The sequence below is a fragment of the Quisquiliibacterium sp. genome, assembly GCF_982640115.1.
In genome coordinates this window covers 1-56,427 of record NZ_CEXFHW010000003.1, presented here as the reverse complement: position 1 = coordinate 56,427, position 56,427 = coordinate 1, and the positions used below count along the sequence as shown (strand labels likewise).

45 protein-coding genes are annotated in these 56,427 nt (G+C 70.9%); 30 read left to right on the top strand and 15 right to left on the bottom strand.

Annotation, left to right across the window (positions count from 1 at the left end; translation table 11 throughout):
• The 3 genes from AC2H6A_RS00825 to AC2H6A_RS00815 all read left to right on the top strand — a co-directional run.
• Positions 1 to 997 (top strand): acyl-CoA dehydrogenase family protein (locus tag AC2H6A_RS00825; RefSeq protein WP_484271225.1); only part of this gene is annotated, 997 nt, incomplete at its 5' end.
• A 15-nt stretch (positions 998 to 1,012) separates the two neighbouring features.
• Positions 1,013 to 2,269 (top strand): acyl-CoA dehydrogenase family protein, encoded by a 1,257-nt coding sequence (locus AC2H6A_RS00820; RefSeq protein ID WP_484271224.1) that lies wholly within the window; start codon positions 1,013 to 1,015, stop codon positions 2,267 to 2,269.
• Positions 2,266 to 3,144, top strand: a complete 879-nt coding sequence (locus AC2H6A_RS00815) for an MBL fold metallo-hydrolase (RefSeq protein ID WP_484271223.1) — start codon at positions 2,266 to 2,268, stop codon at positions 3,142 to 3,144. The genes AC2H6A_RS00820 and AC2H6A_RS00815 overlap by 4 nt, the downstream gene beginning before the upstream one ends.
• Before the next feature lie 2 nt (positions 3,145 to 3,146).
• Here the strand turns inward: AC2H6A_RS00815 and AC2H6A_RS00810 are convergent, their stop codons facing one another.
• Entirely contained in the window at positions 3,147 to 4,043 is an 897-nt protein-coding gene (locus AC2H6A_RS00810) for an ion transporter (protein ID WP_484271222.1), read from the bottom strand.
• A gap of 108 nt (positions 4,044 to 4,151) precedes the next feature.
• On the opposite strand from AC2H6A_RS00810, the gene AC2H6A_RS00805 reads away from it, so the two are divergent.
• Both AC2H6A_RS00805 and AC2H6A_RS00800 read left to right on the top strand, forming a co-directional pair.
• Complete coding sequence (locus tag AC2H6A_RS00805) at positions 4,152 to 5,426, top strand: hypothetical protein (protein ID WP_484271221.1); 1,275 nt, start codon at positions 4,152 to 4,154, stop codon at positions 5,424 to 5,426.
• A gap of 53 nt (positions 5,427 to 5,479) precedes the next feature.
• Positions 5,480 to 6,253 (top strand): enoyl-CoA hydratase-related protein, encoded by a 774-nt coding sequence (locus tag AC2H6A_RS00800; RefSeq protein ID WP_484271220.1) that lies wholly within the window; start codon positions 5,480 to 5,482, stop codon positions 6,251 to 6,253.
• Positions 6,254 to 6,319: 66 nt separating this feature from the next.
• On the opposite strand, the gene asd is transcribed toward AC2H6A_RS00800, so the two are convergent.
• Together asd and AC2H6A_RS00790 are read right to left on the bottom strand one after the other, a co-directional pair.
• Positions 6,320 to 7,165 (bottom strand): archaetidylserine decarboxylase, encoded by an 846-nt coding sequence (asd, locus tag AC2H6A_RS00795; protein ID WP_484271219.1) that lies wholly within the window; start codon positions 7,163 to 7,165, stop codon positions 6,320 to 6,322.
• A gap of 67 nt (positions 7,166 to 7,232) precedes the next feature.
• Positions 7,233 to 9,395, bottom strand: coding sequence for a malate synthase G (locus AC2H6A_RS00790; RefSeq protein ID WP_484271218.1), 2,163 nt, complete (start codon positions 9,393 to 9,395; stop codon positions 7,233 to 7,235).
• A 251-nt stretch (positions 9,396 to 9,646) separates the two neighbouring features.
• On the opposite strand from AC2H6A_RS00790, the gene AC2H6A_RS00785 reads away from it, so the two are divergent.
• The 5 genes from AC2H6A_RS00785 to AC2H6A_RS00765 all read left to right on the top strand — a co-directional run bounded on the left by AC2H6A_RS00785 (position 9,647) and on the right by AC2H6A_RS00765 (position 14,767).
• Positions 9,647 to 10,264 (top strand): glutathione S-transferase family protein, encoded by a 618-nt coding sequence (locus AC2H6A_RS00785; RefSeq protein ID WP_484271217.1) that lies wholly within the window; start codon positions 9,647 to 9,649, stop codon positions 10,262 to 10,264.
• Positions 10,265 to 10,385: 121 nt separating this feature from the next.
• Positions 10,386 to 11,525: a ProQ/FINO family protein gene (locus tag AC2H6A_RS00780; protein ID WP_484271216.1), complete on the top strand. Its 1,140-nt coding sequence runs from the start codon at positions 10,386 to 10,388 to the stop codon at positions 11,523 to 11,525.
• A gap of 44 nt (positions 11,526 to 11,569) precedes the next feature.
• Positions 11,570 to 12,442, top strand: coding sequence for an alpha/beta fold hydrolase (locus AC2H6A_RS00775; protein ID WP_484271215.1), 873 nt, complete (start codon positions 11,570 to 11,572; stop codon positions 12,440 to 12,442).
• Positions 12,443 to 12,452: 10 nt separating this feature from the next.
• A complete protein-coding gene (locus tag AC2H6A_RS00770) occupies positions 12,453 to 13,580 on the top strand; it encodes an acyl-CoA dehydrogenase family protein (RefSeq protein WP_484271214.1) in 1,128 nt (375 codons plus the stop codon).
• The gene (locus AC2H6A_RS00765) at positions 13,577 to 14,767 is read left to right on the top strand and encodes an acyl-CoA dehydrogenase family protein (RefSeq protein WP_484271213.1); all 1,191 of its coding nucleotides are present in this window, start codon (positions 13,577 to 13,579) and stop codon (positions 14,765 to 14,767) included. Before AC2H6A_RS00770 ends, AC2H6A_RS00765 begins: the two co-directional genes overlap by 4 nt.
• 34 nt (positions 14,768 to 14,801) lie before the next feature.
• Here AC2H6A_RS00765 and AC2H6A_RS00760 read toward each other — a convergent pair whose 3' ends face one another.
• Genes AC2H6A_RS00760 through AC2H6A_RS00745 form a run of 4 tightly spaced genes read right to left on the bottom strand, consistent with a single transcriptional unit; the run spans position 14,802 to position 17,707 of the window.
• Positions 14,802 to 15,569: a LamB/YcsF family protein gene (locus AC2H6A_RS00760; protein ID WP_484271226.1), complete on the bottom strand. Its 768-nt coding sequence runs from the start codon at positions 15,567 to 15,569 to the stop codon at positions 14,802 to 14,804.
• Positions 15,566 to 16,564, bottom strand: coding sequence for a 5-oxoprolinase subunit C family protein (locus AC2H6A_RS00755; protein WP_484271212.1), 999 nt, complete (start codon positions 16,562 to 16,564; stop codon positions 15,566 to 15,568). Before AC2H6A_RS00755 ends, AC2H6A_RS00760 begins: the two co-directional genes overlap by 4 nt.
• Positions 16,561 to 17,280: a 5-oxoprolinase subunit PxpB gene (gene pxpB / locus AC2H6A_RS00750; RefSeq protein WP_484271211.1), complete on the bottom strand. Its 720-nt coding sequence runs from the start codon at positions 17,278 to 17,280 to the stop codon at positions 16,561 to 16,563. The genes AC2H6A_RS00755 and pxpB overlap by 4 nt, the downstream gene beginning before the upstream one ends.
• 16 nt (positions 17,281 to 17,296) lie before the next feature.
• The gene (locus tag AC2H6A_RS00745; RefSeq protein WP_484271210.1) at positions 17,297 to 17,707 is read right to left on the bottom strand and encodes a DUF3830 family protein; all 411 of its coding nucleotides are present in this window, start codon (positions 17,705 to 17,707) and stop codon (positions 17,297 to 17,299) included.
• Positions 17,708 to 17,951: 244 nt separating this feature from the next.
• Here AC2H6A_RS00745 and AC2H6A_RS00740 point away from each other — a divergent pair, with 244 nt between their 5' ends.
• Positions 17,952 to 19,178, top strand: coding sequence for a CaiB/BaiF CoA transferase family protein (locus tag AC2H6A_RS00740; protein ID WP_484271209.1), 1,227 nt, complete (start codon positions 17,952 to 17,954; stop codon positions 19,176 to 19,178).
• A complete protein-coding gene (locus AC2H6A_RS00735) occupies positions 19,175 to 21,496 on the top strand; it encodes a patatin-like phospholipase family protein (protein WP_484271208.1) in 2,322 nt (773 codons plus the stop codon). The genes AC2H6A_RS00740 and AC2H6A_RS00735 overlap by 4 nt, the downstream gene beginning before the upstream one ends.
• 35 nt (positions 21,497 to 21,531) lie before the next feature.
• Here the strand turns inward: AC2H6A_RS00735 and AC2H6A_RS00730 are convergent, their stop codons facing one another.
• A complete protein-coding gene (locus AC2H6A_RS00730; RefSeq protein ID WP_484271207.1) occupies positions 21,532 to 22,296 on the bottom strand; it encodes an Ig-like domain-containing protein in 765 nt (254 codons plus the stop codon).
• Between the two features lie 327 nt (positions 22,297 to 22,623).
• Between AC2H6A_RS00730 and AC2H6A_RS00725 the strand changes: the two genes are divergently transcribed.
• Genes AC2H6A_RS00725 through AC2H6A_RS00715 form a run of 3 tightly spaced genes read left to right on the top strand, consistent with a single transcriptional unit; the run spans position 22,624 to position 25,816 of the window.
• Positions 22,624 to 23,877: an LLM class flavin-dependent oxidoreductase gene (locus AC2H6A_RS00725; RefSeq protein WP_484271206.1), complete on the top strand. Its 1,254-nt coding sequence runs from the start codon at positions 22,624 to 22,626 to the stop codon at positions 23,875 to 23,877.
• Entirely contained in the window at positions 23,874 to 24,656 is a 783-nt protein-coding gene (locus AC2H6A_RS00720; RefSeq protein ID WP_484271205.1) for an alpha/beta fold hydrolase, read from the top strand. Before AC2H6A_RS00725 ends, AC2H6A_RS00720 begins: the two co-directional genes overlap by 4 nt.
• 20 nt (positions 24,657 to 24,676) lie before the next feature.
• Positions 24,677 to 25,816, top strand: a complete 1,140-nt coding sequence (locus AC2H6A_RS00715; protein WP_484271204.1) for an epoxide hydrolase family protein — start codon at positions 24,677 to 24,679, stop codon at positions 25,814 to 25,816.
• Between the two features lie 61 nt (positions 25,817 to 25,877).
• Here AC2H6A_RS00715 and AC2H6A_RS00710 read toward each other — a convergent pair whose 3' ends face one another.
• Positions 25,878 to 26,693, bottom strand: a complete 816-nt coding sequence (locus AC2H6A_RS00710; RefSeq protein ID WP_484271203.1) for an SDR family NAD(P)-dependent oxidoreductase — start codon at positions 26,691 to 26,693, stop codon at positions 25,878 to 25,880.
• A gap of 202 nt (positions 26,694 to 26,895) precedes the next feature.
• Between AC2H6A_RS00710 and AC2H6A_RS00705 the strand changes: the two genes are divergently transcribed.
• Genes AC2H6A_RS00705 through AC2H6A_RS00695 form a run of 3 tightly spaced genes read left to right on the top strand, consistent with a single transcriptional unit; the run spans position 26,896 to position 32,276 of the window.
• Positions 26,896 to 28,494: a long-chain-fatty-acid--CoA ligase gene (locus AC2H6A_RS00705; protein WP_484271202.1), complete on the top strand. Its 1,599-nt coding sequence runs from the start codon at positions 26,896 to 26,898 to the stop codon at positions 28,492 to 28,494.
• Between the two features lie 18 nt (positions 28,495 to 28,512).
• Positions 28,513 to 29,925 carry a 4-hydroxyphenylacetate 3-hydroxylase N-terminal domain-containing protein gene (locus AC2H6A_RS00700; protein WP_484271201.1) on the top strand — a complete coding sequence of 471 codons (1,413 nt, stop codon included), beginning with the start codon at positions 28,513 to 28,515 and terminating at the stop codon, positions 29,923 to 29,925.
• A 20-nt stretch (positions 29,926 to 29,945) separates the two neighbouring features.
• Positions 29,946 to 32,276, top strand: a complete 2,331-nt coding sequence (locus AC2H6A_RS00695) for an acyl-CoA dehydrogenase family protein (RefSeq protein WP_484271200.1) — start codon at positions 29,946 to 29,948, stop codon at positions 32,274 to 32,276.
• A gap of 21 nt (positions 32,277 to 32,297) precedes the next feature.
• Here the strand turns inward: AC2H6A_RS00695 and AC2H6A_RS00690 are convergent, their stop codons facing one another.
• Positions 32,298 to 33,263: a Bug family tripartite tricarboxylate transporter substrate binding protein gene (locus AC2H6A_RS00690; RefSeq protein ID WP_484271199.1), complete on the bottom strand. Its 966-nt coding sequence runs from the start codon at positions 33,261 to 33,263 to the stop codon at positions 32,298 to 32,300.
• A 95-nt stretch (positions 33,264 to 33,358) separates the two neighbouring features.
• Between AC2H6A_RS00690 and AC2H6A_RS00685 the strand changes: the two genes are divergently transcribed.
• Positions 33,359 to 33,952, top strand: coding sequence for a flavin reductase family protein (locus AC2H6A_RS00685; protein WP_484271198.1), 594 nt, complete (start codon positions 33,359 to 33,361; stop codon positions 33,950 to 33,952).
• A gap of 40 nt (positions 33,953 to 33,992) precedes the next feature.
• Positions 33,993 to 34,751, top strand: coding sequence for a carbonate dehydratase (gene can / locus AC2H6A_RS00680; RefSeq protein WP_484271197.1), 759 nt, complete (start codon positions 33,993 to 33,995; stop codon positions 34,749 to 34,751).
• Here the strand turns inward: can and AC2H6A_RS00675 are convergent.
• The gene (locus AC2H6A_RS00675; RefSeq protein ID WP_484271196.1) at positions 34,646 to 36,289 is read right to left on the bottom strand and encodes an MFS transporter; all 1,644 of its coding nucleotides are present in this window, start codon (positions 36,287 to 36,289) and stop codon (positions 34,646 to 34,648) included. The two genes, can and AC2H6A_RS00675, sit on opposite strands and share 106 nt — an antisense overlap.
• A gap of 79 nt (positions 36,290 to 36,368) precedes the next feature.
• On the bottom strand, positions 36,369 to 37,586 hold the full coding sequence (locus AC2H6A_RS00670) for a polyhydroxyalkanoate depolymerase (protein ID WP_484271195.1): 1,218 nt from the start codon (positions 37,584 to 37,586) through the stop codon (positions 36,369 to 36,371).
• A 148-nt stretch (positions 37,587 to 37,734) separates the two neighbouring features.
• Here AC2H6A_RS00670 and AC2H6A_RS00665 point away from each other — a divergent pair, with 148 nt between their 5' ends.
• The gene (locus AC2H6A_RS00665) at positions 37,735 to 38,400 is read left to right on the top strand and encodes a glutathione S-transferase (protein WP_484271194.1); all 666 of its coding nucleotides are present in this window, start codon (positions 37,735 to 37,737) and stop codon (positions 38,398 to 38,400) included.
• 83 nt (positions 38,401 to 38,483) lie between these two features.
• On the top strand, positions 38,484 to 40,814 hold the full coding sequence (locus AC2H6A_RS00660; RefSeq protein WP_484271193.1) for a PKD domain-containing protein: 2,331 nt from the start codon (positions 38,484 to 38,486) through the stop codon (positions 40,812 to 40,814).
• On the opposite strand, the gene AC2H6A_RS00655 is transcribed toward AC2H6A_RS00660, so the two are convergent.
• Positions 40,777 to 42,399, bottom strand: coding sequence for a hypothetical protein (locus AC2H6A_RS00655; protein ID WP_484271192.1), 1,623 nt, complete (start codon positions 42,397 to 42,399; stop codon positions 40,777 to 40,779). The genes AC2H6A_RS00660 and AC2H6A_RS00655 overlap by 38 nt on opposite strands.
• 180 nt (positions 42,400 to 42,579) lie before the next feature.
• On the opposite strand from AC2H6A_RS00655, the gene AC2H6A_RS00650 reads away from it, so the two are divergent.
• The gene (locus AC2H6A_RS00650; RefSeq protein WP_484271191.1) at positions 42,580 to 43,476 is read left to right on the top strand and encodes a DMT family transporter; all 897 of its coding nucleotides are present in this window, start codon (positions 42,580 to 42,582) and stop codon (positions 43,474 to 43,476) included.
• Between the two features lie 4 nt (positions 43,477 to 43,480).
• Here the strand turns inward: AC2H6A_RS00650 and AC2H6A_RS00645 are convergent, their stop codons facing one another.
• On the bottom strand, positions 43,481 to 44,851 hold the full coding sequence (locus AC2H6A_RS00645; RefSeq protein WP_484271190.1) for a TrpB-like pyridoxal phosphate-dependent enzyme: 1,371 nt from the start codon (positions 44,849 to 44,851) through the stop codon (positions 43,481 to 43,483).
• 200 nt (positions 44,852 to 45,051) lie between these two features.
• Between AC2H6A_RS00645 and AC2H6A_RS00640 the strand changes: the two genes are divergently transcribed.
• Together AC2H6A_RS00640 and AC2H6A_RS00635 are read left to right on the top strand one after the other, a co-directional pair.
• On the top strand, positions 45,052 to 46,845 hold the full coding sequence (locus tag AC2H6A_RS00640) for an adenylate/guanylate cyclase domain-containing protein (RefSeq protein ID WP_484271189.1): 1,794 nt from the start codon (positions 45,052 to 45,054) through the stop codon (positions 46,843 to 46,845).
• A gap of 2 nt (positions 46,846 to 46,847) precedes the next feature.
• Positions 46,848 to 47,690, top strand: a complete 843-nt coding sequence (locus tag AC2H6A_RS00635) for a fibronectin type III domain-containing protein (RefSeq protein WP_484271188.1) — start codon at positions 46,848 to 46,850, stop codon at positions 47,688 to 47,690.
• Between the two features lie 12 nt (positions 47,691 to 47,702).
• Here the strand turns inward: AC2H6A_RS00635 and AC2H6A_RS00630 are convergent, their stop codons facing one another.
• Complete coding sequence (locus tag AC2H6A_RS00630) at positions 47,703 to 48,260, bottom strand: DUF924 family protein (RefSeq protein WP_484271187.1); 558 nt, start codon at positions 48,258 to 48,260, stop codon at positions 47,703 to 47,705.
• An 89-nt stretch (positions 48,261 to 48,349) separates the two neighbouring features.
• Between AC2H6A_RS00630 and AC2H6A_RS00625 the strand changes: the two genes are divergently transcribed.
• From AC2H6A_RS00625 to AC2H6A_RS00605, 5 genes are all read left to right on the top strand, one after another.
• Complete coding sequence (locus AC2H6A_RS00625) at positions 48,350 to 49,762, top strand: amidohydrolase family protein (RefSeq protein ID WP_484271186.1); 1,413 nt, start codon at positions 48,350 to 48,352, stop codon at positions 49,760 to 49,762.
• 104 nt (positions 49,763 to 49,866) lie between these two features.
• Positions 49,867 to 51,492 carry a flavin-containing monooxygenase gene (locus tag AC2H6A_RS00620; RefSeq protein WP_484271185.1) on the top strand — a complete coding sequence of 542 codons (1,626 nt, stop codon included), beginning with the start codon at positions 49,867 to 49,869 and terminating at the stop codon, positions 51,490 to 51,492.
• A 28-nt stretch (positions 51,493 to 51,520) separates the two neighbouring features.
• Positions 51,521 to 52,714, top strand: a complete 1,194-nt coding sequence (locus AC2H6A_RS00615; protein ID WP_484271184.1) for a lipid-transfer protein — start codon at positions 51,521 to 51,523, stop codon at positions 52,712 to 52,714.
• Between the two features lie 20 nt (positions 52,715 to 52,734).
• The gene (locus AC2H6A_RS00610) at positions 52,735 to 54,330 is read left to right on the top strand and encodes an AMP-binding protein (protein WP_484271183.1); all 1,596 of its coding nucleotides are present in this window, start codon (positions 52,735 to 52,737) and stop codon (positions 54,328 to 54,330) included.
• 136 nt (positions 54,331 to 54,466) lie between these two features.
• Positions 54,467 to 56,427: flavin-containing monooxygenase (locus AC2H6A_RS00605; RefSeq protein ID WP_484271182.1), on the top strand; the 1,961-nt coding region annotated here is incomplete at its 3' end.

Here is a 56,427-nt window from a genome sequence, read left to right as displayed (position 1 = left end):
GCGCAGCCTGTGGCAGGGCATGGCCGAGATGGGCTGGCTCGGCGCCGCGCTGCCCGAGGAATACGGTGGCGCAGGCATGGGCGCCGAGGCCTTGTGCGTGCTGGCCGAGGAGGTCGGCCGGGTGCTGGCGCCGGTGCCCTTTTCATCCTCGGTGTGCCTGGCGGCCGATGCGCTGCTGCGCCACGGCAGCGAAGCCCAGCGCCGCACCTGGCTGCCCGGCCTCGCCGAAGGCAGCCGCATCGGCTGCTTTGCGCTCGCCGAGGGCGCTGGCAATCCGCGTCCGGGCGGCATTGGCGCGCGGGTGCAGGCGGGCCGGCTGAGCGGCGAGAAGTGGCCCGTGGTCGATGGCGAGGCCGCCGACATCGCGGTGGTGGCCGCGCTCGATGAACAGGGGGCGCCGGGGCTCCATCTGGTCGAGCTAGGCGGGCCGGGCGTCACCCGCAGCCCCCTGCGCGGGCTCGATCCCTCGCGCAACCAGGCGCGGCTGCGCTTCGAGGCAGCGCCCGCCGAACCCCTGGGCAACGGCCTCGCGGGCTGGGCGGGCATCGAACACCTGCTCGATCGCGCGGCGGTGCTGCTCGCCTTCGAGCAGGTGGGCGGCGCCAGCGCCTGCCTGGAGGCGGCCACCGCCTACGCGAAAGACCGTCATGCCTTCGGGCGGCCGATCGGCTCCTTCCAGGCGATCAAGCACAAGCTCGCCGATGTCTACATCGCCAACGAACTCGCGCGCTCGAACGCCTACTACGGTGCCTGGGCGCTCGCCCAGGAGGCGCCCGAGCTGCCGCTGGCCGCAGCCACCGCCCGCGTGGCGGCCACCGATGCCTTCCACCTTGCGGCCAAGGAGAACATCCAGACCCACGGCGGCATGGGCTTCACCTGGGACATGGACTGCCACCTCTTCTATCGCCGATCCCGCCTGCTGGCCGCGCAACTCGGCAGCAACCCCCACTGGAAGAACCGCCTGGTCACGCTCTGGAGCGGCCAGGCCGCCGCCTGAGCCGAGGACACCGCCATGGACTTCAACGACACCGCCGACGAAGCCGCCTTCCGCGCCGAGGCCCGGGCCTTCCTGCAGGCCAATGCCACGCCGCGCCGCGATGACGAGCCGGCGCAGCGCACCCGCTATGCCGAGGGCCCCGAGGCGCTCGCCCGCGGCAAGGCCTGGCAGGCCCGCAAGGCCGACGCCGGCTTTGCCGGCATCACCTGGGACCCGACATTCGGCGGCCGCGGCGGCACGCCCATCCAGCAGGTGATCTACAGCCAGGAGGAGGCCCGCTTCGCGGTGCCCCGCGGCTACTTCGAGATCGGCCTGGGCATGTGCATCCCCACGCTGATCGCCTATGGCAGCCCGGCCCACCTCGAGCGGCATGTGCGCCCGGCGCTGCGCGGCGAGGAGATCTGGTGCCAGCTCTTCTCCGAGCCCGCTGGCGGTTCCGATGTGGCCGGCCTGCGCACCCGCGCCGAGCGCGATGGCGACGACTGGGTGATCAACGGCCAGAAGATCTGGACCTCGGGCGCGCACTACGCCGACTGGGGCCTGCTGCTGGTGCGTACCGACCCCAATGCCGCCAAGCACGACGGCCTGACCATGTTCTTCCTCGACATGAAGTCGCCTGGCGTGGAGGTGCGCCGCATCCGGCAGATCTCGGGCACCTCCAACTTCAACGAGGTCTTCTTCACCGATGTCCGCATCCCCGACGCGCAGCGCCTGGGCGCGGTGGGCGCGGGCTGGAAGGTCTCGATCACCACGCTGATGAACGAGCGTCTGGCGGTGGGCGAGGCGCCGGGGCCCGACAGCGCCGACATCCTGGCGCTCGCCCGCGGGCTCGAGATCGACGGCGAGCCGGCGCTCGGCAATGCCGCGGTGCGCGAGCGGCTGGCCGACTGGTATGTGCGCACGCAGGGTCTGAAGTACACCCGCTTTCGCAGCATCACCGCGCTCTCGCGCGGGCAGACCCCGGGCCCCGAGGCCTCGATCGCCAAGGTGGTCAGCGCCGGCAAGCTGCAGGAGATCGCCACCTTCGGCACCGACCTGCTCGGCATGTCGGGCGCGGTGATGGACGCCGAGCTCACGCCGATGCAGGCCTGGTTCCAGGAGGCCTTCCTGTACGCGCCCGGCATGCGCATCGCCGGCGGCACCGACGAGATCCTGCGCAACATCATCGCCGAGCGGGTGCTCGGCCTGCCCGGCGATGTCCGGGTCGACAAGGGCGTGCCCTTCAACCAGCTGCCGCGCGACGGCCAGAGCGCCCCCCGGAGATCCGCATGAAGACCTGGCAGATCGGCGCCGTCCGGATCACCAAGGTGGTCGAATCCGACGGCGTGCCCACCTCGGGCATGTTCCTGTTCCCGGCGGCCAATCCCGAGTTCGTGCGGCGTCACGCCTGGCTGCGCCCGCACTTCGCCACCGAGGACGGCAAGCTCTTCGCCTCGGTGCATGCCTTCATCATCGAATCGCAGGGCAAACGCATCATCGTCGACACCTGCGTGGGCAACGACAAGCCGCGCCGGGTGCGGGGCTGGAACCGACTGCAGACCCCGTTCCTGCAGCGCCTGGCCGAGGCCGGCCTGCCGGCCGAGTCGATCGACACCGTGCTGTGCACCCACCTGCATGTCGACCATGTCGGCTGGAACACGCGGCTGGTCGATGACCGCTGGGTACCCACCTTCCCGAATGCGCGCTACCTGTTCGGCCGTGTCGAATGGGGCCACTGGTCGGCCGAGAAGCCCGGACCCGATGACGACGACATTCTCGGCGACTCGGTGCGCCCGATCGTCGAGGCCGGCCTCGCCGATCTGGTCGAGATGGACCATCGCCTCACCGACGAGGTCTGGCTCGAGCCCACGCCGGGCCACACCCCGGGCCATGTCAGCGTGCGCATCCAGTCGGAGGGCGCGCAGGCGGTCATCACCGGCGACCTCATGCACCATCCCATCCAGTGCAGCGAGCCCGACATCCGCAACAACTTCGACAGCGACCCCGAAGCGGCGCGGCTCACGCGGCGCGAGTTCCTCGGCCGCCACGCCGACCAGCCGGTGCTGGTGCTCGGCACGCACTTCGCCTCGCCCACCGGGGGCTGGATCCGGCGCAACGGCGAGCACTGGCGCTTCGAGGTCAGCGGCCCGCCGGAGTCCGGCGGCTGAGCTCAGCCGCGCAGGTCGGTGCGGTAGGGCGGCAGTTCGGCGCCGCAGTCGCGGCAGAACTTCGCGGTGGCGGCGTGGCCCTCGCTCAGGCACTCATGGCAGGTGCGGGTGGTCGGCTCACGCAGCGTGCGCAGGGCGGTGAACTCCGCGCTCACGATGCCGGTGGGCACCGCCAGCGTCCCCCAGCCGAGCAGCATCATCACCGAGGCGATGAGCCGGCCGAGATCGGTCTTCGGGGTGATGTCGCCGAAGCCCACGGTGGTGAGGGTGGTGATCGCCCAGTACACGCCCACCGGGATGCTGGTGAAGCCGTGGGCCGGGCCCTCCACCACGTACATCAGCGTGCCCATCACCAGCGTCACCATCAGCACGAAGGACAGGAACACCAGGATCTTGCGCCGTGAGGCGGCCAGCGCGCGGCCGAGCGCACCGTACTCGGCCACATAGGCGCCGAGCTTCAGAATGCGGAAGACCCGCAGCAGGCGCAGCACCCGGACATCGATCAGCGCGCTCAGCTCGGGCATCAGGATGGCGAGCCAGGTGGGCAGCAGCGCGATCAGGTCGATCAGGCCGAACACGCTCAGCGCATAGCGCATCGGCCGGCGCACGCAGGCCAGGCGGGCCAGGTACTCCAGCGTGAAGATCAGGGTGAACACCCATTCCGCGGCATTCAGGGCCGGGCCGAAGCGGGCGCGGATCGGCGCCACGCTGTCGAGCACCACCACCGCGATGCTCACCAGGATCAGCCAGATCAGGGCGAGGTCGAACAGCCGGCCGGCGCGGGTGTCGGCCTCGAAGATGATGGTGTAGACGGTGAGCCGCCAGCCGGGCGCGGGCGCATCCTCGCGCGCGTCCGTCGGGCCGACAGGCTTGCCACGGCGGGCATCGGAGGGGAACATCGCAGGCAGCTCGCGGGGGACGGAAATGGCGCTGGAGTATCGGTGGGCAGGCAAGGCAGGTCAATCGCCGTGGCAGGCGCGGTGCAGTGGCCTGCAGGAGGAGCGCTGATGTCGCGCCTGACGATCGTGATCGCGGTGCTGCTCGCCCAGCTGGTGCTGGCCACCCTGGTGCTCTCGGTGATGGTGCTCGACGAGCGCCCTCACCCCGGGCCGGCGCCGGCCCTCACGGTGGCCGACCTCGAGCGCCTGCGCCGCCAGGTGAGCATGCCTGATCCCCGCAAGGCCGGTGCGCCCGCCCTGCCGCTGAAGCTCACCGCCCGCGATCTCGATCTGCTGCTCCAGCAGGGCCTGCAGCGGGCCCTGCCCGAGCATGGCATCGGCGCCCGGGTAAGTCTCGAGCACGGCGCTGCATGGGTGCGAGTCTCACTGCGGGTGCCCGCCGGCCCGCTCGGCAAGGCCACCACGCTCGGGCTGCGGCTCGAGTCCCATGAGGGCCAGCTGCATGCTGTCGCGGGCAGCATCGGCCGGGTGCCGGTCAATCGCTGGATGCTCGACCATCTCTGGTCGCTCGCCCAGCGCTTCATCATCTCGCCCCAGACTCTCGCGGCGCTGCGCGCCGGCCTGGCAGCCACCAGCGGCTGGGCAATCGGGCGAGACCTGGTCGACCTGCGCGTGCAGCCGCAGGCCGACCTGCTCGCGCAGCTGCGTGGCGCCGGCCAGTCCGGCGGCATGCTCGGCGCCGAGCAGCGCGCCCGTGTAGACCACTACCTCGCGCACATCGCACGCCGTCTGGGCCCGGCTGGCGGCGCGGGGCTGGTCATGGTGGTGCAGTCGGTGGTCGCCGAGGCGGCCGCGCGCGGCGGCGATCCGCGCGCCGAGAACCGGGCCGCCATGCTCGCCCTGGCCGTCCATGCCAGCGAAAAGCCCGAGCTTGCGGCACGGCTGCTGGGCATCTCGGTGCCGCCGGGCAAGCCGGTGATTCCCGTGGCGCGCGGCCGCCAGGACCTCGCCCAGCACTGGCTGGTCTCGGCAGCCATCACCCTGGAGGCCGGCTCGGGTACCGCCGACGCGATCGGGGTCTTCAAGGAGGTGCTCGACTCGCGCGGTGGCTCGGGCTTCTCGTTTGCCGACCTGGCCGCCGACCGCAGCGGGGTGCGCTTCGCCCAGGCCGCGATCGCCGATCCCCGGCGCTGGCAGACACGGGTGGCCCGCATCACGGGCGAGGCCGACATCATCCCGTCCATCGACGCCCTGCCCGAAAAGCTGCAGGAGCCGTCCTTCCAGCGCCGTTTCAAGGCGCGCGACAACCAGGCCTGGGCCGAGATGACCGCCGAGATCGAGCGACGCATCGACCTGTGCCGATTCTTCGCCGCGCCGGGCTGAGCCCCCGCGCGTCCGGGCATACACTGCGGCCTCACCCGCCCCAGGAGAGCCCCATGCCCGAATTCTGCAAGGTCGAACGAGAAGGCCACCTCACCATCGTCACCCTCAACCGTCCCGAGGTCATGAACGCGCTGCACTATCCGGCGCACCTCGAGCTGGAGCAGGTCTGGAACGAGTTCGATGCCGACCCCGATCAATGGGTGGCCATCGTCACCGGCGCCGGCGACCGCGCCTTCAGCGCCGGCAATGACCTGAAGTTCCAGGCGGGCGGCGGCAAGCGCGGCTTCGTCGCCTCGGGCTTCGCCGGGCTCACCTCCCGCTTCAACCTCTTCAAGCCGGTGATCGCGGCGGTCAACGGCGTGGCCATGGGCGGCGGCTTCGAGATCGCGCTGGCCTGCGACATCATCATCGCCGCCGAGAACGCGAAGTTCGCCCTGCCCGAGCCGCGAGTGGGTCTGGCCGCGCTGGCCGGCGGCGTGCACCGCCTGCCGCGCACCATCGGCCTGAAGCGGGCCATGGGCATGATGCTCACCGGCCGCCATGTGCCGGCGCGCGAAGGCTACGAACTCGGCTTCGTCACCGCGCTGGCCCCCGAGGGTGGCGCGCTCGCCGAGGCCCGCAAGTGGGCGGCCCAGATCCTCGAGTGCTCGCCGATGTCCATCCGTGCCACCAAGCAGTCGGCCATGCAGGGTCTGGCCATTGCCGATGTCGCCACCGCCTACAAGGTCGACTACGACGCGGTGATCCGCATGCGCAGCAGCCAGGACTTCATCGAAGGCCCCAAGGCCTTCTCCGAGAAGCGCAAGCCCAACTGGAAGGCCGAGTAAAACCGGCCGGCCGCCGCAGACAGGGGCGGCAGTCGCCGCCGCGGCCGCTGCTCGTCTGCGGCGGGTTCAGTCGGCCCGCTGCACCATCGGCTCGCCCAGCCGGATCGGGCCGGCGGGTGCCCAGGCCGGATTGAAGCGCCAGGGCCCGGGCGGCAGCAGCATCACCACCGTCGAGCCCAGCAGAAAGCGGCCCATCTCGGCGCCGCGGGCCAGCACCGGCGCCGTGCCCGCTTCGTAGTCCCAGGCGCGCACCGCGCCCGGTCGGGGCGGATTGACCACGCCATGCCAGACCGTGGCCATGCTGCCCACGATGGTCGCGCCCACCAGCACCATCACGAAGGGGCCGTGCTCGCCGTCGAACACGCACACCACCCGCTCGTTGCGTGCGAACAGACCCGGCACCGCCTGCGCCGTGGCCGGGTTCACCGAGAAAAGCTCGCCCGGCACATGCACCATGCGGCGCAGCCGGCCCGCGCAGGGCATGTGGATGCGGTGGTAATCGCGCGGGCTGAGATACAGCGTGGCGAAGTGGCCATGCCGAAAGCCGGCCGCCAGCGCGGTGTCGCCGCCGAGCAGCGCCGTGGCGTCGTACCGGTGCCCCTTGGCCTGGAAGATCCGGCCATCCTCGATCGGGCCGAACTGGCTGATCGTGCCATCGACCGGGCAGAGCAGGCCTTCCGGCGCGACCGGCCGCGCGCCCTCGCGCAGGGCACGGGTGAAGAAGGCATTGAAGGTCGGATAGGCGCGCGGATCGGGATCGGCCGCCTCGCTCATGTCGACCCGGTAGCGCGCGATGAAGCGCCGGATCGCCCAGGTGGTGGCCGCCCCCCAGCGGCGGGAGGCCAGCCAGCCGGCCGCCCGCGTGAGCGTCAGGCGCGGCAGCAGAAACTGCAGGCGGACCGATGCGCTCATGCCGCGCCGCCCGGCGCGATCACACCGGCACGGCAAGCGCGCTCATCGGCCACCGCGGGCCTCCGGCTCAGGCCGCCCGGGCCTTGAGCTCGAGCCGGCGGGCATGGAGCACCGGCTCGGTGTAGCCCGAGGGCTGCTCCACCCCCTTGAAGACCAGATCGCAGGCGGCCAGGAAGGCCGGGCCGTCGAAGCCGGGCGCCATCGGCCGGTAGGCCGGATCGGCGGCGTTCTGGCGATCGACCACCGTGGCCATGCGCTTCATCACCGCCATGACCTCATCGGAGCCGACCACGCCGTGGCGCAGCCAGTTGGCCATGTGCTGCGAGGAGATGCGGCAGGTGGCACGGTCTTCCATCAGGCCCACATTGTTGATGTCGGGCACCTTCGAGCAGCCCACGCCCTGGTCGACCCAGCGCACCACATACCCGAGGATGCCCTGGGCGTTGTTCTCGAGCTCGGCAGTCTTGTCCTGCGTGCTCCACGAGGGCGTGCTGGCCACCGGGATGCGCAGGATGTCGTCGAGCGAGGCACGACGGCCCCCGCGGGCGATCTCGGCCTGGCGGGCGAGCACATCCACCTGGTGATAGTGGGTGGCATGCAGCGTGGCCGCCGTGGGGCTGGGCACCCAGGCGCAATTGGCGCCCGCCTTCGGATGGCCGATCTTCTGCTCGAGCATGGCGGCCATCAGGTCGGGCATGGCCCACATGCCCTTGCCGATCTGGGCGCGGCCGGCCAGACCGCAGGCCAGGCCGACATCGACATTCCAGAGTTCGTAGGCGCCGATCCAGGCCTGCGCCTTCATGTCGGCCTTGCGCACCATCGGGCCGGCGAGCATGGAGGTGTGGATCTCGTCGCCGGTGCGATCGAGGAAGCCGGTGTTGATGAAGGCCACCCGCCGACGGGCCGCGCGGATGCAGGCCTTCAGGTTGACGGTGGTGCGACGCTCCTCGTCCATGATGCCGATCTTGACCGTGTCGGCGGGCAGGCCCAGCGCCCTCTCGACCATCGTGAAGGTCTCGTCGGCAAAGGCCACCTCGTCGGGCCCGTGCATCTTGGGCTTGACCACATAGACCGAGCCGCGGGTGGAGTTGCGCAGGCCCGACTGCTTGCGCAGGTCGTGCATGGCGATCAGCACCGTGCACATCGCATCGAGCAGACCCTCGGGTGCTTCGCGGCCGTCCCTGTCGAGCACGGCGGGGTTGGTCATGAGGTGCCCGACATTGCGCACCAGCATCAGCGAACGGCCCTTGAGGGTCATGGGGCGGCCGTCGGCACCGGTGTACTCGCGATCGGGGCTCAGCTTGCGATCGAAGCGCGAAGCGCCCTTGGTCACGCTCTCGACCAGATCACCCTTCATCAGGCCGAGCCAGTTGCGGTAGGCCAGGGCCTTGTCGTCGGCATCGACCGCGGCCACGGAGTCTTCGCAGTCCATGATGGTGGTGACCGCAGCCTCGAGCAGCACATCGGCCACCCCGGCGGCGTCGGTGGCGCCAATGGCATGGCCGCGGTCGATCAGGATCTCGATGTGCAGGGCGTTGTGGCGCAGCAGCACCGCGGTCGGGGCCGCGGCATCACCGCGATAGCCAGCGAACAGGGTCGCATCGGCAAGACCGACACTGCCGGCAGCCGTCACGGCCTGCAACGCCCCGCCCGCCACCCGGTAGGCGGTGACATCGGCATGGCGGGCGCCGGCCAGGGGCGCGACCGAATCCAGGAAACCCTTGGCCCAGGCGATCACCCGTGCGCCGCGGACCTCGTCATAGCCGCCGGGGCCGGGCAGATCACCCATCGCGTCGGTGCCATAGAGCGCGTCGTAGAGGCTGCCCCAGCGGGCGTTGGCGGCATTGAGCGCATAGCGCGCGTTCATCACCGGCACCACCAGCTGCGGGCCGGGGATGGTGGCGATCTCGGGATCGACATTGGCCGTCTCGGCCTGGAAGTCGGGCCCCTCGGGCACCAGGTAGCCGATCCGCTCGAGGAAGACGCGATAGGCGGCGGGATCATGGGGCTGGCCGCTGCGCTCGCCGTGCCAGGCGTCGATCGCGCTCTGAAGCTCGTCGCGGCGCGCCAGCAGCGCGCGGTTCTTCGGACCGAGGGTGTGGATGACTTCGGACAGGCCGCGCCAGAACTGGTCGGCGCTCACGCCGGTGCCCGGCAGGGCCTCGTCCTCGATCATCCTGCACAGCGAATCGGCCACTTTCAGGCCGTGCTTGTCGATCCGGGTGGTCATCTTGGGTGTCCTTGGGGGTGACGGTAGCCGCACGGCGCGGCGGACGCGCATCGGGCGGCTCTCGGACCCACCCGGCGGAGGCGCAGCATAGTGCGAGAGGGCCGTCGAGGGAAGCCGGGGGTTGTTCAAGCAGCTGTGACTTTTCCGGGCAGCCGGCGCGCCGACGCGTTCCGCTCGAATGCCGGGTGCGGCAGGGTCGGCGCCCGGCAAGGGCACAATCCCGCGCGGATCATCACGACATGGAGCCGATCATGACCCTGCGGATTCACGGCATCGCCAGCTCGCGCGCCGCCCGCGCCCTCTGGATGCTCGAGGAACTCGGCGTGCCCTACGAGCATGTGCCGCAGACCTACCAGGGCGGGGCCACCCGCACCCCGGAGTTCCTGCGGCTCAATCCCAACGGCCACATCCCGGTGCTGGAGGACGGCGCGATCGTGGTGTGGGAATCGATGGCCATCAACCTCTACCTCGCGCGTCGATTCGGCGGCAGCCTGGCGCCGGCCGACCTCGCCGAGGAGGCGCAGGTGCTGCGCTGGAGCTTCTGGGTGATGACCGAATGCGAGAAGGACGCGCTCACCATCCTCTTTCATCGGCTGATCATGCCGGCCGAGCGACGCAACCCGGCACTCGCCGACCAGGCCGAGCGCTCGCTTGCCGGTCCGCTGCGCGTGCTCGAGGCGCACCTCGAGCAGCAGCCCTGGGTGGCCGGTTCACGCTTCACCGTGGCCGACCTCAACCTCGCCTCGGTGCTGGCCTGGGCCAAGGCCGCGCCCGCGCTGATCGCGGCCCATCCACGCGTGGCGGGCTGGCTGGCCGCCTGCCTGGAGCGGCCGGCGCAACGAAAGGTGCAGGCGATGGGCCGGGCCTGACCTGGATGCGCGAAGGCCGGCCGGTACGATGCCTGCCGGGCGGCGTGCCGATTTGAGCCGCGCACCGATCGGTGCGATCCTCTCGGACCGCGTGCGACACGCGCGACCACGCCCCAGACCCATGCCTGACTTCCCCGAAGACGACAGCGCCGCTGGCGCCCCGCCGGCAGCGCCGGCGGCGGCCTCCGAGCCCGCCAAGCCCGATCACGCCGCGTCCGCAGCGCCGGCCGAACCCGCCGAGCCGGCAGCGCCGTCCGCGCCCGCGGAAGCGGGGCCAGCCGAACCGGCCGCCATCGAGGCCCCCGCCACCGAGGCTGCGGTCGCGGAAGCTACGGCCGCGGAAGCTGCGGTCGCAGAGGTGCCGGCGCCGGCGCCCGCCGCTCTCTCGGTACGCGCCATCGGGCAGTTGCTGGCCACCCGTTTCCCGGCGCTCTTCGCCGGCCCGGTGCGCCCGCTGAAGCTGCGCATCCAGGCCGACATCCAGCAGCGCGCCCCGGGCGTGTTCACGCGCGAGCAGCTCTCGGCCTTCCTGCGCCGACACACCGGCCAGACCGCCTACCTGAGCGCCATGGCGCGCGGTGGCCAGCGCTTCGATCTCGATGGCGCGCCGGCCGGCGAGATCGCCGCCGAGCACCGGGAGGCCGCGACCACCGAGGTGCAGCGGCGTCGCGCCGGCCAGCAGGCCCGATTCGAGCAGGAGCGCGAAGCCCTGCGCCAGCAGCGCGAGGCGGTGCGCCAGGAGCGCGAAGCCCTGCGTCGCGAGCAGGATGCGCTGCAGCGCGAGCAGGAGCAGGCGATGCGCCGACGGTCCAGCCTGCTGCATGACTACGAAAACACACGACTGTCCGCGGCCAACTTCTGTGTGCTGAGGGGCATCGACCCCAGCCAGCTTGACTCCCTGCTTGCACAGGCGCGCCAGGAAGCGAGTCAGCGCGCCGCTGCGGCGCGTGCCGACCGCAGCCCCGGTGACGCCCGCCCTCGCCCCGATCGCCCTGGCGTGCGCCCTGACCGCCCGGGCGGACGCCCCGATCGCCCTGACCGCCCTGGCCAGCGCGCCGATCGACAAGGCCCACGCCCCGAGGCAGGCCGCGGCCCCGAGAGAGGCCCCCGAGCGGAGGGCGGACCACGCCCCGACGCAGGCCCGCGCCCGGAGGGTGGTCGGGGCCCCGGCGGGGGGCGTGGTCGCCCGCCGCGCCGCGACGACCGCCCCCCCGGCGCGGAGCCTCGCCCGCCGCGCAAGCCCGCCGACGAGAACCGCTGAAACCGCGCGGCCCTGACCGGCCACGCCCCTTCAGGAACCTGCCCATGCCCCATGTAACCACCCCCGATGGCGTGAAGCTCTACTACGAAGAGACCGGCAGCGGCACGCCGATCGTCTTCGTGCACGAGTTTCTCGGCGAGTACCGCAGCTGGGAGGCGCAGATGCGGCACTTCTCGCGCCGCTATCGATGCATCGCCTTCAACGCCCGGGGCTATCCGCCCTCCGATGTGCCCTCGCGCATCGAGGACTACGCCTACGAACACCAGCGCGCCGGCATCCTCGCCGTGCTCGACGGCCTGGGCATCGAGCGGGCGCACCTGGTGGGCCTGTCGATGGGCGCGTTCGCCACCTTCTACTTCGCGATGCGCTGGCCGCAGCGCGCGCTCTCGATCACCCTGGCCGGCATCGGCTCGGGCTCGCCCGCCGGCTCGCGCGAGCAGTTCGCGCGCGAGGCCCGCGAGTCGGCCCAGGCGCTGCTGCGCGACGGCTGGGCGGCCAGCGCCCGCGCGCGGGCCACCACCGGCACCCGCGTGCAACTCGTCAACAAGAGCCCGCGCGCCTTCGAGGAGTTCGTCGGCCATCTCGCCAGCCACTCGGCGGAAGGCTCGGCCCTCACGCTGCAGGGCTATCAGGCGATGCGCCCCTCGCTGGCCGACTTCGGCGCCGAGATGGCTGCCTGCACCGTGCCCGCGCTGATCATCTGCGGCGACGAGGACGAGCCCTGCCTGGATGCCTCGCTGATGCTCAAGCGGGCCATGCCCTCGGCCGGCCTGTACTTCATGCCGCAGACCGGGCATGCCTGCAATCTCGAGGAGCCCGATCTGTTCAACGCCGCCTGCGAACGCTTCTTCCATCAGGTCGAGAGCGGCCGCTACGCGATGCGCGACCCGCGCGCCGTGCCGGGCCGGATGCTCTGAGGGCCCGCCAATGAGTCAGGACATGCTCGACATGCTGGCCGATGCCGCGGCCAGCTTCGCCAGACCCGACGCCGCCCGCGTGCGCCGGCTGCGCGGCACCCCCGAGGGCTTCGACCGCGCCCGCTGGCGCGCCATGGCCGAGCTTGGCTGGTTCTCGGTGGTGGTGCCCGAAAGCGCCGGCGGACTCGGTCTGGGCGCCGCCGCGGCAGCCACCATCGCCACTGCGCTCGGCCGCGCCGCCGCCCCCGAGCCCTTCGTCGCCTCGGGCCTGATCGCGCCCTGGTGCCTGTCGCGGGCCGACGGCAGCCAGGCCGCATCGACACTGGCTGCGGTGCTGGCGGGCGAGCAGGTGATCGCGCTGGCCTGGCAGCCCGAGCAGGGCTGTCTCGAGCCGGACGGGACGGGCCTGCTGGCCACGCCGCAGACCGACGGCAGCCTGCGACTGTCAGGCACGGCCCGCTTTGCCGCCCCGGCCAGCGCCGATGGTTTCCTGGTGGCCGCGCGCCTGCCCGAGGGTCTGGCGCTGGGGCTGCTGCCCCGCGATCGGGAAGGTCTTGTCCGGCTCGACGAGCCCGCCGCCGACGGCACCGCCAGCGCGCTGCTGCGCCTGAGCGATGTGCGCCTCGCGGCCGACGAGCTGCTCGCCATCGGCACCCGGGCGGGCAGCCTGGTGCGCGATGCGCTCGATGTCGCTCTGGTGGCCAGCGCCGCCGAACTGGTCGGGCTGATGGACCATGCGCTCGACATCACCCTCGACTACCTGCGCACCCGAAAGCAGTTCGGCAAGCCGATCGGCAGCTTCCAGGCGCTGCAGCACCGGGCGGTCGACCTCTGGATCCAGCGCCAGCTCGCCCGCGCCGCGGTCGATGCCGCCGCCGCGGTGCTCGACTCGCCGGGCGCCGATGCCCGCGCCCGCACCCAGGCCGCGAGCAGCGCCAAGGCGCGCGCCGCGCACGCCGCGCTGATGCTGTGCAACCAGTCGGTCCAGCTCCATGGCGCGATCGGCTTCACCGACGAGTACGAACTCGGCATCTACCTCAACCGCGCGCTCAGCCTGTCGGCCTGGCTCGGCAATGCCGCCGAGCATCGCCGCCGCTGGGGCGCCCTGACCGAGGCCACCGGCACGCAAACCGCATGAGCACCACCACCGACACCGTGCGCTACGGCGTGCCCCAGGAGCGCGACTGGAACGCGCTCGACGACGAGGCCTTCCGCGCCCTGGTGCGCGAGGACTTCGAGACCCACTATCCGCAGGCCTGGCGCTTTCCGCCGCGGCGCCTGCGCTGGCACGAGAACCGCGAGTGGTACCTGCGCATGGCGGCCAAGGGTTGGCTCGCGCCGGCCTGGCCGGTGGCATTCGGCGGCATGGGCCTGTCACCCGCCAAGCTGCTGATCTTCTTCGAGGAACAGGAGCGCTGCGGCATCGCCCGCTTCCAGGACCATGGCGTGCAGATGGTGGGCCCGGTGCTGATGCGCTATGGCACGCCCGAGCAGCAACGCCGCTATCTGCCGGGCATCCTGTCCTGCGAGACCATCTGGTGCCAGGGCTACTCCGAGCCCAATGCCGGATCGGACCTGGCCAGCCTGAGCACCCGCGCCGAACTCGACGGCGACGAGTTCGTCATCACCGGCCAGAAGATCTGGACCACGCTGGCGCACGACGCCACCCACATGTTCGCGCTGGTGCGCACCGATCCCGCCGCGAAGAAGCAGGAAGGCATCAGCTTCCTGCTGCTCGACATCCGCACGCCGGGCGTGCGGGTGCGGCCCATCCGCGACATCGCCGGCACCGAGGAGTTCTGCGAGGTCTTCCTCGACGGCGCGCGCACCCACCGCGACAACCTGGTCGGCGGCCTGAACGCCGGCTGGACCGTGGCCAAGTCGCTGCTCGGCTTCGAGCGCATCTTCCTGGGCAGCCCCAAGATGCCCGAGTACGGGCTGCTGGTGCTCGAGTCCGTGGCGCGCGCCCGCGGCGTGCTCGACGACCCGGTGTTTCACGAGCGGCTGCTCACGCTGCGCATGGATGTGGCGCATCTCGCCGACATCTACGGCAGCTACGCCGCCACCGTGGCCCGCGGCGAGCCGCTCGGCCCGGATGTCTCGCTGCTCAAGATCTGGGCCTCCGAAACCTTCCAGCGCATCGCCGACCTGATCGTCGAGACCGCCGGGCCGCTGGGCGGGCTTACCGGCGATGTGCGGATCGGCGAAGACTCGGTGAACCTGCTCGCGCCCTTCTACAAGGCGCGGGTGCCGACCATCTACGGCGGCAGCAGCGAGATCCAGCGCAACATCCTGGCGCGGCAGGTGCTGCAGCTGCCCGGCTGAGGGCGCTGTCGGGCGCGCGCGACCCGGCGGCTGATCAGGCCGCCGCAGCCCGCACCGTCACCCCGGCCTCGGCCAGGGCCTGCCGGATGCGCTGCACGAAGGCGAGCGCCCCGGGCTGATCGCCATGGATGCACAGGGTGTCGGCCCGCACCGGCACCTCGCGGCCGCTCACCGCGCGCACCCGGCCCTCGAGCACCATCGCGAGCACCTGACGCACCGAGTCCTCGACCGACTCGATCATCGCGCCGGGCTGGCTGCGCGGCGTGAGCGTGCCGTCGTCCTGGTAGCTGCGATCGGCGAAGACCTCGCCGATCGCGCGCAGGCCGCGCTTTTCGGCGGCCCGGATGAGCTCGCTGCCGGCCAGCCCCACGAAGGCGAGCGAGCGGTCGTAATCGGCCACCGCGGCGGCGATGGCGCCCGCCAGCGCGGCGTCGCGCGCGGCCATGTTGTAGAGCGCGCCATGCGCCTTCACGAAGCGCAGGCGACCGCCCTGGGCCTGGGCGAATGCAGCCAGCGCGCCCACCTGATAGACCACCATCTCGTAGGCCTCGTCAGGGGTGATGCTCATGTTGCGCCGGCCAAAGCCCTGCAGGTCAGGCAGACCGGGATGCGCGCCCACCGCCACGCCACGGGCAAGCGCCATGGCCACCGTGCGCCGCATGGTGCGCGGATCGCCGCCATGGAAGCCGCAGGCGATGTTGGCCGAGGTGACATGGTCGAGCACCGCCTCGTCGTTGCCCATGCGCCAGGCGCCGAAGCTCTCGCCCATGTCGCAGTTGAGATCGATGACCGCCATGTTCAGTTCTCCATCAGGGATGCGATGCGGGTGCGCAACTGCCCGAACTGCGCCTCGCGCGCGGCATCGAGCGCGCGTGCCGCGTCGAGCTCGATGCCGGTGAAGCGCACGCTGTCGCCGGGCAGCTTCTGGGCCATCAGGGGCAGGTCGACGCTGGCCACGGTGGCGATCTTGGGGTAACCCCCGGTGGTCTGGCGATCGGCCATCAGCACGATCGGCTGACCATCGGGCGGCACCTGCACCGTGCCGAAGGTCACCGCCTCGGAGATCATCTCCAGCGGTGCCGACAGCGCCAGCGCCGGGCCTTCCAGCCGGTAGCCCATGCGGTCGGAATTGCGGTTCACGGTGAAGCTGTCCGACATCAGCGACTCGCGGGCCTGCGCCGTGAAGCGCGGCCACTGCTGGCCCGCGATCACACGCAGCGCGCCGCCCGCAAGCGCGGGGTGGACGGGCGCCTCGAAATCCGGCGGCAACGCCATCGGGGCCTCGCCCGCGGCCAGCGCGCGCCGCAGCCCGCCGAAGGCGGCGCCACCGGCATCGGGCCCGAGCGGCAAGCGGTCGCCGGCCCGCAGCGCGCGTCCCTCGAAGCCCCCGAAACCGGCGCGCAGATAGGTGCTGCGGCTGCCCATCACCGGCGGCACCGGAAAGCCACCGCGCACCGCCAGACAGACACGACAGCCGAAAAGCCGCCGCCCGAAGGCCAGGCGCGCGCCGGCGCGCACCAGCACCGGAGTGGCCATGGGCAGGGGCTGATCATCGAGCATCGGCGAGAGGTCGGCGCCGGCCAGCGCGATCAGGGCGTCGGCATGAAAGCGCAGTACCGGCCCCATCAGGGTGATCTCGAGGCTGGCCTCGTCGGCGGCATTGCCGACCAGCAGATTGGCGGTGCGATGGGCCCACTCGTCCATGACCCCGCTGGCGATGACACCGAAACGCTGGTGGCCGACCCGGCCGAGATCCTGGAGCGCGCTGAGCGGCCCTGGCTTGAGGACTTCGATCATGCCAGCACCCGGGCCTGCGCCTGCGCGAGCGCCTCGGCCGGCACCGGCCGGAAGCGCACCCGGTCGCCGGGCTGCAGCAGCGTGGGCGGCTCGGACAGCGGCGTGAACAGCGCGACCGCGGTGCGGCCGATGAGGTTCCAGCCGCCGGGAGTCTCGAGGGTGTAGATCGCGCTCTGCTCGCGGGCGATGGCCACCGTGCCCGGCGGGATGCGCACCCGGGGCGAGGAACGCCGCGGCATGGCCAGGCTGGGGTCGAGCCCGCCGAGGTAGGGGAATCCCGGCGCAAAACCCAGCATGCAGACCACATGGTCCGACGCGGCGTGGCGACGCACCACCTCGTCAGGGCTCAGGCCGCAGGCCTTGCCCACCTCCTCGAGATCGGGCCCGAACTCGCCGCCGTAGCAGACCGGGATCTCGATCTGGCGGGCGGGACCACCCGCAGGCGGCCGTCCTTCGGCCAGCAGGGCCTCGAGCAGGGTCTGCAGCCGCTCGTGCATGGGCTGCGATCCGGCGCGGACATCGGGCCGGTAGTGCACGGCCAGCGTGGAGAAGGCCGGCACCACATCGGTGACGCCCTCGGGCAGCCGCGCGATCAGCCGCGCCGCGAGCGCATGCACCGCCTGATTGATGTCGGCCTCGACCCGGTCGGGGAAGGCCACCATCAGGCAGCGATCCCCCACCGGCTCGATGCGCCAGCTGGGGTACGGAGCGCTCATCCGCGGCCGACGGGCGTCAGATCGCCTCGAAGAGCACGGTCTGCGCGCCCTCCCAGAGCACCTTGGTGCCCAGGGCGCGCAGGTTCTCCTTGCCCTCGACGATGGTCAGGAAGTGATTGCCGGCGAGCTGGCCCATCTTGCTGGCGAAGCAGCACGAGCCGTAGGCCAGGATGATCTCGGTCTCGCTGTAGCCGCCGGGGTAGAAGAGGATGTCGCCCACCGAGGGATGGCTGGTGTGGTTCTCGAAGCCCACGCCGAGCTGGAAGTCGCCCAGCGGCACCCAGCAGCCCTCGCCGCTCCAGCGCACATGGATGAGCTTCTGCGTGTAGGGCAGCAGCTTGCTGAAGGCGGCCACGGTCTGCGGCGCGTCGGGGTGGGTCTCGGCGATGAAGACATGGCCGCCGGCGGAAATACGGATTCTCGACATGGTGCGGGTGCTCCGGAACAAACCCGCCACTCTAACCATCGGCGCTCACCCGCTCAAGCATGCCCTGCCCGGCGGACACCCCGGGCCTGTGCCCGACCCGATGGAATGCCGTCGGCACGCGTCGGCGAGCGTGGAACGCCCGCGAGCGGGGCCTGTGCTAGCCTCGACCGCACCCCCACGGGCATGCAACCCGCGGGCGCAGGGAGCCACCCTCGCGCCCGCGCCCCAACCGCGAGACGCCGCCATGACCACCCCCGCCAGCCGCGAGCCGCTGCTCGCCGGATTCACCATCCTGGACTTCACCCGGGTGCTTGCCGGGCCGTACTGCACGCGGCTGCTGGCCGATCTTGGCGCCACGGTCATCAAGGTGGAGCGCCCGGGCGAGGGCGACGAGGTGCGCTATGCCGGGCTGCAGCTCATGCCCGACCGGACCGACCAGAGCGCGTACTTCGCGCGCATGAACGCCGGCAAGCGCAGCATCGCCATCGATCTCGCCAACCCCGGCTCGCGCGAGCTGGTGCTCTCGCTGGTGCAGCGCGCCGATGTGGTGGTCGAGAACTTCTCGCCCGGGGTCATGGCCAAGTACGGCCTCGACTCCGCCACGCTGTGCGCCCTCAAGCCGGCGCTGGTCTACTGCTCGATCTCCGGCTTCGGCCAGAGCGGCCCGCTGAGCTCGATGCAGGCCTACGCCCATCTCATCAACGCCTTCTCGGGGATGATGGACCTGGAGCGCGCGGGCTTTCTCGCGCCCAAGGCCTCCAACCTTCAGGCCGCCGATGTGCTGGCCGGCGCGCACGCCTTCGGCGCGATCTGCGCGGCGCTGCTGCGCCAGGGCCGCACCGGGCAGGGCGCCACGCTCGATGTCTCCATGCTCGAGTGCCTGATCTGCGCCGACGATGTCAACTTCCCCACCCTGCTCAACGGCGGCACCATCGATCGGGCGCCGCGCGCCGGCATGGTGGTGCATGCCGTGGGCGAGCGGCACGTGGCCATGCAGGTGGGCGGCGCGCCGCACATGTGGCCGCGGCTCACCGCGCTGATCGGCCGCCCCGACCTGGTCGACGACGAGCGCTTCAGCACACCGGCGGGCCGGCGCACCAACTGGCCAGCGCTGCGCGACATCCTGCACGGCTGGCTGGAGACCTTCCCCAGCGGCGAGCAGGCCGTGGCAGCGCTGGCCGGCGCACGCATGCCCAGCGTGCCGATGCTCAAGCCCGAAGAGGTGATCGCGCATCCGCATCTCGCCGCGCGCGAGGCCTTCCCCACGCTGGAGCACCCTCTGCGCGAACCGGTGCGGGTGACCGCACCGCCCTTCCACCTCGACGGCGGCCCGCTGCGCCCGGCCGGTGCGCCGCCCTGGCGCATCGGCCAGCACACCCGCGAGGTGCTCGCCGAGGTGCTGGGCTATGACGAGGCCCGGATCGCGCAACTGCACGCCGACCGGGTGGTGGAGACGCCCGAGACGGCATGAGCCCCGCCACCCGGCGCCGCGCCGCCGCCCTGCTGCTGTCGCTCGCCGGCGCGGCGGGGGCTCAGGCGCAGGTCGCCAGCGCGGCAGGGCCTCAGTCGCAGATCGCTGGCGCGGCAGGCGGCACCGAGCCTGTACCCGCCACCACCGGCGCGCCGGCCGCTGCACCGGGGAGGTCAGCCTCGCCCCCATCCTCCGGCGAGCGGCTACGGATCGGTCTGGTGCTCGGCGGTGGCGGGGCACGCGGCGCCGCCCATGTCGGCGTGCTCGAGGTGCTCGAACGCCTGCGTGTTCCGGTTGATTGCGTAACTGGCACCAGCATGGGCGCGCTGGTGGCCGGAGCCTTCGCCTCGGGTCTGAGCAGCGCGCAGATGAAGCAGGAACTCGGTAGCGTCGACTGGTTCGACCTGTTCCAGGACAGCCCCGGCTACAACGAGACCACCTACCGCAGCAAGCGCCTGGCGCAGCGCTACCTGCCGGGCTCCGAAATGGGCATCGGCGCCGGTGGCGCCAGCGCGCCGCCAGGCGTGCTCACCGGCCAGAAGATCAAGCTTTTCTTCAACCGCCTGGTGCGCGCCGATCGCATCGAGCGCGAGATCCAGTCGCTGTCGCTGCCGCTGGCCATTCTGGCCACCGACATCGGCAATGGCGACCGGGTGGTGCTGCGCGAGGGCAGCCTCACCCTGGCGATGCGCGCGAGCATGTCGGTGCCCGGCCTCATGGCGCCGGTGGAACTGCGCGATCGCAAGCTGGTCGACGGCGGCCTGGTCGACAACCTGCCGGTGGCCGAGGTGCGCCGGCTGTGCCGGCCGGATGTGGTGATCGCGGTCAATGTCGGCTCGCCGCTGCTCTCCCCCTCGGAGGTGGGCTCGCTGCTGAGCGTGACCGCGCAGATGGTGAACATCCTCACCGAGCAGAATGTCACCCAGTCGATGGCCGCGCTCGGCCCCGATGATGTCTATATCCGGCCGCTGCTGGAGGGCATCAGCGCGGGCGACTTCGACAAGCACGCCGAGGCCGCCGAGCGCGGCCGGCGTGCAGCCGAGCAGCTCGAGGAGCGGCTGCGCACCCTGTCGGTGGACGAGACCCGCTACGCCGCCTGGCGTGCCCGACTCGTCGACGCCGATCACCAGCCGCCCCAGGTCGACGACATCGAGATCGCCGGCCTGCGGCGCACCGCCCCGCAGGCCATCACGCGGCACATCAGCCAGCAGGCCGGCCAGCCGCTCGACACCGTCGCCCTCAACCGCGACCTGCTGCGCGCCTATGGCGAGGGCCACTACCAGAGCATCGACTACACCCTGCTGCGCGAGCGCGACCGCACCATTCTGCGTCTGGCCCCGATGGAGAAGAGCTGGGGGCCGGACTTCCTGCGATTCGCGGTCAATGTCGACACCAGCCTGGGCACCAGCGCCACCTACAGCCTGCGCGCGGCCTACCACCGCACCGCCATCAATGCCCTGGGCGGCGAGCTGCTGTTCGGCCTCGAGGCGGGCACCGCCAAGGGACTGTCGGCCGATTACTACCAGCCGCTGGACGAGCGCCGCATTTGGTTCATCGAGCCGCGCGCGGCGTACACCGCGCAGCCCCTGCCGGTCTATCAGGACAACCGCAAGCTGGCCGAGTACCTCACGCGTTCGCTGAGTACCGAGCTCGCGGTGGGGGCCAATCTCGGGCTGATCGGACAGGCGCGTCTCGGCATGGTCACCACCATCGGCCGGATCGAGCTCGAGACCGGCATCCCGCTGCTGGTCGAGCAGAACGGCCGTTCGACCGGCTGGTTTGCAAGCCTCGATCTCGACCGGCTCGATCAGCTCTACGCGCCCACCCGCGGCTGGTCGACGCGCCTGCGCTACTTCGAATCCACCAGCTCCCAGTTCGGTCAGCCCTACGCCAAGCTCTCGGCCGAAAGTCGGGCGGCGGTGCCGCTGGGCGACTTCGTGTTGCACGGCTGGTTGAGCCATGTGGGCGCCACCCGCGGGCAGCTGCCGGTGACCGACGCCGCGCAGCTCGGCGGCTTCCTGCGGCTATCGGCCTACGCGCGCTCGCAACTCATTGGCGACGACGTCACCTACGGCCGGATCGGCGTGGAGCGCATCCTGGGGCGCCTGCCGCTGGGCTTGCGCGGCGACATCCGGGCCGGCGTGGGCCTCGAGGCGGCGCGCTTCGGTCGCCTGTACACCGAGCGCCAGCGCACCGGCACCCTGAACTCAGGGGTGATCTACCTCGGGGGCGAGACCCCGCTCGGCCCGATCTACCTCGGCTACGCCCACGCGCCCGAGGCCGGGTCCAAGCTCTACCTGTTCATCGGGGTGCCCTGAGCCGGGGCAGCCGGGCATTCCTTGCGTCCGACAGGTCAGGGCGCAACAAACTTGACCCACTGCCAGCCGCGCGGGTTGGTCCCACCGCCCGCAACGGCACTAACCGCCCCAGGCGGAAGCTCGAGAAATACCATGCGCGCCCCACTCAGCGGCGTGACCTTCACGGTGTAGACCGTGCCAGACACCCGGGTGAATTCGCTCAGGGTGGCGCCGGTGGTATAGAGAGCCTCCTCGGTGAAGGCGCTGCTGATCTCGATATTGAAGGTCATGGTGACGAGCACCGGGCCGGTCGTCCAGAGCAGACTGCCGAGCGAATCGCTGAAGGTCACGAAGGGGACCGGCACGAAGGTGTCGTAGGGCTGAGAGAACTGGTAAAGCACACTGTTGCTGACTGTGCCCGTCGCGTCTTTGAAGGCAGTAGGAAGGACATCAAGGCGGATGGTCCCGACGCTGTTGGCAAATGGCGTCACCTGCACGGTGTACTCGCGCGGCGTGATCTGCGTAAAGCTGCCTGCAACCACGGTGGCGCCATTGAGGCGGAAACGATCGGCCCCAAAGCCGGAAACGGCATCGCTGAAAAGGAAGTTGATGGTGATCGGACTGTTGACCGTGCCGACAGCATTGCTCTCCATGACCAGCGTGGGCACTGTCGGAATGGGTGCTGGCGCCGACCCGCCGCCGCCGCCACAGGCGCTCAGCAGCGCGGCCCCCAGCCCGCCGAGCGCGATCAGGGCGCGACGACGGAACTCGGCACGAGGATGCGACAAGGCTTTGGCGGACAGAAGATCGGGCGACGACATTCAGACAGGCTCCGAGGAAGAGGATGACGAGGATCGTGCCAGATTGGCTGCGCGGGCGAGACACCCGAGCGCCACCGGCGCGCTGCCATGGCCGACGACGGCATCGCCGACCACGATCTGCGCCGTACAAGTTAGCACGCGACCGTCGGACAACGCCTGCCTGGCGGCCAGAGGCCGGGTTCACTTTGCGCCCGCCGACACGGCCGCCGCCAGGCCGCTCGATAGAATCAGTCGGGTTCGGTCGGCGCTGCTGCCGGACAGCGCCGCGGCGGTCTGCCGTAGCCCTCGAGCAAGGCGCGCGACACGACTGCCAGCAGGAGCACACCGATGAAGTTCATGTCCTTCAACCTGATGCCCTATCGGTTCCTGCCGATGGATTTTCCCGAGAAGCACCGCTCGGTGTGGGTGGACATTCCCGGCGAGCTCTTCGATCCCGAAAAGGGCAACCAGCTCTACAACGAGTACATGGACCAGCTCGAATACGCCGCGCAGATCGGCTTCGACGGGGTCTGCGTCAACGAGCACCATGCCAACGGCTACGGCATCATGCCCTCGCCGAACATCATCGCGGCCTCGCTGGCGCGGCGCACCAAGGATGTTGCGATCGTGGTGCTGGGCAACTCGGTGGCGCTCTACAACCCGCCGCTGCGGGTGGCCGAGGAGTTCGCCATGCTCGACTGCATCTCGGGCGGGCGGCTGGTGGCGGGCTTTCCGGTGGGCACCAGCATGGACACCAACTATGCGTACGGCCAGGTGCCCACCACGCTGCGCGACAAGTACTACGAGGGCGTGCGCCTCATCATGGAGGCGTGGCAGCGCAAGGAGGTCTTCGCCTTCAACGGCGAGTACACCCAGCTGCGCTATGTGAACTGCTGGCCGCGGCCGCTGCAGCGCCCGCATCCGCCGGTGTGGATCCCCGGTGGCGGCTCGGTCGAGACCTGGGACTACTGCGCCGACAACGACTTTCTGTACAGCTACCTGTCGTTCTCGGGCTACAAGCGCGCCAAGGTCTTCATGGACGGCTTCTGGGACACCCTGCAGCGCAAGGGCCTGCCGCTCAATCCCTATCAGGCGGGCTTCGTGCAGTTCGTGGCGGTGGCCGATTCCGACGACGAGGCCGCCGAGCGCTTCGGGCCGCATGCCGAGTGGTTCTTCAACAAGACGCAGCATGTCTATGGCGGCTTCGCCGAGGCGCCCGGCTACCGCACCCTCACCACCATCAAGCTCGGCATGGAGAGCCAGCAGAAGGGCCCGCGCATCATCGACACCACCTGGAAGGAGATGATCGAGCGCGGCACCGTCATCGCCGGCACCCCCAAGCGGGTCACCGAGCAGATCGAGGACCTCGCCCGCACCCTGAATGTGGGCCACCTCGGCGTGCTCGCGCAGTTCGGCGACATGCCGCACGAGCGGGTGATGACCAACCTGAGGCGCATCGCCACCGAGGTCACGCCGAATCTTCGCCATCTCTTCGACGACCAGTGGGAAGACCACTGGTGGCCGCGTCCCATGCGCTCGCCGCGCCTGCCGCAGGATCTCCCGTCGATGCACGCCGGGGCCGCCCACGAGGCCCGGCCATGAGCGACCTGATCGACCTTGCCGGCCGCCGACGCGCGCAGTGCGTGCAGCGCGGCAGCGGCCCGGCCCTGCTGTACCTGCACGGCGCCTTCGGGCTGGAGTGGTCGCAAGCGCTGATCGACGAACTCGCGCGCAGCCATCGGGTGATCGCGCCGCACCTGCCCGGCTACGGCGAGAGCGACGGCCTGGAGGGCATCAACAGCTTCAACGACCTCGCGGTGTGGCTCGACGAACTGCTCGACGCACTCGCTCTCGAGCGGGTGATCCTGGTGGGTCACGACTTCGGCGGCGCCGCGGCCGCCGAGTATGCGGCGCTGTTTCGCCGGCGGGTCGACAGGCTGGTGCTGATCGCACCCTATGGCCTGTGGCCGGCGGGCGAACCGCTGCCCGACATCTTCGGCCTGACCCCGGGCGCGCTCACGCGGCTGCTCTATGCCGATGCCATGGGCCCCCACGCCGAGGCCTTCAATGCGCCGCTGCCGGACAAGGCCCGGCAGGACGCTGCGGTGTTGCGGCGCCGGCAGGCGCTGATCGCCGCAGCCAAGCTGCTCTGGCCGATCCCCGACAAGGGCCTGCGGCATCGGCTCTATCGGATCACCGCGCCCACCCTCGTGATGGGCGGCAGCGATGACCGGCTGATGGACGCGGCCTACATCGCCGACTTCACCGCGCGCATCACCGCCGCGCAGACGGCCACCGTGGCGTCGGGCCACATGATGCCGCAGGAGGCGGCGCCCGCTGCCGCTGCGCGGATCACCGCCTTCCTTCACGCCTGCGCCTGACCGCTCCGAAAAGCCTCGCCATGACCGACACGCTCGTCCACCCCTTCCGCATCGCCGTGCCCGAGCCGGTGCTCGAGGATCTGCGCGCCCGCCTGCGTGCCACCCGCTGGCCCGATGCCGAACTGGTGTCCGACTGGAGCCAGGGCGCGCCGCTAGCCTGGATCCAGGCGATGTGCGACCACTGGGCCAACCGCTACGACTGGCGGGCCCGCGAGGCAGCGCTCAACCGCTTCGATCAGTTCATCACCCGGATTGATGGGCTGGACATCCACTTCATCCACCAGCGCTCGCCGCACCCGCAGGCCCGGCCTCTGCTGATCACCCACGGCTGGCCGGGCTCGGTGGTGGAATTCCACAAGGTGATCGGCCCGCTCACCGATCCGGTGGCCCACGGCGGCAGCGCCGACGATGCCTTCCATGTGGTCTGCCCCTCCTTGCCCGGCTTCGGGTTTTCGGGCAAGCCCACCACCCCCGGCTGGGGGGTGGAGCGCATCGCCCAGGCCTGGGCCGCGCTGATGAGCCGGCTGGGCTATGAGCGCTACTTCGCGCAGGGCGGCGACTGGGGCTCGGCAGTCACCCGCGCGATCGGCATCCTCGACACCGCGCACTGCGAGGGCATCCATGTGACGCTGGCCATGGGCACCCGGCCCGCCACGCAGGGCGAGCCGGGGCCCGAGGAGCAACGCGCGCTCGCCGGCGCGAAGCACTATCGGCAATGGGACTCGGGCTACTCCAAGCAGCAGTCCACCCGCCCGCAGACCCTGGCCTACGGCCTGGCCGATTCGCCCGCCGGGCAGGCGGCATGGATCCTAGAGAAGTTCTGGGCCTGGACCGACTGCAACGGCCATCCCGAGAATGTGCTCAGCCGCGACGAGCTGCTCGACAACCTGATGTTCTACTGGGTGACCAACAGCGCCGCCTCCTCGGCGCGGCTCTACTGGGAAAGCTTCGGCCGCGGCAAGCCCGGCACGGTGGGCGTGCCGGTGGGGGTGGCGGTCTACCCGCGCGAAATCGTCGCGCCGGTGCGCGCCTGGATGCAGGCCGAGTACCCGGACATCCGGCACTTCGTGCACATGCCGCGCGGCGGCCACTTCGCGGCCTTCGAGCAGCCCGTGCTGTTCGTGGACGATCTGCGCACCTACTTCCGGCTGCTGCGCTGAGCGGGGCGGGCGCACCGAAAGCCGCCGCCCGGGCGGCCGCGGCGCCCTGCGCTGCGCAGGCTCAGCTCTGCACCAGCCCGCCGTCGATGTTGAGCGACTGGCCGCTCATGTAGTCGGAGGCCGCCGAGGCCAGGAAGAGCGCCAGCTGCGCGACATCCTCGGCGGTCTGGGCGCGGCCCATCGGCACGCCCGATACCCGCTGGCGCCAGGCCTCGCCGCGCGGGCGACCCTGCAGGGCGGTGAGGTCGCGGTCGATGCCGTCCCACATGGCCGTGTCGACGATGCCCGGGCAGATCGCGTTGACCGTGAGCTGCGGCGCGAAGCTGATCGACGCCGATTGCGTCAGGCTGATCACCGCGGCCTTGCTGGCGCGGTAGTGCGGCATCACGCCAGCCAGCGGCGGCGCACCATACCGGCCGGCCACCGAGGCCACGGTGAGGATCTTGCCGCGCGGCCGCCCTTCGGCTCGCGGCTCCTGGCCGAGCATCTGCCGTGCCGCGGCCTGCAGCGACAGGAATACCCCGGTGACATTCACGCCGAGCATCCGGTCCCAGTCGGCGGCCTCGAGCTCGAGCATGGGCTTGACCTGCATGATGCCGGCATTGCAGACCATCACATCCAGCCGCCCCCACCGCGCAACCGCCGCGGCCACCAGCGCGGCATTGTCGGCGGCGCTGCGCACATCCAGGCGCTGTGCGAGCACGCTCGCGCCCTCGGCCCGCAAGGCATCGGCCGCAGCCTGCACACCGGCCTCGTCGAGATCGCCGAGCACCAGCCGCGCGCCGTGGCGCGCGAAGGCCCGGGCCATGCCCAGGCCGATGCCACGACCGGCGCCGGTGATCGCGATCACCGCGCCCTGAAGGCTGGGATGTTCCATGAGGGCATTCCTCCTTGTGCATTGAGCAGGCTCTCAGGCTACGGCCTGGGCCGCGCGCCACCAAGCCGGCCACCGATGGAACGGCACGGCCGCGCCAGGGTCCATCCCGCGCAAGCGCGCGCCGGTCCCCGCGAAAGCGCGTGCTAAGGTCGACCGACCATCCGGCCCATCGGCCGCGCCGACAACGAGGAGGCCATCCACCATGCAGGCTGGCACGCCATTGCAGCCGGGCCCGGGGCGTCAGCCCAGTCTGGGGCAGACCCTGTGGCGGGCGGCTGCCCTGCACGCCGAGGCCACCGCCGTGGTCGACCGCGACCGCCGCTACACCTGGGCGGCCTTCGCGCAGCGGGTGGCGCGCCTGGCCGGTGCGCTGCAGGCGCTGGGCCTGCAACCCGGCGAACGCGTGGCCATGCTGGCCGACAACAGCCACCGCTACCTCGAGTACTACCATGCCGTGCCCTGGGCCGGCGGCATCTTCGCGCCACTGAACTTCCGGCTGGCCGTGCCCGAGCTCGCCGCCATCCTGGCCGACTGCGCGGCGGACATCCTGATCGTGGACGACACCCACCTGGAGACCGCGCGGGCGCTGGTGGCCGCGCAGCCGGTGCGCCACCTCATCCATGCCGGCGACGGCCCGACGCCGCCCGGCATGCTCGCCTACGAGGCCCTGATCGATGCCCACGCGCCGGTGCCTGATGCCGGGCGTTGCGGCGACGATGTCGCGGCGCTCTTCTACACCAGCGGCAGCACCGGCCGCCCCAAGGGCGTGATGCACAGCCACACCAACCTGGTGTTCAGCGCGGTGGCCTATGCCGCCACCATCGGTCTCGATGAGCACACCGTGGCGCTGATTTCGGGGCCACTCTTCCATGTCGGCGCCGCCGGCCTGTGCGTGCCGGCGATGGTCGCCGGCGGCCGCATCGTGCTGCTCTCGCGCTTCGAGCCGGGTCAGGTGCTGCGCCTGATCGAACAGGAGCGGGCCACCGTCACCAGCATGGTGCCCACCATGCTGCGCATGCTGGTCGACCACCCCGAGGCCGGGCAGCGCGACCTCTCCAGCCTGCGCACCCTGCTCTACGGCGCGGCGCCCATGCCGGAGCAACTGGTGGCGCAGGCCGTGCCGCTCTTTGCCAACGCCGCATTCACGCACTGCTACGGCATGACCGAGTCCACCGCGAGCGTCACCGCCCTGCCCTCGCGCTATGTGATGCCCTCGCACCGGCATCTCGACAAGTGGCGCTCGGTGGGCCGCGCACTGCCCGGCATCGACCTCGCCTGCGTCGACGGCGACGACCGCGTGCTGCCGCCTGGCGGCGTGGGCGAGATCGTGGTGCGCGGGCCGCTGGTGATGCTCGGCTACTGGAACCAGCCCGAGCTCACCCGCACCACGCTGCGCCATGGCTGGCTGCACACCGGCGACCTCGGCCAGATAGACGCCGAGGGCTTCGTGACCATCGTCGACCGGCTCAAGGACATGATCATCACCGGTGGCGAGAATGTGTATTCCGCCGAGGTGGAGGCCGCGGTCTACGCCTACCCGGGCGTGGCGCAGTGCGCGGTCATCGGCATCCCGCACCCCGCCTGGGGCGAGGCGGTGCATGCCATCGTCTCGGCCTCGCCGGGCGCCGTGCTCGAACCGGCGGCCATCATCGCCCACTGCCGCAGCCTGATCGCCGGCTACAAGTGTCCGCGCACGGTCGAGGTGCGCGAGGAGCCGCTCCCCCTGAGCGGCGCCAACAAGATCGACAAGCCCCGCCTTCGCGCGCCCTTCTGGCAGGACCGCGCCAGCCGCATCGTCTGACATCCCACGGAGACCCTCATGGCACTGAAGACCCCGCAGCAGTACATCGACAGCCTTCGCGACGGCCGCGTCATCTACTGGGAGGGCGAGCGCATCGACGACATCACCACCCACCCGCTGTTCAAGGTGCCGGTGTCACTGGTGGCCAACGACTATGCCTATCGCGACGCCGAGTACGGCGAGCTGCGCCGCTACGACACCGAGGACGGCAGCCAGGCCCACCGCATCTACCAGATTCCGCGCACCGCTGAAGACCTGGGCACCCGGGTGGAGATGATGCGCCACACCTCGATCGGCACCCTGGTCACCGGCGTGTTCATGGCGCTGATGAGCGTGCGCGACGAGGTGGCGCGGGTCAACCCGATGTACGCCGCCAACATCGAGCGCATCTACAAGCACTGCCGCGACAACGATCTGCGCGGCGCGGAGGTGATCACCGACCCCAAGGGCGACCGCAAGCGCCGCGCCCACGAGCAGGACGACCCCGACCTCTACCTGCGCATCGTCGAGCGCCGAGCCGACGGGATCGTGGTGCGTGGCGCCAAGCTGCACATCACCGCCGCGTCGCTGGTCCACGAGCTGGTGGTGATGCCCACCAAGGGTATGCGCCAGGAGGAGGCCGACTACGCGGTGTCGTTCTCCATCCCGGTGAATACGCCGGGGGTGAAGATCATCAACCGCAGCTTCGCGCCGGCCGAGCTCAACGGCTTCGATTACCCCGCCAGCTCCCACCACAGCTGCCCGGAGGGCTTCGTGGTGTTCGACGATGTGTTCGTGCCCTGGGATCGGGTGTTTCTGGCCGGCGAGGCGCAGCTCGCCAGCACCCTGGCGCGCTCGCTCGGGCTGTGGGAGCGCACCGGCGGGGTGGTCGAGGCGGTGCGCATGAGCGAGCTCTTCGTGGGCCTGGCGCAGCTGGTCACCGAGATGCAGGGCAAGGAGAGCGATGCCGTGGCGCAGAACTCCATCGCCGAGCTGATCACCTATGCCGAGATGCTGCGCATGTCGCTCGACTTTGCCTGCCGCCACTACGAGAGCACCGACTCGGGCATGGTGTTCCCCAACACCCTCGCGATCAACGCCGCCAAGTACTACTACGCGGCCAACTACCACCAGACGGTTCGCTACCTGCATGACCTGGGCGGCGGCCTGGTGCTCACCCTGCCGCTGGAGGCCGACCTGCGCAATCCCGAGTCGGGCAAGTACATCCGCAAGTACCTGCACACCAAGAAGGGCGTCGATGTCGAGGCCCGCATGCGGGTCTACAACATGATCCGCGACCTCACCGCCGACGCCTACGGCGGCTGGCAGTTCGTGGTCGCGCTGCAGGCCGGCGGTGGCCTGCCGGCGCAGCGCACGATGATGAACCGCACCTACGACATCGCCCGCGCCAAGCGCCTGGCGCTCGCCGCGGCCGGCGTGCCCACCGCCTGAGCCCCACCGAGCCGTCCGTCATGAACGCCGCCGAGCCCCGCGCCATGAGCCCCGACCTCTCCGTCGCCGAACTCGCCGACCTGCCCGAGGCCGAATTCCGCGCCGAGGTGCGCGGCTGGCTGCGCGAGAACCTGCCCCCCGGCATGGTCGAGCGCAGCCGCACCGCGGTGCACCCCACCCGCGAGGATATGCTCGGCGTGAGCGCGGTGCTCGCCCGCCGCGGCTGGTCAGTGCCCACCTGGCCGGTGGAATACGGCGGCACCGGCTGGTCGGGCATGCGGTGCCAGTGGCTCGAGGAGGAGCTCGTGCTGGCCGGCGGCTCGGCCAACAACATCCAGGGCGTGTCGCTGGCCGGCCCGGTGATCGCCGAGTTCGGCACCACCGAGCAGAAGGCCCGCCACCTGCCGGCCATCCGCGAGGGACGCGAGTTCTGGGCCCAGGGCTTCTCCGAGCCCAATGCCGGCTCCGACCTCGCCTCGTTGCGCACCCGGGCCGTGCTCGATGGCGATCACTGGGTGGTCGATGGCCAGAAGATCTGGACCTCGCAGGCCATGATGGCCGACATGCTCTTCTGCCTGGTGCGCACCGACCCCGCCGCCAAGCCGCAGCTCGGCATCTCCTTCCTGCTGATCCCCATGGACCTGCCGGGCATCACGGTGCGCCCGATCCGCTCGATCGACGAGGGCGAGAGCCTGTGCGAGGTCTTCTTCGACGCGGTGCGCGTGCCCGCCGACGCGCTGGTCGGCCGCCTGCACCGCGGCTGGGACTGCGCCAAGTACCTGCTCGCCCGCGAGCGGGTGCAGACCGCCGAGGTGCCGCGCAACAAGCTCTACCTCTCGCGGCTGCGCGCGATCGCCGGCATCGAGCAGCGCGATGGCCGGCCGCTCATCGACGACCCGGTCTTCGGCGAGCGGGTTGCGCAGGCCGAGATCGACCTGATCGCACTCGAATCGGCCGTGGCGCAGGCCCTCACCGACGACGATGTCTCGGCGCTCACCCCGTCAGCGCTCAAGGTGGTGGGCTGCGAGCTCATGCAGCGCCAGCTCGGGCTGCAGGTGGAGGCGCTCGGGCCACGGGCGCTGGTGTTCCACCCGCCCGAGGAGCCCGGGGCGCGCGGACCGCAGGCCACCCATGCCGCGGGCGTGGTGGCCGAGTTCCTGTTCCGGCGGGCCGCGACGATCTACGGCGGCTCGAGCGAGATCCAGAAGAACATCATGGCGCGGCTGCTCTTCCAGGGCGAAGGCCAGGGCGCCTCGCCGCGCACCGGTGACACCGCGCTGCTCGCCGACAGCGCCGCGCGCTACGCCGCCGGCGAACTCGGCGCGGCCTGGCGCGAGCGCTGGCCGCAGCTCGATCGCACGGCGCATCGTCAGGCCTGGCAGGCGCTGGCCGCGCAGGGCTTCGGCGCGCTGGGGCTGCCGGAATCGCTCGGCGGGGCCGGCGGTGGCGGCGATGCCATCGCCGCCATCCAGGAGGCCTTCGGGGCGGCACTGCTGCCCTATCCCTTCGCCGCGCTGTCGGTGCTGCCGGGTCAGCTGCTCGCGGCCCTGCCCGCCGAAGCCAGCGCGGTCGCGCCCCTGCTCGATGCCCTGACCTGCGGCGACACGCTGATGGCGGTGGTGGGCGCCTTGCCCGACCAGCCGGCATTGAGGGCAGAGACGCACAACGGCGGCCTGCGGCTGCGCGGCCCGTCGCAGATCGTGCCGGGCGCCGGGCTGGCCGATCAGCTGCTGGTCTGTGTCGCGCAGGCCGGACACACCGCCGTCTACCGGCTGCCCTGCGATCTGCCGGGCCTGCGGCTGCAACGCGGCCGTGCCATCGACGGCAGCGACCTCGCCGAGATCGATCTCGACGGCCTGCTGCTCGATGCCGCGAACTGCCTGGCAGGCCCCGATGAGGCCACCACCGCGGCTGTCGCTGCAGCCCGCGATCACGTCCTCGTGGCGGCCAGCGCCGATGCGCTGGGCGCCATGGCTGCGGCGCTGGCGCTCACCCGCGACTACCTCCTCACACGCCGCCAGTTCGGCCAGCCGCTGGCCGAGTTCCAGGCGCTGCGTCACCGGGTGGCCGAGATGCAGGCCGAGATGACCATGGCCCGTGCCGTGGTGGCGCGAGCGGCCGCTGCGCTGACCGGCGAGGCCACCGGGCGCGCGCGCCTGGCCGCGGCCTGCAAGGCCCGGGTGGGACGCGCGGCGATGTTCATTGCCAATCAGACCGTGCAGCTGCACGGCGGCATGGGCATGACCGAGGCCTGCCTGGCTGGCCGCTTCTACAAGCGGCTGTTCAGCGTCGAGGCAGCCATGGGCCACGCGGCCCTGCACACACGACGCTTTGCCGCCCTGCCGGCCTGAGGCGCCGGCGGGCAGCAGCCTTCACTGAGGCTGGAAGCCGCTGGCGCGAATGATCCGGGCCCAGGACTGGCTGTAGGCCCGCTCGCGCGCAGTGAGCTGGGCCTGGTTCATGAAGCCCACGGTCAGACCCCAGTTGGTGAGCCGTTCGCGAAGCTCAGGCTGCGCGATGGCGCGCGAGAGCGCAGCCGAGAACTGCTCGATCACCTGGGGCGAGGTGCCCGCCGGCGCGAAGAAGCCATAGAAAGGCAGATCCTCGAAGCCGCTGAGGCCGAGCTCGGCGAAGGTGGGCACATCGGGCAGCGTCGCCTGGCGCGCGGTGCCGATGACCGCCACCATGCGCAGCTTGCCCGCCCGGTGGTACTCGATGAAGTCAGGCACCGAGCCCACCCCGGCCGGGATCTGGTTGCCGAGCATGTCGGCCATCATGGGCGCGCCCCCCCGGTAGGCCGCGGCGACAATGTCGAGCTTGTTGCGCTCACCAATCACCTTGACCAGGAATTCCGGCACCGAGGCCGGCGCCGGAATGCCGATGGTGGCCTTGCCGCCACGGCCCTTCACCCAGGCGAGGAACTCGGCATAGCTGCGCGCCGGCGTACCGCCCGACACCGCGAGACCGTTCACGAAGGTGGCAAACCCGGCCACCGGCACGAAATCCTGGGCCGGGTCGAAGCCGGGGTTCTTCAGCACCAGGGGCAGGATCGAGATGGTGTGGTCATGCGAGATGAAGAAGGTGGTGCCATCGGGCGGCGAGGACTTGAGCATCTGCGCCGCGATCTGGCCACCGGCGCCGGGGCGGTTCTCGACCACCACCGGCACGCCGAGCTCGTCCTTGAGCCGATCGGCGACGGCGCGTGCGATGGCGTCGGTGCCGCCGCCCGGCGGAAAGCCCACCAGGATGCGCACCGGGCGCGGCGCCTGGGCGAGCGCGAGATTGCAGAAAAGAACCAGCAGCAGGGCGAGCAGCGGACGCAGGAGGTTGGTTGCCATCGGAACTCCGGGTGGGTCGATACGGATCGGGGGGACCGATTCTCGCAAGGAATCGGCCGGCGGGCGAGCCGTCGCCCCCTATCATCGGCACCATCATGCGCGCGCCCGTCGACCTCGCCCACGCCAGCCGTCTCGTCAACCATGGCCCCACGGTGCTGGTGAGCTGCGCTGCCGGGGGCGTCCGCAACCTCATGGCCGCCGCCTGGTCGATGCCGGTGGAGTTCACGCCACCGCGCATCGCGGTGGTGATCGACAAGCGCACCCTCACCCGCGAGCTCATCCTCGCGTCGGGCACCCTGGCGCTGAACATCGCCACCCGTGCGCAGGCCGATCTCACCTGGACCGTGGGCAGCGTCAGCGGCCGCGACAGCCTGCCGGCGCGCGACAAGTTCACGCAGTACGGCATCGCCAGCTTCGCCGGGCCGCTGCTGGGGCTGCCGCTGGTCGAGGGCTGCGCGGGCTGGCTGGAGTGCCGCCTGCTGCGCGAGCCGCACGCCGAGGATGCCTACGACACCTTCTTCGTCGAGGCGGTGTCGGCGCTGGCCGACAGCCGCGTGTTCAGCCAGGGTCGCTGGTCACTGCGATCCGACAACGCCGAGCTCCACACCCTGCACCATCTCGGCGCGGGCCTCTTCGGTGTGCCTTCCTCGCTGGTGCAGGGCCAGACCCTGCCTGGGGCGTCCGGCTGACCGGTCCGGCAGCGCGCGGGGGCAGGCCTACAATGCCGGCATGAGCCGGGAACTCTCAGAACTCTTCGACCGCAATCGCCAGTGGGCCGCCAACACCGAGGCTCGATCGCCGGGCTTCTTCACCGGTCTGCTGTCGCAGCAGTCACCCCGCTACATGTGGCTGGGCTGCGCCGACAGCCGGGTGCCGGCCAACGAGCTGGTGGACCTTCTGCCCGGCGAGCTCTTCGTCCACCGCAATGTGGCCAACCTGCTGGTCCACTCCGACCTGAACGCGCTCTCGGTCATCCAGTACGCGGTTGATGTGCTGGGCGTGCAGCACATCATCGTGGTCGGCCACAGCAAGTGCGGCGGGGTGCGGGCCGCGCTGGACAACCAGCGGGCAGGTCTGGTCGACAACTGGCTGCGCCATGTCCAGGATGTGCGCGACACCCACGAGGCCTTCCTCTCGGGCCTGCCCCATGAACTGCGGGTGGACGCGCTGGTGGAGCTCAATGTGCTCGAACAGGCGCGCAACGTCTGTCGCACCACCATCGTGAGGGACGCCTGGCAGCGCGGCCAGTCGGTGGCGGTGCACGGCTGGGTCTACGGTCTGCACGACGGCCTGCTGCGCGACATGGCCATCACGGCATCGGCCCACGAGGACGTGGCCGATGCCTACGATGTGGCGCTGGCCAGCCTGCGCCAGCGCTGGCGTCAGGCGGTGCGCCAGCGGGCCAGCCGCACCACCAGCACCGAGGCCAGCGGCAGCACCAGCCCGATCAGCAGCACGGTGAGCAGCAGCGATCCGAGCTCGCTGTAGTCGGCCGGGGTCTGGATCGCGCCGCCGGGGCCCTTCACCTGCCGGGTCACGGTGTAGGCCTGGTTCAGGTACTTGGTGCCCAGCTGCGACGCCGACAGCGCCAGGTTGGTGAACGAGGCCATCACCGCGAAGAAGGTGGCCTTCAGGTGCGCCGGCGCCGAGTTGGCGATCCAGGCCAGCATCGGGATCATCGAGATCTGGCCCAGCGGCGACTCCAGCGCGGTGTCCACCAGGGCAATGAAGCGGGCATCGACCACGCCACCGGTACGCGCCGCCGTCCATTCATGCAGGCCGTGGTACATGCCCAGGGTGGGCAGCGAGAGCAGCGCACCGAACAGCGTCAGCACCACCACGATCTTCCCGATGCTGTGTTCGGCGATGAAGCGCCGGAACAGGAAAAGCCCCGCCAGCGAGAGCACGCTGCCCAGCAGCGAGAGCCGGGCAAGGAAGGACTGGTCGAAGCCGAGTTCGTCGATCATCCACCAGCTCGCGCCAGGCCCCGGGCCGGGCATGGCCCGGAAGATGAACACCACCAGCGCCGTGCCGATCAGCACCCGCCGGGCCTGCGCATCGAGCTCCCGCGTGAGCCGAGTCATCAGGAAGAGGATGACGACCATCGATCCGCCGAACACGATCTCCTGGGCGAAGGACACGCCGCCCAGGCCCACGCTCAGCGTGATCGCCACGAACACCAGGCTGCCGCCGATGATCCAGCGGTTGGGCTCGGTCTTCTCGGGCGCTTCATGCAGCAGCGCGGCGATCTCCGTTCGGCTGCGGCCGGCGCGGGCCAGGCGTGCGGCCGCCCGCCAGCGGATCCAGGCGGCGAGCATCACGCCCAGCACCGAGAGCACCGGGATGACCAGCGCCATCAGGTAGACATTGGCGTAGAGCGCCACCTTCTGCGCCTCGGGCAGGCCCGACGACCCCTGAAAGACCCAGACATTGATCAGCCCGACCAGCACCGTGCCGCCGATGATCGCCACCCGGCCGAGCATCTGCATGGTGGTGTGCATGGCCTTGCGGGTCTGGGCGTCGATCGGCCGGCCCTCGTCGTCGGTGGCGGGCACCGCCTCGACGGTCATCGCGTCGGCAACGCAGTCCTGCAGCACATAGCCCAGCGGCGCGAGCAGCGCCGAGATCACATACCAGGTCTCGCGCGAGGCGATCGCGGTCATGGCCGCGGTGTGCGAGATCAGCCCGACCATGATCAGCAGGCTGGCCGCGATGATGGCGGCGCCCAGCCACACCAGCCAGGCCTTCCAGCGCCAGATCAAGTCCACCAGGTGGCCCAGCGGCATCTTCAGCGCCCAGGGAATGCCCGCCCAGAAGCCGAGCGAGGCCAGGAAGGCGGCCGACAGCCCGAGGTAGTCCTTGACGAAGAAGGTGCCGACGATGCCGGTGAGGCCCGACACGCCGGCGGCCACATAGACCATCAGCGGCGGAAGATAGGACCAGCGCATCTCGCGACCGAGCGAGAACACGACACGGTCCAGCCAGCGCCAGAGCAGGCCGCCACGGGAAGAGGAATCGGGGGTCATGGCAGGTGCGAAGTCGGTGTGCGACGAGGGTATCACCGCCGGCGAGCGCGCTCGGCGATGTCCGGGCCAGGCCAGGCGGCTACTGCGCCCACTGGATGAATTCGCGCACCGCCGGATAGATGCGCCGTTCCCAGCGCCGGCCGCTGAACACGCCGTAATGCCCGACGCCGGGCTGCAGAAGGTGGGTCTTGCGGTACACCGGCATGCGGCTGCAGAGATCCTGCGCCGCCAGGGTCTGGCCGATGCCGCAGATGTCGTCGCGCTCGCCTTCGATGGTGAGCAGGAAGGGGCGGCGGATGGCCGAGCAATCGACCGGCCGGCCGCGGACCTGCATGCGGCCCAGCGGCAGGTCATGTTCCTGGAAGACTGCGCGCACGGTCTCCAGGTAGAACTCGGCGGGCAGGTCCATCACCGCGAAGTACTCGCGGTAGAAGTCGCGGATCGCATCGGCGCGGGCATGATCGCCGGCGACCCGCGCATCGCGCAGCGCCAGGAAGGACTGCCGGTGCCGCTCCTGATTCATGCTCATGAACGCGGTGAGCTGCACGAAACCGGGATACACCCGCCGGCCGGCCCCCGCGCAGGGCGCAGGCACCGTGCTGATCAGGTTGCGCTCGAACCACGCGATGGGGTTCTCCTGGGCCATCTGATTGACCCGGGTCGGGCTCTGGCGGGTATCGATCGGACCGGCCATCAGCACCAGGCTGGCCGGCTGGCAATCATCCTGATCGGTCGCCATCAGCGCGGTGGCGGCCAGGCAGGCCACGGTCGGCTGGCAGACCCCCACCAGATGGGTGGGCGGCCCCAGGGTCTGCAGGAAACGGATCAGGTGCAGCACATACTCGTCGAAGCCGAACCGGCCGCAGGCCGGCGCAATGTCGCGGGCGTTGATCCAGTCGGTAAGACAGACCTCGTGGTCCTGCAGCAGGGTGCGCAAGGTGCCCGACAGCAGGGTCGAGAAGTGCCCCGACATCGGCGCCACCAGCAGCACCCGGGGCTCGTCGCGGGCACCGGCCTTGCGAAAGCGCAGCAGACGGCAGAACGGGGTCTCGTCGACCGTGTCGACGAGGATGGGCCGGGGCTCGCCGCGGGCATCGGTCACCGGCGCCAGCGGGAAATCCGGCCGGGTGTGGGTCAGGCCCAGCAGCGACATCACCTCCAGGTTGGCCGAGAGCTGCCGCCACGCGGGCGCGCCGGGCAGGAGCGGCGCGCTGCCGACGAGCTCGGCGCCAAGGGCAGCCCACTGCCGCAGAAGGTCGCCCTGGCGGGCGAAGGCGTCGTAGGCGGCGTAGATCATGGTCAGCGTGCAAGCAGGAAGCGTACCCGTGCCCGGCGCTCCGTCCATCACCCCGTGGCGCGGAACTTGCGTCGCGCAGCGGATCAGTCTCTCCGGGAGCCGAACCGTGCCTGACACCCCCCCACCCGCCCGCAGCCGAGCGCGCGCGGTGAAGACGGAACCGCCTGCCCGCCTGTCAATCAGCAGCCAGAACTACTCCTCCTGGTCGCTGCGGGGCTGGCTGATGTGCCGGTTCAGCGGCCTGCGCTTCGAGCTGGACAAGGTCGCGCTCGATGCGCCCGGCGCCCGCGCCGAACTGCTGCTGCTGGCCCCCTCCATACTGGTGCCCTGCCTCACGCACCGCGGCATCCGGGTCTGGGACACCCTGGCCATCGGCGAGTACCTGCACGAGATTGCACCGCAGGCGGGCCTGCTGCCCTCCGATCCGGTGCAGCGTGCACACTGCCGGTCGATCTGCGGCGAGATGCACTCGGGCTTCTCGGCCATGCGGGCCTCGCTGCCCATGAACATCAAGGCGCGGCTGTCGAGCTTCAAGGTCTGGGCCAAGGCCCGGCAGGACATCGACCGCATCGAGGAGATCTGGCAGGACTGCCTGGAGCGCTACGGCGGGCCCTTCCTCTTCGGCGAGCGCCGTACGCTGGCCGATGCGATGTTCGCGCCGGTGGCCAGCCGCTTCATGACCTACCAGGTGGCGCTGAGCGAGGCCAGCGCAGGGTATCGCGACACCATCATGGCCCTGCCGGAGATGGCCGAGTGGCGCGAAGGTGCGCTGGCCGAACCCGACGAGGTGGATGAACTCGACATGGAGTTCTGAGGGAGCAGGCTCATCGGGTGAGCCTTCGGACGCGGACAATCGCCCTCGGGATCGCTTATCGTCCGGCGATACCATGCCATGCCATGACCGCCCGCAACGGGCGTCGAGCACCCGAGGAAAGCATGTCGCGCCGCATCGATCCGCTCCGGTTCCTCATTGCCTGCGGCATCGCGCTCCTGCTGCCGATCCTGGCCGCGCTGGGCGGCTGTGGCGGAGGGTCGTCGGGCGGCGGCAACGCAGCGCCCGCCCCGGAGGTGCCCGCCACCGAAGCGCCCGCAGCCAGCATCGCCCGCTTCACCACCGTCAACACCAACACCACGGTCACGCTCGATGGCAGCGGGAGCGCACCCGCCGCCGGCCTCGGCTACCAGTGGACACTGACCAGCAGGCCGGCCGGCAGCAGCGCCACCCTGACCAACCCCACCAGCGCCACCCCGGTCATCACGCCCGACATCGGCGGAACCTACACCGTGGTGCTCACGGTCACCAACAGCGCCGGGCAATCGGCGGTCGATACCTTCACCTTCACGGTGGTGCAGGTCACTGATCCGGCCATCGTGCTCGGCAGCGCCGAACCGCTGTCGGGCTCCGTGCCGCTGTCGCTGTCCGGAACGGTGGCGGGCAGCGTCACCTGGTATGTCGACCTGATGCTGCTGGGCACCGGCTCAAGCACCACGGGCGCGCCCATCACCTGGAATACCGCGTCCTACACCAACGGGTCCCACTCGATCATCGCCCGCATCCAGGTGGGGGCCAACAGCTACCAGGAGGTGCGGCGCACCGTCACGGTGGGCAACTCCTCGGTCACGCTGCTCACCGCCACACCCTCGGGCACCACCGGCACCATCAACATCGACGCACGGGCCGCGTCCGGCTATGGCATCACCTCGGTCAGCGGCAGCCTCGATGGCGGACCCGCCACCGTCCTGACCGCTCCCAACGCCTGCTCCCGTTTCTGCAGCGGCAGCAACGATGTCTACCGGTTCACCGTCACCGCCGGCGTCGTGGGCTCGGGCAGCCACACCCTGGTGATCGTGGCCACCGACAACAACGGCAGCCGTCGAACGCTCACCGTGCCGGTGCCGGTCTCCAACGCGCCGGTGCTCACGCTTGACGGCCCCACCGATGGCGCCCTCGTCAATGGCACGCTGCGCATCAACGGCAGCGCCGTCACCGACAAGGGCGGCACCGTGACCACGGTGGCCAGGCTCGGCGATGTCCAGGTGCTGGGCACCACGCTCGGCAGCTTCGACGCCGTCTATGACATCACCGGCATCGCCGCTCGCGACTACACGCTGACGGTCACCGCCACCGACAAGGACGGCCTGTCCAGCGTCGTCACCCGCAAGGTGGTGATCACCTCCAGCCCCGCGCTCAGCCACACGCCGGTGTTCACGCTGCCCCCGGGCGCGAGCCTGCTGGCAGCCGAAGGCACCCAGGTGCTGGTCGCCACCCCCGGTGGCGGCGCCTATCTGCGCGATCTGGTCAGCGGCACGGAGGTCGTGCTGCGCAACGCCGCCGGCATCCAGTACGCCACCGACTGGCAGATCAGCGCGGGACGGGTCTACGCGCAGGCCAAGGACAGCGACTGCACCCCCACCTTCAACTGCATCTACAGCTGGGATGTCAGCGGCACGCGCAGCAACCTCTCCACGGCAAGCCCCCATACCGCCGGGTCGGCCTACCAGGAAAACCCCGTGGCCCGGGGCGGGTTCGTGGTCTGGACCAACTGGAACGGCCCCAACACCGGCAGCTACACGCTGCACGAAGCCGCCACGGGCAGGTTCACCCGGATCAGCCAGCCCGCCGGCATCAACTATGTGGGCAACACCGACTACGACCTGGCCGTGGTCGGCGGTGTGGTGCACTTCGTCTACTGGGGCCAGACCGGTGGCAGCGGCACCTCGTCCACCTTCGACATCGTCCGCTGGCAATCGGACACCGGCGTCTCCACGCGGCTCACCAGCGATGGGGTGCGCAACATCTATCCCCAGACCGATGGGATGCGCATCGCCTGGCAACGCTCGCCGGTGGGCGGCAGCGTCGATGGCACGGTGTCGCTGATCACCCAGCCGCTCTCCGGCGGCGCCTCCACCACCCTGGCGAGCGGCGCATCGGCCAGCTTCTTGCTGCGTGGCGGCGTGCTCGCCTGGCGCGAATCGGCGCCCACCAGCCCGGCCGTGAAAGCGGCCAGCGCCGCCGGCACCACGGTGCTGTCCCCCCTGAGCAGCGGCGTGCTCTACGCCAGCGGCGAGGGCAAGGTCATCTACGGGGAAACCGGCTGGGTGTACAGCTGGAACAGCGCCACCGGGCTGCGCACGCTGCGCCTGGAGACCGCACCGGGCGCGGTGTTCGTCACCGGCGGCGCCATGATCTTCACGGTGAACTCGGCGGTCTATCGGGTGGGCTTGTAGGGGGCTGCAGGCGGGCGATGCCCTGGTTCAGTTCGCCCAGCGAGCGACGCGTGTCCGCCACGATGCGGCGGGCCACCTCGTGGCGGACCTCGGCAAGGTCACGGGCCGCCTGCGCCTCGAGGCCGAGCGGGGCGATCAAGGCCCGGGCGGTGGCGATGAACTCGCCGCGGGCCTGGTCCAGCTGCGCGAAGTAGCCGGCGCGGGCCTGGCCAAGGCGCTCGCGCAGCGCCTTCTCGAAGGCCTCGCGCTGGTGAACGATCTCGCCATCGCGGCGCCCGTCATGGTCGCTCATCCACTTGAACAGCCCCGCCAGCAGCACCGCCCCACCCACATAGGGTGCGATCGGCGCCACCAGCGGCAGCACCACCGCGCCGCCGAGCAGGTAGGCGGCTGCACCGGCGCCAAGCGCCGATGCCCCGCCAGCCGCGAGCGTGAAGTTGGCCATCCCCTCGACGGCGTTGACCAGCTGGGTGGCCGGCCGCAGCCCGGGCGCCAGCCGCGCCAGCCGGCTGTGGTGCTGGCGCTCGAGCACCGAGGCATTGACCAGCCGCAGATCCTCCTGGAAAAGACGCAGTTCCTCCTTGAGCAGCTGCAGCTGCCGCTCGTGGCGGCGGGCGATCCGATCCACTCGGCGCTCCAGCTCGCGGCCGAAGGCCGAGCGCCCGATGTCCTGCCAGGCGCGACGGTCCTTCCAGTCATCGGTGCGCAGCCGGCTGGCCACCGCCAGCTCGAAGGCGTTGCCCGCGTCGTGGATCATCTCGTCGAAGTCCTCGTCGAAGGCCTGCTTCTCGTGGTCGATGCGTGCCAGCAGCATCGCCAGCTTCTGACGCACCTGGGCGGTCAGCCGTTCGGACATGGCCAGATACTGGCGCGCGATGGCGCCGGCCTCCGCGGCCACCCCGAGGCTGGTCTCGAAGGCCTGCAAGCGCGCATCCAGCGTCTGGCTGGCGGCAGCCACGGCCGACTGCAGTCGGTCACGGTCGAGGGCGCCATCGAGGTAGGCCGCTCGCGCCCGAGCGAGTTCCGGGTCGCCGCTCAGTCGCAGGCATTCGCTGGCCAGCGGCAACAGGTCGCGGCCGCGCAAGCGGCGCGCCGAGCGCCCGGCGATGTCGCGCCAGAAGGGTGACTGCGGCCCGGCCTCGAAGGCGGCAAAACGGCCCTCCTCGAGGCGCAGGCCGAGCGCATCGGCGAGCGAACGGGCGAGATCCTGGCTGCGCTCACCCTGCAGGGCGAGCAAGGGCGCGGCCGCCTCGAACGCATCGAGCCGCAGCGCCTCATCGACCGTGGCCGAGGTGCGATGCAGCTCGCGCAACGCCGCAGCCGGTTCGAGGGGTTGGGTCAGGCTGTGCAGCACCAGACGCGCCGCGAGCGCCGAGTGCTGCAGGCGCTCGACCACCGCGCCCAGCGCCTCGTACTCGGCAAGGTTGACCACCCGATCGCTGGCGGCGATGGCGGCCAGACAGCGCAGGAAACGCGCCGCGAAGCTGTCGTCCGCCACGAGGTGAGCCTGCAGCGCAGGCGGCTCGAGCACCGGATCGGGATCGGCGGGTCTGCCCGCGGCAGGACCGGTTGGCGAGAGGCTCATCGCGGTTTCCGGAAACGCATGACCGATGATCGCACAGCGGCCCGAAACGGCCGTGCGCGACGCACATTGACGGCTCCGGCGGGGCCAACCACACTGCGCCACCCCGGCAGCCCTCGTGCCATGCGCGGCGTCACGCCGCCCACTCACCCCCCCGATCGCCTGCCGAACCGACGCCGCCCCATGACGCAAGCCGCACCGAGCGACCCCATCGAGCGCGCCCGCCACAACCGGGTGGGCATCGCCTGGATGATCCTCGGGATGAGCGCCTTCATCGGCAACGACGCGATGATCAAGGCGCTGGGCGAGCGGCTGCCGGCCGCGCAGATGCTGGTGGTGCGCGGCGTGATGGCGATCAGCCTGATCGCGCTGGTGGCCTGGCGCATGGGCGCGCTGGGCAGCCTTCGCCAGGTGCTCGACCGCTGGGTGCTGCTGCGGGCGAGCTGCGAAGGCCTGGGCACCTTCCTCTATCTCGCCGCGCTCTTCCACCTGCCGCTGGCCAACATCACCGCGATCAACCTGTCTTCGCCGCTGATGATCGCGGTGCTCGCCATGGTCTTTCTCGGTGAGCGGGTCGACCGCATCCGATGGCTGGCGATCGGCGCCGGCTTCGCGGGCGTGCTGCTGGTGGTCCAGCCGCGGCCGGGCGACTTCAATGGCCATGCCTGGCTGTGCCTGCTCGCCACCCTGATCTACGCGTTTCGCGATCTGCTCACCCGTCGCATCCCGGCGCACGCACCTTCCATCGTGGTCACGCTGTGCACCGCCACCGTGGTCTGGCTGATGGCCGGGGGCGTGCTGGCCGTGCAGGGCTGGGTGGCGATGAGCTGGCGCGATGTCGGCCTGCTCGGCGTGGCCTCGGTCTTCCTGTCCACCGGCTACTACGCGGTGATCGCGGCGATGCGCCGCGCCGAGCTCTCGGTGGTGGCGCCCTTCCGCTACGTGGGCCTGCTGTGGGCGCTGGTGCTCGGCTATCTGGTGTGGGGCGACATCCCCAACCCGCTCGCCTGGGCGGGGATCGCGCTGCTGATCGGAGCGGGGATGTTCATGATCCGCCAGCAGCGCTCCCGACCGCGCTGAGGGCTCAGGCGGCGGCGGCCACGCTGGGCAGTCCAGCCAGCGCCATGGCGAGTTCGGCCTCGTCGTAGCTCTCGTCGGTGAGTTCACCGGCGAAGTACTTCTGGTAGGCGCTCATGTCGAAGTGGCCATGCCCGCAGAGGTTGAACAGGATGGTCTCGGCGCGGCCCTCGCGCTTGCAGCGCAGCGCCTCCTCGATCGCGCCCTTCACCGCGTGATTCGCCTCGGGGGCGGGCACGATGCCCTCGGCCCGCGCGAACAGCACCCCGGCCGCGAAGCAGTCTTTCTGGGTATGGGCGGTGGCCTCGATCAGGCCGAGTTCCTTCAGATGCGACACCAGCGGCGCCATGCCGTGGTAGCGCAGCCCACCGGCGTGGAAGGCCGGTGGCGTGAAGCTCGAGCCCAGGGTGTGCATCTTCGTGAGCGGCGTCATGTGGCCGGTGTCGCCGAAGTCATAGGCATAGCGGCCGCGAGTGAGCGAGGGACAGGCCGCCGGCTCGACCGCGACGATGCGCGGACGCGCGCCACCGCGCAGGCCGTGCCCGATGAACGGGAAGGCGATGCCGGCGAAGTTGGAACCGCCACCGGTGCAGCCCACCACCACATCGGGCCAGACGTCGGCCATCTGCATCTGCTCCATGGCCTCCAGCCCGATGATGGTCTGGTGCATCAGCACATGGTTGAGCACCGAGCCGAGCGCGTACTTGGTGTCGTCGCGCTGGGCGGCGAGTTCCACCGCCTCGGAGATGGCAATGCCGAGGCTGCCCGGATGGTCGGGGCGCTGGGCGAGCACCTGCCGGCCATAGACGGTCTCGGTGGAGGGCGACGGCAGGCAGCGTGCGCCGTAGGTCTCCATCACGGCGCGCCGGTAGGGCTTCTGGTCATACGAAACCCGAACCTGGAAGACCAGCACCTCCAGACCGAACAGCGAGCCCGCGAAGGACAGCGAGGTCCCCCACTGGCCCGCCCCGGTCTCGGTGGTGAGACGCTTGACCCCGGCATTCGCGTTGAAGAAGGCCTGGGGCACGGCGGTGTTGGGCTTGTGGCTGCCAGCCGGGCTCACGCCCTCGTACTTGTAGAAGATCTTGGCCGGGGTGCCCAGCGCCTTCTCGAGGCGGTGTGCGCGGTACAGCGGCGCCGGGCGCCACAGCCGGTAGATCTCGCGCACCGGCTCGGGAATCTCGATCTCGCGCTCGGTGCTCACCTCCTGGAGGATGAGGTCCATCGGGAACAGCGGCGCGAGATCGGCCGGGCCGATCGGCTGATGGGTGCCCGGATGCAGCACCGGCGGCAACGGCTTGGGCAGATCGGCCTGGATGTTGTACCAGGACTTCGGCATGCGGGACTCATCCAGCAGGTACTTGGTGGGGGTGCTCACGGCGGCTTTCTCCGAAAGACGGGATTCGAGGCAGAGGGCGCGATCCGGTCCGGCGGCGGCCGGGCCGAGGGGCAATCGCGCGGCGAGCATACCCGATGCCCGAAAGGCCGTCCGATGGCCGGCAGCGTGCCTCACCCAGGTGCAGGATGGCGCGAGATCCCCGACGCGGTAAGGTGCGGCTTGCGAGAGCCCCTGCCGCCATGAGCCCCCAACAACCCGGACTGCGCCCCGCCGCCCGCCCGTTGCGCCTCGAGCGCCTTTCCGGCCTCGTGGTCACGCTCGTGCTGTGCGGCCTGCTGATGGCGCTGGCCGGTCCGGGGCTGCTCGAGGCCCGCTGGCGGGATCGGGCCTTCGGCTGGCTGGCGCAGCATGCACCGGTGCCGGCCCGCTCCGAGGTGGTGGTGGTGGGCCTGCATCCCGAAGACCTCGATGCCTTCCAGGTGCCGATCGCGCTGATGCACCGCCAGATCGCCGCCTTCCTGCAGGCGATGCTCGTCGCCCGCCCGCGGGCGGCCGGGCTGGATTTCACCCTGCCCGAGCGATCCTTCGACGCGCTCAGCCCCGGGCTGGACCAGACCCTCGCACAGGCGCTGGTCGCGGCCCGCTCCGGCCCGCCGGTGGTGCTGGGCATCGGGGTTCGCGCCGACGGGCAGCCCGAGGCGATGCAGCCGCTGCTCGAGGCGATCAGCCGGGGCCTGGGCCGCGCCTACCTGGTGGTCAACCCCGATGCCGACGGCATGGTCCGCGGCTTCGACGAGGCCCTGGGCAGCCAGGGCGAGCGACTGCCCACGCTCGGCGGCGAGGTGGCCCGGGCGGCGGGCGCCGCGCCGCGCAACGGGCTGATCCACTACGCCCACGGCGATCCCGTACCGGTGATCCCCTGGCGCCAGCTCATCGCCTGGGTGCAGTCCGGCAATCAGGACGCGCTGCGGGCGGCGCTCGGCGGCAAGGTGGTGCTGCTGGGCAACCTGCTGCCCTTCGACGATCAGCTCCAGACCCCGGTACCCCTGGGCGCGGACGGCCGCTTCACCGGCACCTCGCACGGCGTGCTGATCCATGCCCAGCAGGTGCGCAATCTGCTCGATGACACCCTGGTGCGCGAGGTGCCCTGGCCGATCGCCTGGATCGTTCTGGCGCTGCTCGGCGGTGTCGGCGGGCGGCGCTCCGGCGGCATGGCCGCGGTGATCATGATCGGCCTCTCGCTGGCGGTGCTGGCGGCCAGCGTGCTGCTGCTGCGCCAGTCCTGGGCGGTGCCGGCCGTCGCCTGGGCCCTGGCGCCGCTGATCGGCTTCACGGTGCGCACCGGCCAGGAGACCTGGGCCGCAGCGCAGGAGCGCAACCGGCTCCGGCAGCACTTCTCGGGCCTGGTCAGCCCCGGGGTGCTGCGCGAGATCATCGCCGGCCGTCTCGATCCGCAGGCCGGCGGCGGGCGCCGCGAGATCGCGGTGCTCTTCTCGGACATCCGCGGCTTCACCACGCTGAGCGAGACCATGGCGCCCGAGCAGGTGGTCGAGCTGCTCAACCGCTACTTCGGCCTCATGGTATCGGTCATCCATCGGCACGGCGGCACGCTCGACAAGTTCATCGGCGACGGGATCATGGCGGTGTTCGGCTCGCCGGCCACCGGTGACGACGATGTCGATCGGGCCTGGGCGGCCGCCCGCGACATGCTGGCCGCGCTCAAGGACTTCAATGCGCAGCAGACGCGTCTTGGCGGACCGGTGCTGCAGATCGGCATCGGCCTGCACGCCGGCCCGGCGGTCACCGGTTTCGTGGGCTCGGCCACGCGCTTCGAATTCTCGGCGGTGGGCGACACGGTGAACACCGCGTCGCGCATCGAGTCGCTGACCAAGGAGGCCGGCTATCCGCTGCTGGTGTCCGAGGCGGCGCGGTCCCGACTTGCGCACCCGGAAGGCCTTGAAGATCTCGGCCCGATGGCGGTGCGCGGGCGGGCCGCCATGCGGATGTTCGGCTATCAGCCCCCCAGGGAGTGACGATGTTGATGCGACTGCTGATTCTCCTGACAAGCCTGCTCGCCGTCAGCGGCGCTCGGGCCCAGTTGCTGGTCACCGACCTGGTCGGACCGGCAAGCCTGGCCGGCGGCGCGCGGCTGGCCATCCTGGCCAGCCTTCCGCCGGGCCAGGTGCTCACCCTCGGCCCCCAGGCCCGCGCGGTGCTGGCCCACCTGGCCAGCGGCCGCGAGTTCCAGCTCGCCGGACCGGGCGAGTACCGGACCGGCGCCGATTCGGTCATCGGCCCGGGTGGCGCGGCAATCAGCGCGTCACCGCTGCCGGGCGGCCAGTTGCCGGCCGTCTCCAAGACCTCGCGCATCGCCATGGCCGCCACCCGCATGCGCAGCCTCGCCAGCTGCGAGCCCGAGGCCGACCCGATCTCGGCGGGCCTGGAGCCGACCGACACCCTGATCGGCGCCGACGAGCGCACGCTGCGCTGGACGCCGGTCGCCAATGCCGACACCTACTGGGTCTCGATCGGGCCACCCGGCAGCGGCAGTCTCGGCGTGCAGGTCACCCCCGCGCGCAGCTGGCAGTTGCCGGCCAGCATCACGCTGACGCCGGGTCAGACCTACGAGTGGCGCGTCCAGGCCTACCGCGGCACGCTGCTGCTCGGCACGCGCGTGGGCAGCTTTGGCGTGCTGACGGCCGATGCCGTGGCGCGGCTGGCCCAGCTTGCGCCCGCCGCCGATGCGCCGCTCGCGCACCGCGTGCTGCAGGCCGCCCAGTGGCAGGAGGTCGGTGCGCGGCAGCGGGCCTGCGCGCTGTGGCGCGACATCCGGGCGCAACGACCCGACGACCCCGGGCTGGAAGCGCTGCTTCGCTGAGGCCGACGGACGCTAGAAACCGGTGCCGGGTGTGGCGATGAACACCCGCTCCTCGGGCGTCGACTCACGCCCGAGCGCCGCATTGCGGTGCGGATAGCGCCCGAACCGCTCGATCACCGCCCAGTGCCGGCGCTCGGCCTCGAGGGCTCGTTCCAGACCCGGCGCCTGGAAGAGCCGCAGCGCCTCACGGTGGATGAGCGCCGACTCGCTGTGCATGTAGGGCATGTAAAGGAAATGCCGGCGCGGCGGCGGCAGGGCCAGATCGGCCTCCAGGCTGACCGCGGTCTGGGCCAGGCCCAGGGCCAGCGGATCCTGCGCAAAGGCCCGGGCATGGCCGCGGTGCACCTGTCGCGAGAACTGGTCGAGCACCAGCACCTCGGCCAGCCGACCCTCCGGGCTGATCCGCCAGTGCGCCAGCTCGCAGACCGAAGCGGCGGCCAGCAGGCGGCCGAAGCGTTCGCGGATGGTCTGGTCAAGGTCCGCCGAGGCCGCCCACCACTGCGCGGGGGCGAGTTCCTCGAACCAGAAGGCAAGGACGGCATCGGCGTCCGGAAGCGGTGTGCGGGTCATGACGCGTATCTTGCCAGCCGCGGTCTGCGGCAACCCTGGCATGCGGCTTGCTGCCATGATCGGACCCTCTGCGCCACCCTGCCCTCGCCATGACCCGATCCGATCTCCCGACCAGCCTGCTCATCCGTGGCGCCAGCGTCCTGCTCACCGGCCTGCCCGGCTCCGCCATGCGCCATGATGTCGCCCGGCTCGGCGGCGACCTGCGGGTGCACGGCTCACGCATTGCCGAGATCGGCCGGCTGCAACCCGCGCCGGGCGAACGGGTGATCGACGCGCGCGGCTGCGTGGTCCAGCCGGGCTGGGTGAACACCCACCACCATCTCTTCCAGAGCCTGCTCAAGGGAGTGCCCGAGGGCATCGACCTGCCCCTGGTGCCCTGGCTGTCGGCGGTGCCGGTGCGCTGGCGACGGCACTTCGACCATGAAGCGGTCCTGCGTACCGCGGCGCGAGTCGGGCTGGTGGAGCTGCTGCTCTCGGGTTGCACCACCGTGGCCGATCACCAGTATCACTACTGGCCGGGCATGCCCTTCGATGCCTCGGCCGCGGTCTTCGACGAGGCAGCGCGCCTGGGCCAGCGCCTGGTGCTGTGCCGTGGCGGACAGACCCGCACCCGAAGCATCGATGTCGATCCGCCGCCGCAGACCGCGCCCGAGCCGCTGGAGGACTTCCTGCGGGCGGTGGCACACGACACGGCCCGCTTCCACGACCCTGCCCCGGATGCCATGCGCCGGGTGGCTTGCGCTCCGACCACGCCCACCTGGTCGGTGGCGCCCGAGGAACTGGTGCCGATCGCGCGGGCGGCGCGGGCCCTCGGCATCCGCCTGCACAGCCATCTGTCGGAGAGCATCGACTATGTGCGCTTCTGCCGCGAGGTGCACGACTGCACGCCGCTGGCCTTCGTCGAGCGCCATGAGTGGCTGGGGCCGGATGTCTGGTACGCGCACATGGTTCATCTCTCGCCCGCCGAGGTGCTGCGGGTGGCCGAGACCGGCACGGGCATCGCGCACTGTCCGCAGAGCAACTGCCGGCTGGGCTCGGGCATCGCGCCCATCCCGGCACTGATCGCCGCCGGCGCACCGGTCTCGCTGGCCGTCGACGGCGCAGCCTCCAACGAGGCCGCCGACATGCTCGCCGAGGCCCATGCCTGCTGGCAGGTGCACCGGGCGGTCGGCGGCGCAGCGGCCATCAGCACCGACGAGGTCATCCGCATCGGCACCGCCGGCGGCGCGCAGGTGCTGGGCCTGGATGCGGTGGGTACGCTCGCCCCGGGGCAGGCCGCCGACATCGCGGTGTGGTCGCTGGATGCGCCGCGCTTTTTCGGCCTGCACGATCCGGCCACCGCCACCGTGGCCGCGGGCGGGCGGCCGGCCCTGCGGGCGCTGCTGGTGGCCGGGCGCCTGACCGTGGTCGATGACGCCATCCCGGGGCTGGACCTGGCGGCCCTGCGCGAGGAGGCTGCGGCCGCGGTCAGGCAGATGCGTCAGGCGCAGGCCGCGTCATGAGCGCATCCCGGAACGGCGCGTTGCCGCGGCCGAAGCGGGAGGGTTAGCATCCACTGCACCCCCTTCACCGATGGGGCCGTGTGACCCTCCCGGAACCGCCCGCCATGACCGATGCCGCCGCCTCCCCCGCCACCCCTGACTTCGACGTCCTGATCATCGGCGCCGGCCTGGCCGGCCTGTACCAGCTCTACCGGGTGCGTGAGCTCGGGCTGAGCGCCTGCGTGATCGAGGCCGGCAGCGATGTCGGCGGCACCTGGTACTGGAACCGCTATCCCGGCGCCCGCTTCGATTCCGAGAGCTACAGCTACGGCTTCTCGTTCTCCCCCGACCTGCTGCAGGACTGGAGCTGGTCCGAGCACTTCGCCCCCCAGCCCGAAACCCTGCGCTACGCCCAGCATGTGGCCGAGCGTTTCCAGCTGCGCCCGCACATCCGGTTCGGCCGTCGGGTCGAATCGGCCCGCTGGGACGAGCCCGGGCGGGTGTGGCGCCTGCAGCTCGACGATGGCAGCCAGCCCTGCGCCCGCTTCCTCATCACCGCGATCGGGGCGCTGTCGGTGCCCACGCTGCCGCGCATCCCGGGCATCGAGTCCTTCCAGGGGGTGTCCTGCCACACCGCCAACTGGCCCAAGGAGCCGGTGGACTTCACCGGCAAGCGGGTGGCGGTCATCGGCACCGGCGCGAGCGGCGTGCAGACCATCCAGGAGGTGGCCAAGACAGCCGGCCATCTCACGGTCTTCCAGCGCACCCCCAACTGGTGTGCGCCGCTGCACAACGGCCCCATCACCGACGACGAGCAGCGCGAGATCAAGGCCAGCTATCCCGACATTCTGAAGCGCTGCCGCGAGAGCCCGGCGGGCTTCATCCACACGCCCGATCCGCGCCGCACGGTCGATGTGCCGCCCGAGGAGCGCGAGGCCTTCTGGGAAAAGCGCTACGCCGAGCGCGGCTTCGGCATCTGGATGGGCAACTTCCGCGATGTGCTGGTCGATCGCGAGGCCAACGCCCTCATGTCCGACTTCGTCGCGCGCAAGATCCGCCAGCGGGTGAAGAACCCCGCGGTCGCCGAGAAGCTCATCCCGAAGAACCACGGCTTCGGCACCCGGCGCCTGCCCCTCGAGACCCGCTACTACGAGGTCTACAACCAGCCCAATGTCGAGCTGGTCGATCTCACCGAGACTCCGATCGACCGCGTCACGGCCACCGGCATCCGCACCTCGGCCCGCGAGTTCGAGTTCGACATCATCGTCTACGCCACCGGCTTCGATGCGCTGCGCGGCGCCTATGACCGCATCGATCTGCGCGGCCGCGATGGCGTCTCGCTGCAGGATCTCTGGCGCGGCGGCGCGCGCACCTTCTTCGGCATCCAGAACGCCGGCTTCCCGAACCTGCTGATGGTGATGGGCCCGATGTGCGCCCTGGGCAACATCGTGCGCAGCATCGAATACAACGTCGACTGGGTGGCCGGGCTGCTGCGTCACATGCGCGACAACCGCCTGTCGCGCGTGGAGGTCCGCCCCGAGAGCGTCGATGCCTGGATGGAGGTCGTGCGCAAGGCCTCGATCGGCCTGCTCTCCAACGAGGTCAACTCCTGGATGACCGGCGTCAACGCCAATGTCGACGGCAAGTCGGAACGGGTGCTCGCCCGCTACAGCGGCACCGGCCCCGAGTTCCGCGCCAAGGCCGACGCGGTGGCCGCGGGCGGCTACCGCGAACTCGACCTCGCCTCATGAACAGGCACCCCTCCAGAGGAGACACACCATGAGCCGCAGCGTGCATGTCGCCGGCGTCGGGATGATCCCGTTCGTCAAGCCGGGCAACAACCAGCCCTATCCCGAGATGGGCGCGCAGGCCCTGCGCGCCGCGCTGGCCGATGCCGGCCTCGACTACGCCCTGATCCAGCAGGCCTATGTCGGCTATGTCTATGGCGACTCCACCTGCGGCCAGCGCGCCCTGTACGAGGTGGGCATGACCGGCATCCCGGTGCTCAACGTCAACAACAACTGCTCCACCGGCTCGAGCGCGCTCTTCCTCGCGCGCCAGGCGGTCGAGAGCGGCGCGGTCGAGTGCGCGCTGGCACTGGGCTTCGAGCAGATGAAGCCCGGCGCGCTCGGCACCCAGTTCCCGGATCGACCCAGCCCCTTCGAGCACTTCGACGAGGTCACCGACGAGCTCGTCGGCCATGCCGAGATCCCGCTCGCGCTGCGCTACTTCGGCGGGGCGGGACTGGCCCACATGCAGCAGTACGGCACCTCGCTGGAGACCTTCGCCCGCATCCGCGCCAAGGCCAGCCGGCACGCCGCCAACAACCCCATGGCGCTCTTCCGCCAGGTGGTCAGCCCCGAGGAGGTGATGGCCTCGCCCATGATCTGGCCCGGTGTCATGACCCGGCTGATGGCCTGCCCGCCCACCTGCGGCGCAGCCGCGGCCATTCTTTGCTCGCCGGCCTTCGCCGAGCGCCACGGCCTGGACCGAAGCGTGCGCATCCGCGCCCAGGCCATGACCACCGACTCCCCGGCCACCTTCGAGCAGCGCGACATGCGCGAGGTGGTGGGCTACAGCATGGCGCGCGCCGCCGCCGACCAGGTCTATCGCAGCGCCGGGGTCGGCCCCGAAGACCTCGATGTGGTCGAGCTGCACGACTGCTTCGCGCAGAACGAGCTGATCACCTACGAAGCGCTCGGCCTGTGTCCGGAGGGCGGCGCCCAGCGCTTCGTCGAAGACGGCGACAACACCTACGGCGGACGCATCGTCACCAACCCCTCGGGCGGCCTGCTCAGCAAGGGTCATCCGCTGGGCGCCACCGGGCTGGCGCAATGCACCGAGCTGGTCCAGCAGCTGCGCGGCAGCGCCGGCGCGCGTCAGGTGCCCGGCGCGCGGCTGGCCCTGCAGCACAACCTCGGCCTGGGCGGGGCCTGCGTGGTCACGCTCTACGAGCGGGTCGGTTCCGTCTGAGTCCACCCATCGAGCCTGCCATGTACAGCGCCATCGCCGATCCCGCCCGCTGGATCCTGCCGGAAGTGCTGGCCGAGATGGCCGCCACCCGGCCCGACGCACCCTGGATGAGCGACAGCGGCGGCGACGCCATGAGCTTCGGCCAGGCCGACGCCGACACATGCCGGGCCGCCGGCTTCTTCAACCAGCTCGGCATCGAGCGCGGCCACCGCGTGGCGGTGTTCATGCTCAACAGCTGCAATCAGATCCGCGCCTGGCTCGGGCTGGGCAAGCTCGGCGCGGTGGCGGTCATGCTCAACACCGAGCTGCGCGGCGCCTTCCTGCGGCACCAGCTCAACGATGCCGAGGTGGGCTGCGTGGTGGTCGATGCCGAGCTGGTACCCGCGCTGACGGCCATCGCCGGCGAGCTCGCCCACCTGCGCCAGCTGGTGGTGGTGGGCCGCAGCGACGAGCGCCTGCCGCTCGCCTGGCGCGCCCATGACTGGGCCGGGCTCCGCGCGGCCGAGCCCTGGACCGGGCCCGGACCATCGGCCGCCGACACCGCCTGCATCATGTACACCTCGGGCACCTCGGGTCCGTCCAAGGGCGTGCTCATGCCGCATGCGCACTGCGCGCTCTACGGCATCATCAACATCCGCGCTCTCGAACTCGGCCCGCAGGACAAGTACTACATCAGCCTGCCGCTGTTCCACGCCAACGGCCTGCTGATCCAGCTCGCGGCCACGCTGCTCGCCGGCATCCCGGTCCATGTCCGCACCCGGTTCAGCGCCACCGCCTGGCTCGCCGATGTCCGCGAACATGGCGCCACGGTCAGCAACTTCCTGGGCGCCACGGCCGCCTTCCTGCTCGCCCAGCCGCCGAGCCCCCACGACACCGACCACCGGCTGCGCGCGCTCATGAACGCGCCCAACCTGCCGCAGCACGAGGAGCAGTTCCGCCAGCGCTTCGGCATCCGCGATGTCATTTCCGGCTTCGGCATGACCGAGGTGAACATGCCCATCATGGGCCGCATCGGCCACTCGGCACCGGGTGCGGCAGGCTGGACCATGGAGGACTTCTTCGAGGTCTGCATCGCCGATCCCGACACCGACCGCGCCCTGCCCGCCGGCACCATGGGCGAGATCCTGGTGCGCCCGAAGGTGCCCTTCGGCTTCATGAGCGGCTACTTCAACGCACCCCAGAAGACCGTCGAAGCCTGGCGCAACCTCTGGTTCCACACCGGCGATGCCGGCGTGATGGACGCCGATGGCCTGATCACCTTCATCGACCGCATCAAGGACTGCATCCGCCGGCGCGGCGAGAACATCTCGGCCACCGAGGTGGAATCGGTGGTCCAGGAGATCGCCGGGGTGGCCGAGGTGGCGGCCTATGCAGTGCCCTCCGACATTCCCGGCGGCGAGGACGAGCTCATGCTCGCCCTGGTGCCGCACCACGGCATCGCCCTCGATGCCCGCATGGTCGTCGATCAGGCCGCGGTACGCCTGCCCCGATTCGCCCGGCCGCGCTATGTGAAAGTGGTTGCGCAGCTGCCCAAGACCGCCACCGGCAAGGTGCAGCGCGCGGCGCTGCGCAAGCAGGGCGCGGAGGGCGCTATCGACCTCTCCGCGAGCAGCTGAGCCACCTCGCAGGCCGGGTTCCGCAATCCCTGCGCTCACCCGGCGCGGCACCGCGCCGGGGCGCGTAAACTCGGGAAATCCCGTCGCCCGCGCGCTGCCGCGCCCGGGCCCACCCCGCGCCCCACCGGAATCCGCCATGCCCGACACCGCCGCGCCCTCTGCCTTCAGCAACCTCGAGTTCGACCCCGACGCGCTGCGCCGACGCTATGACCTCGAGCGCGACCGCCGCATCCGCCCCGAGGGCAATGAGCAGTATGTCGAGATCACCGGTCGCTTCGCTCACTTTCTCGCCGATCCCCATGTCGACCCGGGCTACACCCGCGCGCCCATCGAGCGCGACATGGATGTGCTGGTGGTGGGTGGCGGCTTCGGTGCCCTGCTGGCCGCCGCGCGCCTGCGCAAGGCCGGCTACGAGGACATCTGCATCATCGAGAAGGCCGGTGACTTCGGCGGCACCTGGTACTGGAACCGCTATCCCGGCGCGGCCTGCGACACCGAGAGCTACATCTACCTGCCGCTGCTCGAGGAAACCGGCTACATGCCCAAGGCAAAGTACGCCCGCGGCCCCGAGATCCTCGAGCACACGCAGCGCATCGGCCGGCACTTCGACCTCTATCGTTCGGCCATCTTCCAGACCACCATCACCGACATGCGCTGGCTCGACGATGCCTCGCGCTGGCTCATCTCCACCGACCGCAACGACACCCTGCGCGCGCGCTTCGTGGTGCTGGCCGGCGGGCCGCTGAACCGGCCCAAGCTGCCCGGCATCCCGGGCGTGGACAGCTTCCAGGGGCACTGCTTCCACACCAGCCGCTGGGACTATGCCTACACCGGCGGCAGCCCCGAGGGCGGTCTCAGCGGGCTGGCCGACAAGCGGGTGGGCATCATCGGCACCGGCGCCACCGCGGTGCAGTGCGTGCCGCACCTGGGCGCGGGCGCGCGCGAGCTCTACGTCTTCCAGCGCACCCCCTCGTCGGTCGACGTGCGCAACGACCGGCCCACCGATCCCGAATGGGCGAAGTCGCTCAAGCCCGGCTGGCAGCGCGAGCGGATGGACAACTTCACCGCCGTGATCTCGGGCAGCCGCTTCGAGGTCGACCTCGTCAACGACGGCTGGACCGACCTCATCGGCAACATCCTGCTGTCGGCCCGGCGCAAGGCGCGCGCCGGCGAGGCGGTGGCCGACGAAGCCGCGCTCATCCAGCTCGCCGACTACCAGAAGATGGAGCGCGTACGCGCCCGGGTCGATGCGGTGGTCAAGGACCAGGCCACGGCCGAGGCCCTCAAGCCCTGGTACAACCAGTTCTGCAAGCGGCCCTGCTTCCACGACCAGTACCTCGACACCTTCAATCTTCCCGGCGTGCACCTGGTCGACACCCACGGCCACGGCGTCGAGCGCATCACCGAGCGTGGCGTCGTGGTCGATGGCCGCGAGTACGCGCTCGATTGCCTCATCTTCGGCACGGGCTTCGAGGTCGGCACCGACTTCACCCGCCGTCTGGGCTTCGACATCGAGGGCCGCGGTGGCCAGACCCTCACCGACAAGTGGAAGGGCGGCGCCCAGACCTTCCACGGCCTGTTCACGCGCGGCTTCCCCAACATGTTCGTGATGGGCACGCAGCAGTCGGGCCAGAGCGCCAATTTCCAGCACATGCTCGACGAGCAGTCGCGGCACATGGCGCACCTGCTCAGCGCGGTGCGTGAGCGCGGCATCGGCACGGTGGAGGCCAGCGCCAAGGCCGAGGCCGACTGGACCGACACTATCGTGCAGCTCGCGCGTGGCCGCCAGCCCTTCCTGAACGAGTGCACGCCGGGCTACTACAACAACGAGGGCAAGCCCAACGAGCGCACCGCGCGCAACTCGCAGTTCTGGCGCGGACCCATGGTCTTCATCCGCATGCTCGACGCCTGGCGCAAGGAAGGCAGCTTCCAGGGCCTCGAGCTCACTCCTCTGCCACAGGGCGGCGCCTGCGCGCCGCCGTCTCCCCCAACGGCCCACCCACCCCATTCGAGCGAGGCACACCATGGCCGACTACGACCTGATCATCCGCGGCGGCACCGTCCACGACGGCGCCGGCGGCACCCCCCGCGTGGCCG

Coding starts and splice junctions, on each gene's coding strand:
- AC2H6A_RS00730 (WP_484271207.1), bottom strand. CDS start 22,296: ATGTCGTCGCCCGATCTTCTGTCCGCCAAAGCCTTGTCGCATCCTCGT.
- AC2H6A_RS00695 (WP_484271200.1), top strand. CDS start 29,946: ATGAACGCCGCCGAGCCCCGCGCCATGAGCCCCGACCTCTCCGTCGCC.
- AC2H6A_RS00685 (WP_484271198.1), top strand. CDS start 33,359: ATGCGCGCGCCCGTCGACCTCGCCCACGCCAGCCGTCTCGTCAACCAT.
- AC2H6A_RS00620 (WP_484271185.1), top strand. CDS start 49,867: ATGACCGATGCCGCCGCCTCCCCCGCCACCCCTGACTTCGACGTCCTG.
- AC2H6A_RS00810 (WP_484271222.1), bottom strand. CDS start 4,043: ATGTTCCCCTCCGATGCCCGCCGTGGCAAGCCTGTCGGCCCGACGGAC.
- AC2H6A_RS00635 (WP_484271188.1), top strand. CDS start 46,848: ATGTTGATGCGACTGCTGATTCTCCTGACAAGCCTGCTCGCCGTCAGC.
- AC2H6A_RS00765 (WP_484271213.1), top strand. CDS start 13,577: ATGAGCACCACCACCGACACCGTGCGCTACGGCGTGCCCCAGGAGCGC.
- AC2H6A_RS00650 (WP_484271191.1), top strand. CDS start 42,580: ATGACGCAAGCCGCACCGAGCGACCCCATCGAGCGCGCCCGCCACAAC.
- can (WP_484271197.1), top strand. CDS start 33,993: ATGAGCCGGGAACTCTCAGAACTCTTCGACCGCAATCGCCAGTGGGCC.
- AC2H6A_RS00630 (WP_484271187.1), bottom strand. CDS start 48,260: ATGACCCGCACACCGCTTCCGGACGCCGATGCCGTCCTTGCCTTCTGG.
- AC2H6A_RS00735 (WP_484271208.1), top strand. CDS start 19,175: ATGAGCCCCGCCACCCGGCGCCGCGCCGCCGCCCTGCTGCTGTCGCTC.
- AC2H6A_RS00790 (WP_484271218.1), bottom strand. CDS start 9,395: ATGACCACCCGGATCGACAAGCACGGCCTGAAAGTGGCCGATTCGCTG.
- AC2H6A_RS00780 (WP_484271216.1), top strand. CDS start 10,386: ATGCCTGACTTCCCCGAAGACGACAGCGCCGCTGGCGCCCCGCCGGCA.
- AC2H6A_RS00715 (WP_484271204.1), top strand. CDS start 24,677: ATGACCGACACGCTCGTCCACCCCTTCCGCATCGCCGTGCCCGAGCCG.
- AC2H6A_RS00755 (WP_484271212.1), bottom strand. CDS start 16,564: ATGATCGAAGTCCTCAAGCCAGGGCCGCTCAGCGCGCTCCAGGATCTC.
- AC2H6A_RS00625 (WP_484271186.1), top strand. CDS start 48,350: ATGACCCGATCCGATCTCCCGACCAGCCTGCTCATCCGTGGCGCCAGC.
- AC2H6A_RS00770 (WP_484271214.1), top strand. CDS start 12,453: ATGAGTCAGGACATGCTCGACATGCTGGCCGATGCCGCGGCCAGCTTC.
- pxpB (WP_484271211.1), bottom strand. CDS start 17,280: ATGAGCGCTCCGTACCCCAGCTGGCGCATCGAGCCGGTGGGGGATCGC.
- AC2H6A_RS00710 (WP_484271203.1), bottom strand. CDS start 26,693: ATGGAACATCCCAGCCTTCAGGGCGCGGTGATCGCGATCACCGGCGCC.
- AC2H6A_RS00775 (WP_484271215.1), top strand. CDS start 11,570: ATGCCCCATGTAACCACCCCCGATGGCGTGAAGCTCTACTACGAAGAG.
- AC2H6A_RS00700 (WP_484271201.1), top strand. CDS start 28,513: ATGGCACTGAAGACCCCGCAGCAGTACATCGACAGCCTTCGCGACGGC.
- AC2H6A_RS00820 (WP_484271224.1), top strand. CDS start 1,013: ATGGACTTCAACGACACCGCCGACGAAGCCGCCTTCCGCGCCGAGGCC.
- AC2H6A_RS00740 (WP_484271209.1), top strand. CDS start 17,952: ATGACCACCCCCGCCAGCCGCGAGCCGCTGCTCGCCGGATTCACCATC.
- AC2H6A_RS00815 (WP_484271223.1), top strand. CDS start 2,266: ATGAAGACCTGGCAGATCGGCGCCGTCCGGATCACCAAGGTGGTCGAA.
- AC2H6A_RS00705 (WP_484271202.1), top strand. CDS start 26,896: ATGCAGGCTGGCACGCCATTGCAGCCGGGCCCGGGGCGTCAGCCCAGT.
- AC2H6A_RS00660 (WP_484271193.1), top strand. CDS start 38,484: ATGACCGCCCGCAACGGGCGTCGAGCACCCGAGGAAAGCATGTCGCGC.
- AC2H6A_RS00690 (WP_484271199.1), bottom strand. CDS start 33,263: ATGGCAACCAACCTCCTGCGTCCGCTGCTCGCCCTGCTGCTGGTTCTT.
- AC2H6A_RS00745 (WP_484271210.1), bottom strand. CDS start 17,707: ATGTCGAGAATCCGTATTTCCGCCGGCGGCCATGTCTTCATCGCCGAG.
- AC2H6A_RS00785 (WP_484271217.1), top strand. CDS start 9,647: ATGACCCTGCGGATTCACGGCATCGCCAGCTCGCGCGCCGCCCGCGCC.
- AC2H6A_RS00615 (WP_484271184.1), top strand. CDS start 51,521: ATGAGCCGCAGCGTGCATGTCGCCGGCGTCGGGATGATCCCGTTCGTC.
- AC2H6A_RS00670 (WP_484271195.1), bottom strand. CDS start 37,586: ATGATCTACGCCGCCTACGACGCCTTCGCCCGCCAGGGCGACCTTCTG.
- AC2H6A_RS00800 (WP_484271220.1), top strand. CDS start 5,480: ATGCCCGAATTCTGCAAGGTCGAACGAGAAGGCCACCTCACCATCGTC.
- AC2H6A_RS00655 (WP_484271192.1), bottom strand. CDS start 42,399: ATGAGCCTCTCGCCAACCGGTCCTGCCGCGGGCAGACCCGCCGATCCC.
- AC2H6A_RS00720 (WP_484271205.1), top strand. CDS start 23,874: ATGAGCGACCTGATCGACCTTGCCGGCCGCCGACGCGCGCAGTGCGTG.
- AC2H6A_RS00675 (WP_484271196.1), bottom strand. CDS start 36,289: ATGACCCCCGATTCCTCTTCCCGTGGCGGCCTGCTCTGGCGCTGGCTG.
- asd (WP_484271219.1), bottom strand. CDS start 7,165: ATGAGCGCATCGGTCCGCCTGCAGTTTCTGCTGCCGCGCCTGACGCTC.
- AC2H6A_RS00610 (WP_484271183.1), top strand. CDS start 52,735: ATGTACAGCGCCATCGCCGATCCCGCCCGCTGGATCCTGCCGGAAGTG.
- AC2H6A_RS00805 (WP_484271221.1), top strand. CDS start 4,152: ATGTCGCGCCTGACGATCGTGATCGCGGTGCTGCTCGCCCAGCTGGTG.
- AC2H6A_RS00640 (WP_484271189.1), top strand. CDS start 45,052: ATGAGCCCCCAACAACCCGGACTGCGCCCCGCCGCCCGCCCGTTGCGC.
- AC2H6A_RS00725 (WP_484271206.1), top strand. CDS start 22,624: ATGAAGTTCATGTCCTTCAACCTGATGCCCTATCGGTTCCTGCCGATG.